At 42.9% G+C, this 41058-nt stretch carries 33 protein-coding genes and 1 riboswitch; of the genes, 22 read left to right on the top strand and 11 right to left on the bottom strand.

The annotated features are described in order from the left end of the window. Both A3762_RS17420 and tviB read right to left on the bottom strand, forming a co-directional pair. Positions 1-949: AraC family transcriptional regulator ligand-binding domain-containing protein (locus A3762_RS17420; protein ID WP_068756849.1), on the bottom strand; the 949-nt coding region annotated here is incomplete at its 3' end. An 89-nt stretch (positions 950-1038) separates the two neighbouring features. After that, a complete protein-coding gene (gene tviB, locus A3762_RS17415) occupies positions 1039-2310 on the bottom strand; it encodes a Vi polysaccharide biosynthesis UDP-N-acetylglucosamine C-6 dehydrogenase TviB (protein WP_068756847.1) in 1272 nt (423 codons plus the stop codon). A gap of 181 nt (positions 2311-2491) precedes the next feature. Between tviB and A3762_RS17410 the strand changes: the two genes are divergently transcribed. From A3762_RS17410 to A3762_RS17370, 9 genes are all read left to right on the top strand, one after another. Further along, a complete protein-coding gene (locus tag A3762_RS17410; RefSeq protein ID WP_068473428.1) occupies positions 2492-3901 on the top strand; it encodes a TIGR03013 family XrtA/PEP-CTERM system glycosyltransferase in 1410 nt (469 codons plus the stop codon). A gap of 86 nt (positions 3902-3987) precedes the next feature. Further along, the gene (locus A3762_RS17405) at positions 3988-4611 is read left to right on the top strand and encodes an XrtA/PEP-CTERM system exopolysaccharide export protein (protein ID WP_082869214.1); all 624 of its coding nucleotides are present in this window, start codon (positions 3988-3990) and stop codon (positions 4609-4611) included. 5 nt (positions 4612-4616) lie between these two features. After that, positions 4617-6161 (top strand): XrtA system polysaccharide chain length determinant, encoded by a 1545-nt coding sequence (locus A3762_RS17400; RefSeq protein ID WP_068756845.1) that lies wholly within the window; start codon positions 4617-4619, stop codon positions 6159-6161. Further along, the gene (locus A3762_RS17395; protein ID WP_068756843.1) at positions 6158-6871 is read left to right on the top strand and encodes a hypothetical protein; all 714 of its coding nucleotides are present in this window, start codon (positions 6158-6160) and stop codon (positions 6869-6871) included. Before A3762_RS17400 ends, A3762_RS17395 begins: the two co-directional genes overlap by 4 nt. A gap of 28 nt (positions 6872-6899) precedes the next feature. Further along, the gene (locus A3762_RS17390) at positions 6900-8216 is read left to right on the top strand and encodes a hypothetical protein (RefSeq protein WP_156493550.1); all 1317 of its coding nucleotides are present in this window, start codon (positions 6900-6902) and stop codon (positions 8214-8216) included. Continuing rightward, on the top strand, positions 8216-9154 hold the full coding sequence (locus tag A3762_RS17385; protein ID WP_068756457.1) for an XrtA system polysaccharide deacetylase: 939 nt from the start codon (positions 8216-8218) through the stop codon (positions 9152-9154). Before A3762_RS17390 ends, A3762_RS17385 begins: the two co-directional genes overlap by 1 nt. After that, positions 9154-10353, top strand: coding sequence for a glycosyltransferase family 2 protein (locus A3762_RS17380; protein WP_197469343.1), 1200 nt, complete (start codon positions 9154-9156; stop codon positions 10351-10353). Before A3762_RS17385 ends, A3762_RS17380 begins: the two co-directional genes overlap by 1 nt. Then, positions 10353-11498: a glycosyltransferase gene (locus A3762_RS17375; RefSeq protein WP_068756837.1), complete on the top strand. Its 1146-nt coding sequence runs from the start codon at positions 10353-10355 to the stop codon at positions 11496-11498. Before A3762_RS17380 ends, A3762_RS17375 begins: the two co-directional genes overlap by 1 nt. Further along, positions 11489-12490 carry a glycosyltransferase gene (locus tag A3762_RS17370; RefSeq protein ID WP_068756836.1) on the top strand — a complete coding sequence of 334 codons (1002 nt, stop codon included), beginning with the start codon at positions 11489-11491 and terminating at the stop codon, positions 12488-12490. The genes A3762_RS17375 and A3762_RS17370 overlap by 10 nt, the downstream gene beginning before the upstream one ends. Positions 12491-12579: 89 nt before the next feature. Here A3762_RS17370 and A3762_RS17365 read toward each other — a convergent pair whose 3' ends face one another. After that, on the bottom strand, positions 12580-13905 hold the full coding sequence (locus A3762_RS17365) for a hypothetical protein (protein WP_068756834.1): 1326 nt from the start codon (positions 13903-13905) through the stop codon (positions 12580-12582). Between the two features lie 124 nt (positions 13906-14029). Here A3762_RS17365 and A3762_RS17360 point away from each other — a divergent pair, with 124 nt between their 5' ends. The 8 genes from A3762_RS17360 to A3762_RS17325 all read left to right on the top strand — a co-directional run bounded on the left by A3762_RS17360 (position 14030) and on the right by A3762_RS17325 (position 23343). Further along, positions 14030-14905, top strand: a complete 876-nt coding sequence (locus A3762_RS17360) for a glycosyltransferase (RefSeq protein ID WP_068756832.1) — start codon at positions 14030-14032, stop codon at positions 14903-14905. 94 nt (positions 14906-14999) lie between these two features. After that, complete coding sequence (locus tag A3762_RS17355; protein ID WP_068756830.1) at positions 15000-16097, top strand: glycosyltransferase; 1098 nt, start codon at positions 15000-15002, stop codon at positions 16095-16097. Between the two features lie 104 nt (positions 16098-16201). Next, positions 16202-17167, top strand: coding sequence for a polysaccharide deacetylase family protein (locus tag A3762_RS17350; protein WP_197469342.1), 966 nt, complete (start codon positions 16202-16204; stop codon positions 17165-17167). Then, positions 17164-18519, top strand: coding sequence for an O-antigen ligase (locus tag A3762_RS17345; protein ID WP_068756828.1), 1356 nt, complete (start codon positions 17164-17166; stop codon positions 18517-18519). Before A3762_RS17350 ends, A3762_RS17345 begins: the two co-directional genes overlap by 4 nt. Then, positions 18509-19621, top strand: a complete 1113-nt coding sequence (locus tag A3762_RS17340; RefSeq protein WP_068756826.1) for a glycosyltransferase family 4 protein — start codon at positions 18509-18511, stop codon at positions 19619-19621. The genes A3762_RS17345 and A3762_RS17340 overlap by 11 nt, the downstream gene beginning before the upstream one ends. 229 nt (positions 19622-19850) lie before the next feature. Then, positions 19851-20864, top strand: a complete 1014-nt coding sequence (locus A3762_RS17335; protein WP_068756824.1) for a glycosyltransferase — start codon at positions 19851-19853, stop codon at positions 20862-20864. 42 nt (positions 20865-20906) lie between these two features. Then, positions 20907-22412: an oligosaccharide flippase family protein gene (locus A3762_RS17330; protein WP_082869212.1), complete on the top strand. Its 1506-nt coding sequence runs from the start codon at positions 20907-20909 to the stop codon at positions 22410-22412. Between the two features lie 61 nt (positions 22413-22473). Beyond that, the gene (locus A3762_RS17325) at positions 22474-23343 is read left to right on the top strand and encodes a glycosyltransferase (protein ID WP_068756820.1); all 870 of its coding nucleotides are present in this window, start codon (positions 22474-22476) and stop codon (positions 23341-23343) included. 18 nt (positions 23344-23361) lie between these two features. Here the strand turns inward: A3762_RS17325 and A3762_RS17320 are convergent, their stop codons facing one another. Genes A3762_RS17320 through xrt form a run of 5 tightly spaced genes read right to left on the bottom strand, consistent with a single transcriptional unit; the run spans position 23362 to position 29803 of the window. Beyond that, positions 23362-24015, bottom strand: a complete 654-nt coding sequence (locus tag A3762_RS17320; RefSeq protein ID WP_156493548.1) for a hypothetical protein — start codon at positions 24013-24015, stop codon at positions 23362-23364. A gap of 20 nt (positions 24016-24035) precedes the next feature. Continuing rightward, positions 24036-25193 carry a GNAT family N-acetyltransferase gene (locus A3762_RS17315; protein ID WP_156493547.1) on the bottom strand — a complete coding sequence of 386 codons (1158 nt, stop codon included), beginning with the start codon at positions 25191-25193 and terminating at the stop codon, positions 24036-24038. Next, positions 25190-26413 carry a hypothetical protein gene (locus A3762_RS17310; RefSeq protein ID WP_068756813.1) on the bottom strand — a complete coding sequence of 408 codons (1224 nt, stop codon included), beginning with the start codon at positions 26411-26413 and terminating at the stop codon, positions 25190-25192. Before A3762_RS17310 ends, A3762_RS17315 begins: the two co-directional genes overlap by 4 nt. Continuing rightward, complete coding sequence (gene asnB / locus A3762_RS17305; protein ID WP_068756811.1) at positions 26410-28338, bottom strand: asparagine synthase (glutamine-hydrolyzing); 1929 nt, start codon at positions 28336-28338, stop codon at positions 26410-26412. The genes A3762_RS17310 and asnB overlap by 4 nt, the downstream gene beginning before the upstream one ends. A 1-nt stretch (position 28339) precedes the next feature. Next, complete coding sequence (gene xrt, locus A3762_RS17300) at positions 28340-29803, bottom strand: exosortase (RefSeq protein ID WP_068756809.1); 1464 nt, start codon at positions 29801-29803, stop codon at positions 28340-28342. A 139-nt stretch (positions 29804-29942) separates the two neighbouring features. On the opposite strand from xrt, the gene A3762_RS17295 reads away from it, so the two are divergent. After that, on the top strand, positions 29943-31352 hold the full coding sequence (locus A3762_RS17295; RefSeq protein ID WP_068756807.1) for a mannose-1-phosphate guanylyltransferase/mannose-6-phosphate isomerase: 1410 nt from the start codon (positions 29943-29945) through the stop codon (positions 31350-31352). Between the two features lie 95 nt (positions 31353-31447). Here the strand turns inward: A3762_RS17295 and A3762_RS27755 are convergent, their stop codons facing one another. After that, entirely contained in the window at positions 31448-32218 is a 771-nt protein-coding gene (locus tag A3762_RS27755) for a PEP-CTERM sorting domain-containing protein (RefSeq protein WP_068500018.1), read from the bottom strand. A gap of 41 nt (positions 32219-32259) precedes the next feature. After that, a riboswitch (cyclic di-GMP riboswitch) is annotated at positions 32260-32345 on the bottom strand. Positions 32346-32695: 350 nt separating this feature from the next. Here A3762_RS27755 and A3762_RS17285 point away from each other — a divergent pair. From A3762_RS17285 to A3762_RS27750, 4 genes are all read left to right on the top strand, one after another. Beyond that, a complete protein-coding gene (locus A3762_RS17285) occupies positions 32696-34018 on the top strand; it encodes a UDP-glucose/GDP-mannose dehydrogenase family protein (RefSeq protein WP_068756805.1) in 1323 nt (440 codons plus the stop codon). 95 nt (positions 34019-34113) lie between these two features. Next, entirely contained in the window at positions 34114-36753 is a 2640-nt protein-coding gene (locus A3762_RS17280) for a tetratricopeptide repeat protein (RefSeq protein ID WP_068756802.1), read from the top strand. A gap of 75 nt (positions 36754-36828) precedes the next feature. Next, on the top strand, positions 36829-36963 hold the full coding sequence (locus tag A3762_RS28620) for a hypothetical protein (RefSeq protein WP_255375024.1): 135 nt from the start codon (positions 36829-36831) through the stop codon (positions 36961-36963). 15 nt (positions 36964-36978) lie between these two features. Next, positions 36979-37365 (top strand): transposase, encoded by a 387-nt coding sequence (locus A3762_RS27750; RefSeq protein WP_255375062.1) that lies wholly within the window; start codon positions 36979-36981, stop codon positions 37363-37365. A 48-nt stretch (positions 37366-37413) separates the two neighbouring features. Here A3762_RS27750 and prsR read toward each other — a convergent pair whose 3' ends face one another. Further along, on the bottom strand, positions 37414-38778 hold the full coding sequence (gene prsR / locus A3762_RS17275; protein ID WP_068756800.1) for a PEP-CTERM-box response regulator transcription factor: 1365 nt from the start codon (positions 38776-38778) through the stop codon (positions 37414-37416). Further along, entirely contained in the window at positions 38775-40901 is a 2127-nt protein-coding gene (gene prsK / locus A3762_RS17270; RefSeq protein ID WP_068756798.1) for an XrtA/PEP-CTERM system histidine kinase PrsK, read from the bottom strand. The genes prsR and prsK overlap by 4 nt, the downstream gene beginning before the upstream one ends. Positions 40902-41058: the final 157 nt, after the last annotated feature.

The raw sequence follows: 41058 nt of genomic DNA, 5'->3' as shown, positions 1-41058 counted from the left end.
AGAATGCTCGTGACTCGCTAAATCCTAACTGTAATGCGATGTCTGCAATGCTGAAATTCGTGGCTTTGAGTTGTTGTTTCGCAAGTTTGAAGCGAACGTCATTTTTTATGCTCTGAATGGAGCTGCCTTCAGCGCTTAATTTTCGGCGTAAGGTGGGCTCGCTCATGCCCAGTTTTTCTGAAAGCTCTCTGCTATTTAGGAGCGATAAACGGTCTTCTTTGCGTAATTGACGAGGTTCGATGAGTTGTCGTGCTTTCGCCGAAATACTGGTGTCTTCACCGGGGATAGTTAGCAAATCTACAGGAGCATTTTTTAAGAAATTACGCAGATCAGTTGGCGTCTTGATGAGTGGCATGTTGAGGTATGATCGATGGAAAACGAGCCGATTGAACTTGCTTTTGAAGTTTGTTGGGCAGCGAAATAAAAGTGAAAACTCGATCGGATCAATCGGGTCGTAATTGATATAAGCGCTGACCAGTTTGATGGGTTGATCGATATACCAGCATCCAAAGCGATGCCAGATGACGTGCCAGTACTCGATATAAAAGTGTTCGAAATCTAATTCTGGCTGGCGGAGTTCTGTTGTGAGATAGACGTGCTCGCCTTGAATCTCAAGTGACATTTGTAGTTCGTCGGTGATCTGATTGTAGAAGCGTATGGCGCGTTCGTAGAGTTCGCGTAAGGTATGGGCGGTGCTTACCCAGTCGGTCATCAGTTCAAAGGTGCCGACTTTGATTGGGTGTTCAGTAAATCCCATAAATTCATCGTTCAGGCGCTTGGCGATTCCGTCATACAGCAGCGCAACTTGTTGAACGTCAAAACGAGAGTTTGGATGGCTTAATTTTGATTGATCAATGCCGGCTTCGTTGAGTAACGACTGTGAGTCGATGCCTCTTTTTTTTGCGCCGCCGAGAGCGCTGAGAATGTAGTGGGTATTGATCGAAGCCATATGGCTAGCTTAAAGAAATTTGGGGTCAGAGTATATTTACTCTGACCCCAATATTTGTTGCTTGTTTGTTGCTAACTATTTGTCGCTAACTACAAACGTCCATCAACGATATCTTTATCAAAGATATGTTTTACGTCGTAGATAACATGGTTAGGCTTACAGACTGCTTTGAGTTCACTTGTGCTCATCGATTTGATCTGGTCGTGTGATACGCAGGCAATCACGGCGTCATACTTTCCGTTTTCGAGGGTGCTCACAAGATCGATGTCATACTCATCTTTTACTTCTAAGGCATCCGCCCATGGGTCATAGACATCTATGTTGGCATGAAAATCGTCGAGATCTTTGATGACATCAATCACTTTGGTGTTGCGGATATCTGGGCAGTTTTCTTTGAAGGTCAAACCGAGTACCAAGATATTTGCATCGACCATCTGGATCTTCTTTTCGGTCATTAATCGCAATACTTTTTCAGCAATGTGACCTGACATGTTGTCATTAATACGACGACCCGAAAGAATCATTTCAGGATGATAACCGATTGATTGCGCCTTGTAGGTTAAGTAATACGGGTCAACACCAATACAGTGGCCACCTACCAAGCCAGGGCGGAAAGGCAGGAAGTTCCATTTGGTTCCGGCGGCTTCTAGCACCTCTAAGGTATCGATGCCCATCTTATCGAAGATCAGCGACAGCTCGTTGACTAGTGCAATGTTTACATCACGCTGTGTGTTCTCAATGACTTTTGCGGCTTCTGCTACACGAATTGAGCTCGCTTTGTGTGTGCCCGCTTTGATGATGCTGGCATAAAGTTGATCGATGTATTCAGCAGCTTCTGGGGTTGAGCCAGAAGTCACTTTTAGGATATTGGTGACGCGGTGTTCTTTGTCGCCTGGGTTGATACGCTCAGGGCTGTAGCCCGCGAAAAAGTCTTCGTTGAGTTTTAGTCCCGAGCGAGCTTCGATCAACGGGATGCAATCTTCTTCTGTAGCGCCAGGGTATACGGTTGACTCGTAAATGACATAGTCGCCTTGCTTAACGACCTTGCCCAGCATTTCACTGGCCTTGATCAATGGTGTTAGGTTTGGCGTCTTATAGTCGTCGATCGGCGTTGGAACGGTGACGATATAAACATTCGCTTCTGCGATGTCTTCAAGCTTTGTGCTGAAGCTTAACTGCGTTGATTCTGCGAGTTCTTCTTTTGAGCACTCAAGCGTACTGTCGATGCCTGATTGGAGTTCTCTGATTCGGTCTTCTTTAATATCAAAACCGATAGTTGGGTAAAGTTTTCCAAATTCTACTGCTAGCGGAAGGCCGACGTAGCCTTGGCCTATTACGCACAATTTCACTTGCTGGTCCATGCTTTGTTTCTTCTATACATCAATTATCTTGTTGTTTTACATAGTTTTATATAACTAACTTTCTCTTATATATAACTAAGCTATGCTTTTTATATTACAGCCTTGAGTTCATAATAGCGCAACTTTTATGTGGCAATTTGTCACGCACAGGACATAAGTAGTTACAGCAGGAAGTACCGACGTGGCACACGTTCGCATATTAAATCATTACCTTCATAGCAAATTTATCTTTTTGGGCGCGCTAGAATTCGCAGCTCTGTCTGTCTCATTGTTTGTTGCGGTGGATATTCGCAACTACTTCTCAGAGACTGAGTTATTTTTACAAAACCCAATTGTTCAAGCATTTTTATTTGCTCTTATCTTAAATTGTTGTTCGCTGGCTATGGGCGTTTATACCTCTGTTTTTCAAGAAGGAAAAACAGGCATGATGCTGCGTACGCTTGTCGCCTATTGCTTCTTAGGCATGATCGCGCTGACCGTTTTGTTCTTTTTAATTCCGGGACTGTATTTAGGGCGAGGCGTACTTGCTTATGCTGTGATTGTTGCGTTTTTATCGGTTTTAGTGATTCGTTTGGTCTTTTATTGGGTGGTCGATTTAGCCAATCTTGGTCGCAATGTTGTGATATTGGGAGCAGGACATCAAGCTGCAGAAATTATCGAGCGTTTAAGTAGCTTAGACCAAGCGCGTAGTTTTAAGCTGATTGGTTGTGTTCCTTCAGGGGCAGAAGAAGTGGTCGTTGGCGCTGATCAACTGCTTCCTGTGCCGGCAAATTGGCTGAGCTTTGTGAAAGCGCATAATGTGACAGAGATAGTTGTTGCGCCAGATGAACGTCGTCGTACTGAGGGTGGTGGTGTTCCTGTTGATGAATTGCTTGACTGCAAGCTATCAGGTGTGAGTGTGAAAGAGCCTCTGGAGTTTTTGGAGCGAGAAATGACGCGCCTAGAAATCTCTATGTTACGTCCAGGTTGGGCTTTATATTCCAATGGCTTTACTTATTCTCAAGCGCGAGACATCGTAAAGCGCATTTTTGATCTAAGTATTGCTCTGTTCATATTGGCGATCATGTGGCCATTTATGTTGCTTACAGCTTTAGCGGTGGCTTTGGAATCTGGCTTTCCTGTTCTCTACTCTCAAAAACGCGTGGGTTATAACGGTAAAGAGTTCTCCATCTACAAGTTTCGCAGTATGCGCCAAGATGCTGAAAAAGGCGGCAAAGCAGTTTGGGCGCAGAAGAATGATTCGCGAGTGACAAAAGTAGGCGCGTTTATTCGCAATACGCGTCTAGATGAACTGCCGCAGCTATGGAATGTAATTACCGGTGATATGAGTTTTGTTGGGCCGCGACCTGAGCGTCCTGAGTTCGTTACAGATTTAAAAGAGCAAATTCCGTTTTACGATGCTCGCCATAAAGTTAAACCGGGCTTGATGGGCTGGGCGCAGCTTAAGTATCCATACGGCGCATCTGTGCAAGACGCAAGAAATAAGCTCAAATACGATTTGTACTATGTGAAGAACCATAGCTTTTTTATGGATGTGTTAATCGTCATTCAGACGGTTGAAGTGGTGTTGCTTGGAAAAGGTGTGCATTAGAAATATTGGGGTCAGAGTACTTTTACTCTGACCCCTTTCTATGTATTGCGGTACACTTAAAAGAATGAGAGTTGAAGGACCAAAGTATGTTTAAGCGAGTAGTGTCTAAAGTGGCGGTTTTAACTGCGCTAATGGGGCTGTATGCGTGTAGCTCTGTGAATACAGTTGAAGAGCAACCAGTTGAATCAAGTATCGGTGTCGTTGAAGAGTATTTAATGGGTATCGGCGATGCGGTATCTGTGAATGTTTGGCGGAACCCTGATTTGTCAGTGAACGTGACTGTTCGTCCTGATGGCAAAATCTCTGTACCGTTAGTTGGCGATTTGAAAGTAGATGGTATTAGTACTCGCGAGCTGTCTGCAACGATTGAGGAAAAGCTAGGCGACTTTATTCGAACGCCGAAAGTAACAGTTATTGTTACCAACCCAACGAGTGCGGAGTTTATTCACCGAATTCGTGTGACGGGTGCAGTTGCTCAACAGCGTTCGATTGCCTACCGCAAAGGCATTACCGTGTTAGATGTAATTCTTGAGGCTGGTGGTTTAACGCCATTTGCGAATGGCAATGAAGCAAAGTTGTATCGTCAAACCTCGGAAGGTGCGAAGGTATATCCAATTTACTTAAACGATATTCTTGAAAAAGGTGTGTTGGATTCTAATTACCGCCTATTCCCACAAGACATCATCACCGTACCTGAGCGGGGCTTCTAAGTTCGATGGATTTCGCTCAAATTCTGCAATACGCCAACGTTATCTTTAGAGAGCTTTGGCAACGCAAATTCTCAGTGCTCACAGCCTTCGCGCTTGTGAGCTTTGCTGTTTTAGTGGTGGGTATGTTTTGGCCGTCTAAGTTCGAGACATCTGCCACGATTTACGCTGATAACCAAAACATTTTAGGGCCGTTGCTTGCTGAGCAAGCGAAACAGTCAAAAGTTGAAGATCGTACAAAGGTTGTGCGTGAGAAGCTTTATTCGCCAAGTTTGTTGGCCGTTGTAGCGAAAAAAGTATATGGCGCTAAAACAGAAGAAACGCCCTCTTCAATGGCAAATTATATTAGTACTCTAAGAGCTAAGATAAAAGTCAAATCGATCGGCTCTGGTTACATGTCTATTGGTTTTTCTGCCTCTAGTGCTGATGAAGCCTATCAGGGCTTGAATGCAATTATTGATACCTTTATTCGAACAAGCTCTGATGAGCAGCGAGCAGAAAGCCGTGAAGCATTCCTGTTTATCGACAATCAAGTGAAGCAATACAAAGAGCAGCTTGTATCTGCCGAGAACAAGCTAAAAGAATTTACAGCTCGTAATTTTGATGGGCGTGATACAGATGTCAGCTCGAGTATTCAGCGCTTGAGAAATCAAATCGAGGAACTCAAGATCTCGATTGACGAAGACGAAATTACGCTAAAGGCTTTGCAACAACAGATTTCAAAAGAGTCTGAGTTCGCCGCAACCACCAAAAAAGTCGATGCCTACGCGGTGCGATTAGCCGAATTGGAATCAACATTGTCAAGCTTGTTGCTGACCTACACAGAAGACTATCCAGACGTTATTACACTGCGTTACCAAATTGCCGATTTGAAGCGAGTCATAGAACAGGAAGCCTTTGAACGAGCGATTGCGCAAGAGAATAAAGGCGAGCCTCGTGAGCTCGAAGAGGGCAGTGAGGTCTTGCTTAACCCTCTTTATCAAGAATTGCGCAGCCGTATCTCTCAAGTCGAAACATCTATTCAAGCCAAGCAAAAGCGTTTAACTGTTCTAGATGGTTTGCTAATCAATGAGTTCGATCGCCGTCAGCGTGTCGCTGAGCGTGGCGCAGTAGAAGCGGAGCTTGTACGTGACTACGATGTGACCAAGAAAATTTATGAAGACATGCTCGAGCGTAAAGAGAAGGCCCGTCTCTCAATGACCTTGAATATCGAGGGGCAGGGTGTGACGTATCGAATTCAAGAGCCACCCTTGCCGCCTTTGATGCCCTCTGGTTTACGTTTTATACATTTTGTATTAGTTGGTCCAGTGTTAGGAATATTGTTCGTGATCGGCTTAGCTGTTGCCTATGTACTGCTTGATCCGAGAATCCGCTTTGCATCATCTATTTATGCTATGGATGCACGCGTATTAGCTGTTATTCCTCATGTGAATACACCGCTTACACAGCGTTTGAGACGCAGTGATATGGTCGTTTGTGGAATCTTGGCGCTGGCTATTTTTGCAGCCTATACAGGCTTAGCTGTGGCGTTTCATATGGGAGTGTTACTGTGAGCGAGTTGACCAAAGCGGCTGTATCAGAATCGAATCCACGTATTGATCAAATGGAAGAAGTGGATAAGTTCACTCAACAAGAGTTAGATGAAAGAAAGCTGATTTACCCGGGTATGAATAGCCCTCAAGTGCTTAATATATTTCGGGAGCTAAGAACGCAGTTACTGCAGCATCAAAAAAAGAAAAACTTTGTATGCATGGTTAGTTCTGTGAGCCACGGTGGTGGCGGTAGTTATGTGACGCAGAACCTTGCCTCTGTGTTTGCGCTAGATAAGGCCAAAACTAGCTTGGTTCTAGATGCAAATCTCTACTCGCCGTATGCACAGAACTTGATTTTTGGTGAAGCAGAGATAGGCATTACCGATTACCTTAGCGACCCCGCTATTGGTATTAAAGACATCGTGTATGCGACCGGTGTGCCGCGATTGCGAGCGATTCCTCTTGGATCAAATAGCGAAGGCGCGGCTGAGTATTTCGAGTCAGAAAAAATGCTGTCGTTCATTGATGAAGTGAAACATCGTTATTCTGATCGTTATATTTTTATTGATGCGCCTCCTGTGGCTAGTTCATCTGAAGCGCGTATTTTGGCGGGCATCGTGGATATGGTCGTGATAGTGGTCCCTCATGCGAGAGTGACGAGTGATCAAGTTCAGATAGCGATCGATATCGTTGGCGAAGATAAATTAGCTGGTCTGATATACAACAACTAAAACAAAATTGTTAATTGAGTAGTGATACATGGACATTCAATTTTGCCGCGAACGCGTTTTATCGGGGCTTATTTCCTGTTTTCTTTTGATGGTGTTTGCTAGTCAATCCCATGCGACAGAGGCAGCGGGCGCGATTGGCTCCCGAATCGAACATACGGACAACGTTCGACGCACAAACACTAATGCCGAAACCGATGTTATTCAAACAACGTACGCCGAACTAGGTGTTGAAGAAGTACGAAAGCGTTTTAAAGCGGATGCAACCCTCAAGTTACAAAATGAGCATTACTACGAAGGCACATACGAAGACGAAACCTCACTGACCTCCGGCTTTGGCTTATTTACGGTTGATTTGGTTGAGGACTTTCTTGAGTGGCAGGCCACGTTTTCGCGTACCGATGTTGTCTCCGATACGAGTCAAGACGAGAACCCCGATACGCGTGAGTTCAGGAATATTTTTCGAACCGGTCCAACCATTAACTATGCGGTGTCACGCCTAACAAATATTCTCTTGCGCGGGAATTATGTTCGCGTTGATAACTCGGAAGACGATGCAGATGATAACCAACGTGCAGAAGGTTCGGCGTCTGTTTCGCATCAAATTAATCGCCTCACCTCTGTTAGCCTCAATACCCGCTATTCTGAGGTGCTCGAAAGTGACAGTGACGAAGAGATCAGTAATGGCTCGGTGTCTTTAGCGTTATCACGAGCTTACGTTGATGGGCTTTTAAAAATAGATATTGGTCAGCAAGAGGTTGAGTCCGATGATGGTACCGTTGCCGAATCTGAGACAGGCGTTTTTGTAGATGTGCAGCTCACTCGTCAGGCCTTTCTCTGGCATAATTTTGACTTAAATTATAACCATTCAATTTCTGATACATCGATTGGTTTCGAAGACGACGAAACCGGTAACAGGCTTGATATTGACCCCGTTCAAGCAACCACCACAACTGATATCGAAACGAGGTCGCGTTTTAACTTTAATGCCTCTCGGGACGCTGATGCGTTCACCTATGACATAGGGCTGATTTACGAAGAAAGCCATTTCAAGCTGCAAGACTTCACTGAGCGTTATCGTGGCGCCTTGATTGGCTTCTCTCCGAAACTCTATTCTCGGCTCATCCCTCGCTTTGAATATGAATATGCGCGTGAAAGCTTCGGTTTAATCAAAGGCCTGGGTGTTGATACAACGCATATCGTAACCGCATCCTTAAAATATCAGTTAGTTGAAGAACTATATGCAGACAGTTTTGTCACTTACGAAACAAGAACAAACGACACTGTCGAGCGCAGAGAATTTGACGAGTTGAGTGTTGGTGTTGGTTTGCGTTGGGAGTTTTTGTAATGCCTAAAATTACCAATGCGCTAACTATTGATGTCGAAGACTACTTTCACGTTGCCGCGCTGAAATCGCAAATACCTGTTGATTCGTGGAAAGATCGAGAATGTAGGGTTGAGCGCAACGTCGATATCTTGCTTCAAATGTTTGATGACGCAGACCTTACCGCGACATTTTTTACCCTAGGTTGGGTTGCAGATCATTACCCGCGCGTCGTAGAGAAAATTGCGAAACAAGGGCATGAAGTTGCAAGCCATGGGTATAGTCATCAACTTATCTATAATCAAAGCCCTGACGTGTTTCGAGAAGAAACCTTCAAATCAAAACAGATCTTAGAAGATATTATTCAAGCGCCGGTTCGTGGATACCGAGCGGCTAGTTATTCAGTAACAGAAAAATCACTTTGGGCGATCGACACCTTAGTTGAAGCAGGATTTGAATACGATTCGAGTATTTTTCCTGTCAGGCACGATCTCTACGGTATCCCAGATTTTCCTCAGCAGCCGCATGTATATAAAGGTTCTGAGAAAGGGGATATTGTTGAATTTCCGATTAGCTCTGTAAAAATGGCAGGCTATCAATTGCCTATCGCTGGTGGCGGATATTTTCGATTATTCCCGTATTGGTTTACCAAGTTTGGGCTAGGTAAAATCAATCGCGAAGGAAATGCATTTATGTTTTATCTGCATCCTTGGGAGGTTGATCCTGATCAGCCGCGTGTTCCTGGGGTTGGCTGGAAATCAACATTCAGGCATTACAACAATCTCGATAAATGCCAAGGGCGTTTAGCGCAACTGTTGAAAGATTTTAAATTCGATAGCATGGAAAATGTGCTGATCGAGAAGGGCTTACTTACAAAACGGGGTCAGAGCCATAGTTTCCACTTTGACCACAATGTTGGCAATACTGAGCTTAGCCAAACTTCTAATGAGGAATCGAAATAATGGAATTCCTATTCTGGCTATGCGCTTTTCTTGTCGTCTATATCTACTTGGGATATCCGGTTGTAATCAAATTGATCGCAGGGCGGGGGAATCCAATTTCTAAAGATGAGAGCTTCGAACCAAAAGTCTCTATTCTCATTGCCGCATTTAATGAAGAGAAAGATATCGCTGACACGATCAATAATAAGCTTGCTTTAGATTATCCAAACGACAAGCTAGAGATTATTGTTGTATCAGATGAATCCGAAGATCGTACTGATGAGATTGTTCAAGAGCTAGCAGAAAAACAAAGGGGTCAGACACCGCTTGCGGGCTCTGACCCCAGTTTGAAACATTCTGGCGGTGTATCGATCCGATTAGTTCGCCAAACACCTCGTGCCGGAAAAACCTCAGGCCTTAATCTCATTGCTCCTCAAGCAACAGGAGACATACTGGTCTTTTCTGATGCGAATTCGCTTTACGCGCCTGATGCTCTACGAAAAATCGTGGCAAATTTTGCGGATGCAGAGGTAGGTTATGTCACCGGAAAAATGGTCTACGTGACTGGTGACGGTTCGCTCGTAGGTGACGGCTGTTCTAGCTATATGAAGTATGAAAATTATCTGCGCGAACAAGAAACGAAAGTTGGCTCAGTTGTTGGGGTTGATGGTGGGATCGACGCTATTCGATCATCTTTGTTTGAACAGCTTCGTCCTGATCAGTTGCCTGATTTTGTCCAACCATTAAAGGTGACCGAAAAAGGCTATCGCGTTGTCTACGAAGAGCAAGCACTGCTCAAAGAAGAAGCACTGGATGACTCAGGGCGCGAATATAATATGCGTGTTCGGGTATCACTTAGAGCGCTTTGGGCAATGCACGATATGCGAACCTTGTTTAACCCATTTAAACATGGGGTCTTTGCATTCCAGATGCTATCGCACAAGTTACTTCGGTATTTGGCATTTATACCTTTGCTAGTTTGTTTTTTTAGTAACGTTGCACTCCTTTCAGCTTCTCCGTTTTATTTGTTAACTTTGCTTATTCAAGTGATGTTCTATGCCTTGGCGTTTTTTGGAAAGCTAAGAATGAGTGATGAACGTGCGCCGGTTTATCTGACCCTTCCTTATTATTTTACTTTGCTTAATGTAGCTTGTGCGCATGCAACATGGCGTTATTTGAAGGGTGAGAAACAAGTGATTTGGAAGCCAAGGGCGGGTTAGTGGATAAGATCGAGCCGACAATTAAAGTATTGCACCTTATTGATAGCGGTGGCCTTTATGGTGCCGAGAAAATGTTACTAACGCTTTGTAGCGAGCAAATTAAACAAGGACTTCAATCGACTATTCTAAGTTGCGGCACAGTCAATGAAGAACCAAAAGCTATTGAGCTAGAAGCTAAAAAACTAGGTATTGATGTTATTCTGTGGCGGATGAAGTCGGGCTTGAATCGCCCTGGTATGCATGACATTTGGAAGTTGATTGTCGAAGAAGGTTTTACTCTTCTTCATTCGCACGGGTATAAGTTTAATGTATTACTCGCTTTAACTCGGCACAGTTATCCTCAAGTAAAAGTTGTTGCCACTGTGCATGGGTATACAACCCCTAAGCGCTTTTCCAAAGGCTGGATATACCAATGGGCTGATAAGCTGCTGCTTATTCGACTGGATGCCATTATTTACGTCAATCAATTTGTAGGCATGCCTTCGTTCTTAAAAGCATTATATGGCAATAAGCTTGCGTTTATTTCTAATGGTATTGCCATAGATGAAAGTGCAAGAGAGTTTGCCGAAGCAAGAGATTACTCAAAGACCATTTCAAAACTGCTTATCGTTGGGCGCTTGTCCCCAGAGAAGGGGCATCTCTTCGCCTTACAGGCATTATCTGCGTTATTAGGTGGTGAAAATAACAATACGCCGTATACCTTGACGATTGCCGGTGATGGCCCGTTGCGAGAAGACTTAGAGCACACCGTTACTGCGCTAGGGCTAGAGCAGGCAGTCAAGTTTCTAGGCTTTGTGGAAGATGTTGAGTCGTTATACAAAGAACATGACGCTCTCTTAATTCCTTCGTTAACAGAAGGGTTACCGATTACGCTTCTTGAAGCTGTGAAAAACGGGGTGCCAGTGTTTGCTTCGCCAGTGGGTGGCATACCGAATTTTTTTGACGAGCGAGCAAGGCTGCTCTTATTAGACAGTGATAGGGCTCGGTCTATTGTTAAACTCGTTTATGAGTGGCAGGAACTTACGGTGGATAAAAAACGCGAGATAACCAACGCACTACTCAAAAAATTGAATCAAGAATACAGTTTAGCCGCGATGACAAGCGGGTACGCTGACGTTTATAAAGAGAGTTATTCATGTCTTTAGTTCCAAGTGCAGTATGGATAACTTGGGAGCATCAAGTTAGAAACCGCTCCTTAAGTAAGCTGCTTGGTGTTCCGCTTCACGAAATAGTGATTAATGGGCGTAATCCCATTGCTCGTTATTGGCTATCAGCAGTTAAAACCCTAGCGATTATTCGGTCAGAAAAGCCTAAAGCCGTTTTCCATCAGAACCCATCGATATTTCTTGGGGCTTTTTTGATACTACTTCGTGTTTTTTATCGCTTTAAGTTAATTACAGATACGCATAATGCAGGGATACTGCCTGCCGAAGGGCGATATGCGTTACTTAACGCCATTGGTAAATTTGTAACTAAGCGTACTGATGTAGCTATCGTGCATAACCAGTTGATCGCTAATAATGTTAAAGAGTGGGGTGTAAAGCCTTTCATCTTGCCGGACCCCCTTCCTGACATGAGCCTACAAAGCGCAACCGAAGGCGAACACCTAAAAGTAAAAGATAACGAGGTTGTATTTGTCTGTCGGTGGTCTGCCGATGAACCTTATGAAGCGGTTTTTGAGGCTGCTCAACTATTAGTTGAGCAAAATAGCGATGTGCATATAACAATTACTGGGCGGCCACCTGAGCACATCAAACACAAACAGTTACCAAGTAATATCACTCTAAGTGGTTTTTTAAGTGACGATGAGTACAGACGAACTCTTAAACAGACTGCTGTGTTGCTTGTATTAACTAATAGAACTAACTCTTTAAACTGCGGAGCTTATGAGGCGTTAGCCTTAGGCAAACCATGTATCTTATTTGATACTGAGTTACTGAGGAAGTTTTTTGGAGAAAGTTTCGTATTCTCCAAACTAAACGGGAATTGTTTAGCAAGGGTGATTTTAGGTTCTCTTGACGAGCTTTCTAAGCGAAGGGTGCTGATGGTTTCAGCAAGAGAGCAGTATGAGTTGGAATATGGTGCTCGGGTAATCAATCTTGAGTCTAAAATTAAGAGTTTGATTAGCTTGGCGTAAGGTTTGAGGGCGTTAGTCGAGGGAAAACAATGATTACTTCCCCAACGGTTGTAATCATTGCTTGGTCGTCAGTATGTGTTTCTTAAATGCTAGGGCGCGCTTGATGCGCCGAAGTTTTGTGGGGGTTTCGCCGTCGCTATAGTTACTAACTTGAAGCCCTCTGCATTATGATTTCCTTCGTTATCAAATATATAAGCATAAACGTTCTCTGCATCGGCAAGTGAACCACGCCTATACTCTAGTGTAATTTTTCCGTTGGCCCATTCGCGTGGTATTTGAATTTCCCACTTTGTGCAATCTTCATATGTTGCTTGGTCACACAGTATAACTCTGTGCCAAGTGTCGTCGATATAGAGTGAGTCGTAGTAAACATTTGAGCCTGGCTGAGCGCCATTGGATACTTGGCTCTGGTATATACGGTAATAGGGAGTTGGATGCTCATCTGTTATTGAAATAAAGTTAGTCTCTACTTCACGAACTCCATTGATTGTGAACTCAAAATGTCCATTATCTTGATTAAGGGATGACGACTGATAGGCAAGCTCTTGGGTTTGCCATGCTTCTGGAGTTTGGTATAGCTTGTGAGTCATATAAGATGACCAGAAGGTTTTATCCGTATATTCGTGGTTGAAATTGAAATGACTCCCGTCTCTCCCTTGTGCTACAGGGTAACTGTTGTTTTTCTCGCCCCACATCCTTACCGTTTTGTAGTTAAAGGTCCTGAAAGTTCCGGTAGGATAGGCTTCACTCCCTTCCGCATTGATAAAACTAGCGCCAGTATTCGTTTTCATAGTTTCGCCGTAGATGAAATCAATGGGTGGCGAAGAGTTAATGCTTCCCTCTGTGTCCGTATAATTGATCCATGTTGTAGATGCGCTATTTTCAGAGTAGCTCTCATCGAATTGTAGTATTTTCCCCGTAGCTCCAGATGTCAATCCCGTCACCACGTCACCAGCAGTTAGTGTTCCATCGATATGATTGACTCTAGTTCGTATTGCTTGTTTTTTTGTGACATCAAAATCTTCATACAGTTTTCGATACATAAAAAGTGTGTCGCTATTAAAGTCTACTCGACCTAAAGCCGCTCCCGTAACTGTTCCATGGTCAAAAGAGTAGGATGAGTTAGACCCTAAGCTAGTTATGGCTGTGTTATGTGTTCCTTGAAAGTTACCGTTCCAAGTAGTTCTCGATATCGGGTTAGGCGCCTCTCCTTCATCCGCATGCCACCACAGCAGTGGAGTGGGGTTTGATTTCTCTGAAAAGTTACTTCCCTGAATGATTAGCTTAGACCTATCTTGTTCGTCTAAGTATGCTTCGCTTATATCTGGGTTGGCATGACCGATCGCAGCAATGCTGCCTAAATTCATATAGATGAGGTATCTTAGTGTTTTTCCGTACAATGTTTTTGACTTCATGACATTTCTTCCAAATACTGCAATAAATAAACTCTGCTCTTAATTATAACAATAGTAGAATAAGTGCTTTACTAAAGTCATTGTGATCCATAATTATAAATTTGTGCGATAGTGGGCATTAGAAATGAGCAGCAAAGTAAGTGTCGTCATCCCTGCATATAACAGGGCGTCATATATCAACCAAACGGTCGATTCAGTTTTAAATCAAACATATCAAAATATTGAACTGATTGTTGTAGATGATGCATCAACGGATGGTACATTTGAAAAACTGCAATCCTATGGCGAAAAAATTACGTTATTAACGCACGAAGGACATCAAAATAAAGGGCAAGCAGCGTCTATTAATTTAGGCTTGGCGAAAGCTTCTGGTGACTACTTTGCTATTTTAGATAGTGATGATTTTTGGGAGCTTAACAAACTTGATATTCAAGTAGACTTTTTAGATAAAAACCCTGATATAGGCTTAGTCTACTGTAATGGTTATGGGGTAGATTCAAACGGTAAGCGATATTACGATTTTTACGATAAAGATCCTTGTGAGCAAAACGACCCCAACCGTGTGTTGTTAGATTGCTATATCCTGCTTCCTCAAAACTCGCTTGTTCGCAAAGAAGTATACAACCAAGCTGGCTTCTTTAATGAGGAGTATCGATCAGCGCAAGACCACGATATGCTCATCCGTATTGCTGAAGTGACTAAGTTTGCTTACCTGCCTGATTATGTTTTTAACTATCGACGACATGAAAATTCTATCTCGGTTCAAAACCAAGATGTGCGCTGGAATACAGGCTTTAAGATTTTAGAACAAGCAGCCAAACGTTACCCTTATAAAAAAAGCACGCTACGCAAGCGCAGGGCTGTATTGAATTATCGTTTAGGTATGGTATTGGTGAAAAAACAAGAATATGTGTCTGGTTTAGTGCATCTGTTTAAGAGCTTTATATATGACCCGATACGTGCATTAAAAGTATTAACGGGTGTAGAAAAAGCTAATTAGCTCGTGATTGTGGGTAATTTTTTTGGGCTTATGATTGCTAGATAAACATAGTAGTTTGATAATTCGCTCTGCAAGCAATTAATAAGAAGTCGCAATGGATCGCATTAAAGTTCTCTATATCGTTGATAGTTATACAAACCCTTACGCTGGCACAGAGGGACAGTTATATAAACTTATTTCGCAGTTAGATAGCGATAAGTTTGAGCCACACCTGCTCGTATTTAACCCCTCCCAATATATTAATGATAATGGTTTTCCGTGTGATGTGACGGTATTAGGTTGTTCAAAGCTTTCTTCTCTTAATACTTGGGTTAGTTTATATAAGTGCTTAAAACAGAAAAGTCGTGGTGGTTTTAAGTTAGCGCACATCTTCTTTAACGACCCCTCTATTATTGCCCCACCTTTATTGAAGTTATTAGGCTTTAAAGCCATTCTTTCTCGCCGTGACATGGGCTACTGGTATACCCCAGCTTACTTAACGCTGTTGCGTTTGAATGCAAAGTTGATTGATTCCGCTATCGTAAATAGTAAGGCAGTAAAAAATATTACCTGCCAGGCAGAGTGGATAAAGCCAAGCAAAGTGCATGTTATTTATAACGGGTATGCGCATCAAGAAATTAACCCAGCTGAGCAAATAAGCCTAAGGCAAAGTAATGACGAGGTAATACTGGGCATTGTCGCCAATATTCGACCTATAAAACGTATGCAAGATGCCGTTATGGCGACTGCTAACTTAAACCAGCAAGGCTTAAATGTACGCTTAGTGATTGTGGGCGGTGGTGATCCGACAGAGTTAAAGGCTTTAGCTAAAAGCTTGAACATACAGCACAAAGTAGACTTTGCAGGCAGCCAACAAAACGCATCAAGGTATATACAAGGGTTTGATATTTGTATGCTGAACTCAGAATCTGAAGGCTTCTCGAACGCCATTATTGAATATATGCAGCATGGCAAACCAGTCGTGTGTTCGGCCGTTGGCGGTAATCCAGAAATTATCGATGATGGTGCCGTAGGTTACTTATATCCCATGGGGGATGTTGGTGTGTTAATTGAACACTTAAGGGTATTGTGTGAATCAACAGCAACGCGACTGCAGTTTGGGGAAAAAGGCCAAGCAAAGGTGGCTAGTTTGTATGGTGTGCATCATATGCTCAAACAACACGAAACTATTTATCAGGAATTGATGACTTAGACTTTTTTGTTTAAGTATAAATAGAACAATAAATAATGATTTCTAAATCCCAAATAATTAAAACATTCGGCCCTCTGGGTTTATACGCCCTAATACGCTGGTTAATGCGTAAAAGCCCGCGTATTGTTATGTTTCATCGCTTTTCTGCTGAGCCAAAACAGCACTGTGTGTCGTCTGCCGAATTCGAAAAACAAATAATCTACTTAAACAAACGCTTTAACATACTTCCACTGTCGCAACTAAGACAGAGCAAAGAGCAAGGCAAACCACTACCAAATAACGCGATTGTGCTTACTGTTGATGATGGTTACCGTGACTTTTACGAAGTAGCCTATCCTGTATTAAAAAAACACGGTGTACCCGCAACGCTATACGTGACGACAGGTTTTGTTAACGAAGAGCTGTGGCTATGGCCAGACCAAATTACCTGGCTTTTAAATAACGTAAGCGAAGTGAATAAAACCATTGCCTTAGGTGAGCAAACGTCCAAAAACATCGAAATAAACACCATTGATGACTCAAGTCGTCAGCAAATATGGTCGCAAGTAATAGCATATTTACTATCGGTAGACGACAAAACAAAACACACATGGATAGCTTACTTTGCAGAGCAACTTGGTAGGCCGCTACCTAAAACGACTCCCGATGAATATGCAGCGTGCACGTGGCAACAGCTTGTAGAGATGCAACAAAACGGCATCGAGATTGGCGGCCATACCCATACACACCCTTCGCTTGGGCAAGTTAGTAATGAGCAGTTGCATACTGAACTTCACACTTGTATGCGCTTTTTAGATGAAAAACTGGGCAAGGTAGATAGAGACTTTTGCTTCCCTAATGGACAACCAAATGACTACAACAAAAAAGTAAAACAAGTGACGCAAGAAGTGGGTTTTAAGTCCTCTGTTACGGCTTTTTATGATTCCAAAGGTACGCAAGACCTATTCGAAATGCGTCGACATACCGCATCAGAAGATTGGTTTCAGTTTTGTAAATCATTCAATGGTGTTGAGGCCTTTATGGCGGAGAAAACCGGTGCGCATAACAAAGTGGAAGGTGAACTTTGTTGAGTGATACTAGTTTGCATGACGCGTCGCTTAAAGGTAAGGGCAACACTTCTACAGGCTTTAGCAACCCTAAATCGCAAAACCAAGAAAAGCCAATTGACCCTGTTAGTAGCTTTACCTTTGGCTTGTTTATTTTTTTCAATATCGACTTTTTCTTGCATTTAAGCGCAAGAATACCTGGGTATGGTGTTATTCGACCAACATTAATAATGGTATTGTTGCTAACGTTTTTGTTATTTTCTCAAAAAGATAAATTTAAAGATATATATCAAACGGAGCCATATAAGCGAATAAAGTGGTTAATTATCTATTTGGCTCTAAGTTTTTTTTTGGTGCGCTGGCCGGGCAGTGCGCTAAATAACCTTCCTGATTTTGTGAAAGCTGTTTGTTTTTTCTTTTTTACGGCAATGATTGTTGATACCGAAAGGCGCTTAAAAAAATTCTTATTGGTGTTCATCATCCTGCAATTAGTCCGAGTATATGAGCCTCTATATTTGAATTTAACCCAAGGCTATTGGGGAGATAAAACACACCTAGGGGGAGGTGAATTTGCGGAGCGTTTGTCGGGTGCTCCTTCTGATGTCATTAATCCTAATGGGCTAGGTTTTGTAATTGCAACGATAGTACCTTTTTTATATTACCTACTATGGGGCGCACGCTTTAAAGCGAAGGTGTTATTTTTAATACTACTGCCGCCTATTTTATATACCCTTATTTTAACTATGTCTCGTGGTGCCTTACTTGCATTGTTAGTTGTTGGTTGGATGGTGTTTTGGGCGTCTAAATATAAGTTCCTGTTAATTCTGGCGGCCATAGGGGTGGCAATGGCGGGGTGGTCGGTTATGAGTGATGTGCAAAAAGACCGCTATTTATCGTTAGTGTCATCTAATACTGCTAGTGAGGGGGCTGCTAAAACAGCCGATGGTCGATTACGTGGCATGATAAATGAAATGGTTTTAGGGCTGACTACGCGGCCAGTTTTAGGGAATGGACTCGGAACAACGTCTGAAACTAAAACCCATGAGTGGGGAAAAGCACAAGCATCCCATAATCTTTATGCTGAATTATTGATAGAAGTTGGTGCTATAGGGATGTTTTTTTTCTTAGGCTATTTAGCCGGTTTAAGGCGGTACTTAGTATCTTTGATTGACCGTTTACAGGGTACAGAGTTTAGGGGGGCGGATGTGTTTTTTTGGCAGAATTTGAGTTATACCCTAATAGCCGTGTTTTGGATGTATGCAGTGTATAGTGTGAATTATTATGGTTTGTCAGTTTATTATTGGTACCTTTTTGGTGGCTTAGTGCTAAGTGTTAATCGGATATTAACTAGGGAAGTATTGAGCAGTGGGAGATAAGAAGCGAGTTTTGGTGATAGCACGTTGGCCAGTAGGTGGTATTCGGACCTACTTTCGGTATATTTATTCCTTGGAAGCTTTTAACGATTACCACTTTACTTTTGTGATGCCAGATATCGATGACGTGAAAGGGCTGCTAAGTAATAACTTACCAGTAGCTAAGCTTAGTTTTGTTGATTCAAGTGAGATAGGTCTTCTTAAAGCTATATATAAAACCATGAGGACGCAAAAGTTTGATGTGATTCACTCGCATGGCTATACGGCAGGATTAGCGGCTTCAGCCTTTCGCTTTATGTTTGGCACACCTCATTTATTAACACTTCATGAAGTGCTTAACGAGGTACAGTTTAAAGGCGGCAGAGGTTCATTATTAAAGTTAGTACTTTCGTTGTTATTTAAAAGTGTGAGCAAGTTAATGCCAGTAGGGCAAGATGCCGCTGACAACTTGTTGCAGCTCTACCCGAGTACAAAACCCAAAGTATTCCCTGTTCGCAATGGGATACCAACACAGTATTTTTATGATGGAACGGCAAGAGATATAAAGTCAGAAATTGGGGTAGTCGATAGCTGCTTTTTGATTGGTTTTTTTGGCCGGTTTATGGAACCGAAGGGCTTTCCGTATTTGGTGGATGCTGTTGAAATATTGTCACAAGACTCTTCTGCCGTGAATTTTAAAGTCGTTTGTTTTGGTTGGGGTGGTTTCATACGAGAAGAACAGGCAGATATAAGAAACCGAGGTCTAGAAGAGCATTTTATATTTATGCCGCAAACGAATGATATGCCTTCGGCAATCAAGGGCGTTGATTTGGTCACTATGCCAAGTTTATGGGAGGCGTGTCCTTTGCTACCTATGGAGGTATTGAGCGCGGGTGTGCCTATTGTAGGTACGTCATGTGTAGGTTCGAAAGAAATTTTTGAAGGTACCCCTGCTAGGGTGGTTGAACCCCGTGATGCAGCAGCCTTGGCCGAACAAATAAAACAAGAAATGCTTAACCCGACTAAACAAGAGTTTAAGCATTACGCAGCAGTGGCAGTAGAAAACTTTTCAAACGAGAGATCTGCTGATGGTTTAAGGTTGTTGTACGAGAGCATGTTCAAATAATGAGATGTAACTAAGGTAAAAAGGGATATTTCTAGACTTGGGCTCGAGTACTCTTGTGTTGTTGACTAGCCGCATAGGCCTTCATTACGGGCGACAATATTGTTTCTAACTTTAATAACCGTTGAATAAGAATAGCCCCCAGTAAAATTTAAATTTTAATCATAATTAGGTAGTGGTAGATGCAGCTGTGTAATAGTAAATTGCGCGATAGTTTACGGAGTAAGACTACGTGAAGGATAGCAGCCCTAACAGCATACTCTTGTCGGTAATCATTCCAGTATACAACACTCAACAATTTTTAAGTCGTTGCTTCGACTCTCTGATTCCAAGCTTGATTTCTTCACATTTTAAGTCTGAGGTCATCGTTGTTAATGATGGAAGTACTGATGAGTCGTTAAGTGAGATTGCGGCCTATAAAGATAAATATCCGCAGCTTTTAACCGTAATCGACCAAAAAAATGGCGGCTTGTCTGCGGCTCGTAATTCAGGGGTTAGTGTAGCCCGTGGGCGCTATATTTGGTTTGTCGACTCGGATGATCTTGCTGAGTCAGAAGGCGTGCCAAAGATCTTAGATCTACTTTCTTCGGTAGATGCAGACTATTTTACGATAAATGCGGCTAGAGTAGATGAAAATAATAATATCTGTGGGGGGTTTTCACTGTCTGATCATGAGTCTTCTAAAGTTGAGGAATTCGATTTTAGTTACCCTGTAATGGCTGGGAAGTTTAAGAAACACATGGTGTGGATGAGGATATACTCACGGGAGTTTATTAGCGGTTTAGAGTTCCCCTTAGGTATAACGCATGAAGATATTCATTTTGATATTAAAGTACTGTCTTTAAAGCCTAGGATATACCACACCGGTATTTTGGGTTATCGACACTACTTCGACAACCCTGACTCAATTACTAATAATATGAATGAAAAGAAGTTCCGTTCAACTCTTTGGGTCTATCAGGATCTTAAAAAGTGGATTGAGTCCCGTAATGAGGATAGTGTTGTTGATGTGTTTCGAACGGTAATGTTTATTTCTTTATTACGTGGGCAATACTACATATTTAGCGGGGAATTAAACTTTAAAGCTAAATTTAAACTTGCTAAGGCATTCCAAGTTGCACAGAAAAATATAGTTAAAGACCTGAAGTTACCTCAAACCATATACAAAAAAGAGCAGATTTACGCGTGGTTATTAAAGGCAGGACTACATAAGTTAGCACTGTTTTTTATTGTATTAACGGCTTAGATTTTCGTCTTTTATTCCGCTATTGATTTAATAAGAGTATTTATGTCGGTACTAAGAAGGAATCTTAGTTCAAATATGTTGTTGCTTATCATTCAAATGGTAACAACATTCTTGATGACCCCAATTTTCATTAGAAGCCTAGGTAACCATGACTATGGCGTATGGGAGTTAGTCGGTTCTATCGTGGGTTATATGAGTATTTTAGACTTGGGGTTAAGCCCTGCTATTGCCCGCTATGTGGCAAAGCATAATGCTGATCGAAATTTAGATGCGCTACAGAAAGTTTATAGCTCTAGTTTCGTCTTGCTGGGCGTAATTGGCTTAGTATTAGGTCTTAGCTTAATTACTTTTGGTTACTTTTGGCCTGAGTATGCAGCAGCTGAAGGTGACGATAATTATAAAAAATATCAAATACTTTTTCTGGTTATAGGGCTGCAGTTAATTTACATATTTCCTGGGATAGTTCTGGTATCTGTGCTGGAGGGGACGCAGTTATATAATGTAAAGAACAATATCGTTGTTATAAACTCTATTGTTGCTCTCCCCGTTCTTTACTTTTTGATCAATGAGAAGAACGCGCTGTTATTATTAGCTATAAGCGGGTTTTTATTTCAGCTAGTTAAATATGTTTATTATTTTTGGTATGTTGAAAGCCGGTTAGGTTATAGGTTACTTAGTCGACACAATGTATCAGTACCAACGTTGAAAACTCTATTAACATTCAGTTTTAAGTCATTTATACAAGGGACATCTCATCGTGTTAGTCAATATGCGGATAACTTTATTATTGCTGCATTTGTAGGGACTGCGCATATCGTTTTTTATTCTTTAGCAAACGCCTTGTTAAGACAGGTGTCAATGTTGGTAGCGAATATTACTTCAGTATTTTTACCATACTTTACTGATAAGTTTGTTAAGAGCGATCAACAAGGGTTGACTGATTCATATATGTCCGCAACCAAGATGACCAGTGGCCTTATAATCTTTGCATTATGCGGGATTTCTGTTCTTGGGGATAACTTTATTTCCTTGTGGGTTGGGCCTAGTTATGCGGAACAGAGTTACTTAGTTCTTCAAGTGTTGGTTATATATTCTTTTGCTTATTTGTTTAACCCTTTTGATAACAGGTTAGTAACTGCGTTAAATGTGCACGGGAAATTCGCAAAGATCGCGATTCTTGAATCGGCACTGAACGTTGTGTTGAGCTTGGTGTTAGTCCAGGTCTTGGGGCTTGTGGGTGTGGCGTTAGGTACTCTTCTTGCGGTTATTGTAGGGAAAACATTAAAAACGATGCATTGTGCAAGAGTACTGGATGTAGGCCTCGTGAAATTTGTTTTTGAACCGCTACTTCCAAATATTCTCCCATGTCTTATTTCGTTGTTATTGTTGTTGGTTTTGGACAGTTCGGTAAACTCGTTTATACAGTTGTTTGTTGTGGTTGTTGTAACTAGTGTTATATGGTTTTTTATCACTTTGTTCTTTGCTTTAAGCGCGACGGAAAAGCGTTATGTAATCGACCTACTTTTGAGAAAGAGAATCGCTGATTAGGTGATTAAGATTGCTTTAAGTCTGGCTGGCAGTTCAGCGTGCTCATACAAAAAGGTGCCAAATGATAAAAGTTTCTGTTGTTATGCCGACTTATAATCGAGCGGATTTAGTTGGTCGGGCAGTTGAGAGTGTACTTAACCAAACATTCCACGATTTTGAATTAATTGTTGTTGATGATGGTTCATCTGACTCTACTCGAGATGTGCTAAATAAGTACAACGAAGATAAGCGCTTCCGTTACATTTTTCAGGAAAACCAGGGACAATCAGTTGCTCGTAACAAAGCAATCGAGTTAGCTAGTGGCATGTATCTAGCTTTTTTAGACTCTGATAATTATTGGCCCTTAGATCGTCTTGAAAAATCTGTTCCCTGCATTGAGTCGTTAGGTATGGATTATGCTCTCGTATATGGTGATGGCTATTCGGTTGATCTCGATGAAAAGATAATAGGTAGTTCTGATCGCAAGGGGCATCCGGATAGTTGTTTGTATGATTTACTGCTAAATAATTTTGTTGGTATGAATGCAGTTTTAGTTCGTACAGAACAGGTAAAGGCGCTAGGCGCTTTTGATGAAACAATGCGTTCAGGTGAAGATTATGACCTGTGGTTGAGAGTAGCTATTGAACACAAGTTTAAATTCATACCAGAAAAGCTTTGTTATTACTTAGTCGAAGGGGATCGAGTTTCAAATAATTTTGAAGGCGTAATGGCTAATAATGAACGAAGTATTGAAAGGGTGTTTCAGCATATGGATAGCCCAATTAATGAGAGGAAAAAACGAAATATTTGGTCACGTTTTTTCAATAGAAAAGGGCGTTATTTTTCTCAGAACCGGCAGAAAACTAGTGCAATGCGGTGCTATTTGCGTGCGTTATCTTACACTCCACTCAGTTTTAATGTTTGGCGGTCAATTCTTGCGTTGGTTAAATAATTTTATTTCGGTGCAATATTAAGAACAGGGCTTCCATCGCTCTTTATTTAGTTTTGGAAATATATTCCATTTTCTAAGCTTTGTTTCAATTGTTAGGTGGTAGACCAGCCTATATTCATCATGACGCTGCAACCTATTTCGAATAGATGAGAAGTTTTGAACGCCAGCGAAGCCACAGAGCCACTCTTTTCCTTCTCGTTTGGCTAAATCACTAATATGTGAACTTATGATTTGTTGGAGTTTATGTCCTCGTAGGCTTGGTGAGACATAGCTTCGATGTATAACTCCTATTCCGTGTCTACTATCCATGAACTTACCAACTGTTTGAAGTAGGCGGTTATTCTCTTGCCCTAACCACGACATAGCTTTAAATTCGTTGTCATTAGCAACAACAATACATTTATCACCTCGTTTTTTCGCATTATCCAGTTCAGTTTTGGCATCGTCTAGTGTTTGGTAGCTAGGGAATGCCTCAAGAAATAATGTTGATAATTTTTGCATATCTTTTGGGAGGCCTAGGTCTACTTCGTAGAGTTTCCACCCTTCGTCAGATAGCGATTTTGGTAGTGAGTGTAACTCTCTAGGTTTAGTTAAGTCTTCGCGAAAACAAATGTATGCATCTAAATCCCAATAGAAGAGGCGAGACAGTATTCTATGAATGAGTTTTGGCATGGCTAGTATTCTCATCTAAGTCAGAAGGGTCGTTCTTGTTTTTTATATTGATCATAAAGCTTATAAAGCAGTTTAATTATCTTGCTTCTAATCACTTCTACCGAGAATAAGCGATAAGCTTGGCCATTAAACTTCTCTTTATAAAAACTATTTTTCCCACTACCAGCGAGTAGGTCGTAAGTGCTTAGTTTGTTTTGTTCAAAGAAGCTTTCGATTGAGTAGCCGATTTGTAAAAAGCCGAGTGAAAGTTTTTTATCACTCGTTTCACCAAAGCCTAACTGCAAATTGTAGCGAGTGCTTTGATAGTCGATATTATAAATAACAGTCTGTGGTTTCTCTCCAATACTAATCGACTCGAAATCGGCTATAAAAGGCTTACTAGGTGAATAGATTAACGTTTGATGGAAGGCCAAGGCGTCGTCGTCAAAGCAGGGCTTGCCCCAGCGGGCTTCATGAAAGGCATTTAGTGTTTTAAAGGCAGTGTTCGTGTCACTGATGCTGCGATTAATATTCATCTCGCCTGATCGAGCGAGGCGCGTTCGACGATGAAATGACTCTCTTCGCATGGATGCACTGAGAGATGGTACGTATTGATCAAGACTATTAATGGCTTCCGTCTTTTGAATGCGAATGCCGTAGTCTTTTAACACGCTGCGAGCATAGCATTGGTGGTCAAATAACTCGGGTGAGGTGGCCGCTGCAAATAAGCCAGACTTAGTATCCATGTCGCTTAATACAAGTTTGTCCCAGCTCTTGTCTTGTTCTAGGTAGTTAAGTAAGGCTTGCTGTATTTCTGTGTGTTGCGCTTTGTTGCATATAAAGTCTAGATATTCACTTCTTACTGTGTTGCCAATGCGAGCACTACTGCCGATAAAGGCAAGTTGCGTACAGGGGAATATTTTGGCGATGCGGGTTTTGTGTGAATAAAGAGGTGCGATACCCACAAGCTGGTCGTGTTTGTCTCGGACTAATAATAAGTTAAGTGTGAGATTTAGTTTTCTTGCCCATGTTTTCCACCAAGTGTTTTGCCATTCCCATGTTAAGAACAAGGTGTCTGATAAAGAGCGTTGTAGTAGGTCATTCCAGTTTTTTCTTAAGTCATCGAACTGTGCTTCGCTGGCTTTGCTAACTGTAAGTGGGCTATATGAATTGCAATCGCTAGAGGTCGTCATTGTCATGATTCCCTCTTTAATAACATGGCACTGATGGTTTTTAGCAGTGCTTTTATAAAACCTAGACTAACAGTTAAGTCGCCTCGGCTTGTATTCGCTAAGCCAATTTTTCGTCGATATAGGCGCTTTATGAGTGCGGCTAAGGTTTCGCTACTGTTAGGGTCTCTAAATGAGCGTAGGTAGCCCATTTCATCTGCCCATAAGGCTTTTTGGGGCTGCTGGTTTACTTGGTAGTGATAACCAAGGCAGTCGAGTACGTAGTATAGGTTCAAATTAATATTAGAGGCACTAGCTATGTAAGACTGGTAGTCGTTACGGCCGACAGTGGGCTCTGTTACGTAGTATTGGTTTCGTGTTTGGTCTTTCTTGAACTCGACAGACCCTAAGCCCTTTAAACCTGCTTTGTTGAGGATGCTAAGCCCGAGCTGCTCAAGTTCTGGGTCTATGTGAGTGACGCACATTGAGGTTGAGCCGGTAAGTCGTGGCCACTGCGTAATTTTTCTACCACATAAGGATGTAGTTTTTGTCTTCCCTATGTGCGCTAGCACAAAGTAAACGTCGTGATCGCCACCGTTTATCCATTCTTGAATGATTAAACGGTCTGTTAGCTTTAGTAGTTCAGTATAAAAGCTTTCGGTGTGGTTTTCTGTTCCGTTTACCGGTTGCGGTGCTTCGTTGAGCTTGAAGGCTTTGTTGTGTGGGTGCAGTGCGTCCCAAGCGGGGGTGCGAACTAGAGGCTTTATTACAATGGGGTAGTCTAAGCTTCGTAATGCCTTACGTACGTCCTCTGGTGTTGCTGCGATGTAGGACTTTGGCGTACATATGTCGTTTTGACTTGCCCATGTTTCGAATTCAGTTTTATCCAGCATTCGAAGTGTATTTTGCTGGGTAGGAAGCTGAAACTGAAAGTGTTGGCCGAGTTCGCTTTGTGCTTTGGCGGCCCTTTCGACTGCCATGTCTTGATTGAGTATTAATACTGGTTTAAAGCAATTAACTGGTTCGTTTTCTAGTATTTTCGTCGATAGTTTAATGAGCTTGCTGGGCAGCGCTTCTTCTATAAAGACATTTCGCCAGATTTTAGACTTTAAATACAGTGACTGGGGATTGGTTGCTTGCCCATAGATTTTAAAGCCTTGGCCAGCGATAGAGCGTGCAGCGTTATACCCTGTTATTGTGTCTGCACCATTAATGAGTACTGTGCCTGCATATAGATTGGGTGATTTCATAAAGTCAAACCATCGCTCTGTTCATCTAACCAACTTTGAAACATCAGTATGCTCCACAGTTGCAGAGAGTAATCACTATTACCATCGAGGTGCATTTTTAGAATAGGGTAGATGGTTTTGTAGTCAAACAGTCCTTGTTGCCGGATATGCGTGGGACTGAGCAAGTCTGTCATCCAGCTTTTAAGTGGGCCTCTTAACCATTCTCCAATTGGGATAGCGAACCCTTGCTTAGGGCGTTCAAATAACTCTCTAGGTACGTAACGGCTCAGCACTTCTTGCAAGGGCCATTTAGCAACGCCGTTATGCGTTCGAATGTCTGAAGGGATGCTTGCGGCAAGCTCTACTACTTTATGATTCAGTAGCGGGATTCTAGTTTCCAAGCTGACTGCCATACCTGCTCGATCGACCTTCGTGAGAATGTCGTCTGGCAAATACATCTGCATGTCTAGTAACTGAAGCTTGCTTGTGTAATCTAGGCTTGAGGGTGACGCGTTGATTAATTTATTCGGCTTAAACCCTTTAAGTGGGTGAGCATTGTCTTGCCAGAATGCAATTGAGCGTTGATAAAATTCTTCAAAGCTCTTGGCTGATGCTTTGTAATAATTGCTACGAAGTCTCTCTGACGCAAAGTGTGGGTAAGCGCCAGACACTCCGAGTGGTAAAGAGATAAGCGTATTGAAAAGGTTTTTAGGCAGAAAATGAGCAGCCTTTTCTAGCGCGCTAGGGCCTTGTTGTATTCGCCAGCTATCAAGCACTTTTTGATATCGAGAATATCCTGCGAATAATTCATCTCCACCATCTCCTGACAAAGCTACTGTGACATGCTGCTTTGCAAGCTCACAGACTAAGTAAGTAGGGATCTGAGAAGAGTCTGCGAAGGGTTCACAATAAACATTTGCGAGTTTTGGAATCACATCTTTAGTGTCTTGCTCGCTGACATAAAACTCTGTGTGGTTTGTTCCCAAGTGCTGGGCAATTACTTTCGCGTGTTCGGCTTCGTTAAAATCATCAAAATTAAAGCCAATGCTGTAAGTGTTGATCACTTTGTCTGACAAGCTTTGCATAATGCTTGCGATGGTAGAGGAGTCGATGCCACCTGACAAAAAAGCGCCGAGAGGAACGTCGGCCAGCATTTGATCTTTAATCGAGCTAATCAATGCCTCCTCAAGTGCGTCAGCGGCTTCAGTCTCTGTTCCTGCGAAAGGTTGTTCGCTTCCCTGGATCATTACTTCAGTTGCTGACCAATAAGTATTGAGGGAGTAGTCTAGAGATTCGCAATCGAGCTGTAGATATTGTCCTGGTTCAAGTTTGAAGCAATCTTCATAGATAGATAAAGGCGCTGGAACGCAGTTGTGTTGAAGGTATACTCCAAGTGCATCGCGGTTAAGTTTTGCGTTAAATGATGGGTTTGCTTTGAGAGTTTTAAGCTCTGAACCAAAGAAAAACTTATGGCCTTGTTTACTAAAATAGAGGGGCTTCTCGCCCATTCTGTCACGAACGAGATGTGCCTGATTTGTTGATTTGTTGTATGCGCAAAACGCATACATGCCCTCAAGCTTGTCGAGCGTATTTTGTAAGCCCCAATGTTCAAGGGCATATAACAATACTTCTGTGTCGCTATGGCCATTGAATGATTGGCCGAGCTTTTCTAGGTCTTTTTTTATAACCCGAAAGTTATAGATCTCACCATTGAAGACTAATACAAAGTTTTGGCTTTCCATTGGTTGTTGACCCGTCTCGCTTAAATCAACAATGGCAAGGCGACGGTGAGCAAGTGCTACAGAGTTCTGAGTGTTCACCCAGAAACCTTCAGCATCAGGGCCTCGATGCTCGATGACATCTGCCATCAGCTTAAGATGTGTATAAGTTGCGTCAGTGAATTCAGTTTTATTAGCTTGTACGAAAAAGCCAGTGATACCGCACATCTTATGAACCTTTTACTTCGATGAGTGGTGTATTCAATTCAGTGAGGGCATTAATCATTGAGGGCTCGGTTGCAGCACAGTCTTTTGCGTTGGTGATTGCGAGTTGCGCTTCAAAATAATTGGTTCCCGTCAGTATTGCGGGGATTTGCAATAGCTTCGCTTTTTTATATGAGAGCGCTGCTTGTTGACCCACCTGATAACGATATGCAAGACATACTCGATAACCTCGTAACTTATGTTTAAGTCCAACATACTGAAATTGTTGCGTATCTGCTGTAATGACGTTTCGAGATTCGACTAGCCAGTTCGATTGAGCAAATGGCGATGGCCAATAGGGTACAAGGTTCTCTTTGCTCTCTTCTTTCCAGTTGAGTACTCTATAAAGCTGGATGTTTTGCACGTAATTGTTTGCTTTCTTCTGCAGCAAGATTTTTGCGTTTGGAAGTTTTGGAATGTTTGTGTCCGGTTTTGCTGGTGTATAGCTTAATTGAGAGCCCGAAATAATAGTTGGTACTTTCATTGCGCTATTTAGAGCGAAGCTTAAAACAGGTGTTAGCATTAAAAGGGCGAATGTAAGCGCTATTTTTTTGATAGAAGGTGCTTGTTTACTAGGCTCCTTTTGCTCTGGGAATAGTTCAAACCGACGAGCGATAAAAAATAGAGGCGCTAACACTATACAGAAGATAATCCAGCCAAAGGTTTCATGATCAGCGACCAAGCTGCTTTCCATGTTTGTTTCATAGGCAATAAGTATCAACAAGAAAATTCGGAGCCAGTTTGAGAATAAGCTCAATGCAATTGCGGTTACTAATAGCTTGATGCTTAGAGCTCTATTAGGTTTTGAATCTAGAATTACATATACGGCGAGCGCGCATGCAATTGTAAAATAACGCAGCCCTGAACACCCATCGGCAATCACTAGCGCCCCATAGGGAAGTGTGATGGTGTTTTCTTCGATAAGAGCGGTAATGCCGATGAGATCGACTAGCCAAGTGACAGTTAAGCTACTTAAGTCGACAAGGGCTTGATTGAGGTAGTCCCAAATCGGTATTGCAAAGTAAATGAATGCGATGGACGGGAAGAGTTTTAAGCCGATATGTAGTCCTAAATAACTGGCAATAGCGAACCATAAAATGATTGGTATTAAAACTTGCTCGAGGATGTTTATATTGGCGCTAGATGTGACTAACCAAACAAGGCTTGATAGTGCTAAACCGATATAGGGTAGGTAGTTTGATAGAGAGCCGTTCTTAAAATTTGGGGGGTCGATTCTATGCAGAGTTTTTGCGCTGAGGTGAATGCTCATGGCGATCACTAAAAGCCCATGAGATAAAGATTCATCGAATTTAAGCCAGCGATCTAAAAGTACTTCTGTTGTTGGGTAAAAAACAAAAAATACAGCTAAAAATAGACTGCTTAGTTGCAGGTAGGTAAAAGTGAGTGTTGGCAAAATCCATCCAGCCATTTAATACGCGTATTTATTCATGGTAGCTGAATGATAAGGGGTTGCAATACCCCTTCTGCTCAAATGCTTTTCATTACTTGTTTTTACTAGTAATGCGCTCTTTAATTAAAGGAATAATGAAAAACAAGGATTGGATATAATGCAAAAAGTAGTGCCAGTAGTAATGGCGGGTGGAAGTGGAACGCGATTATGGCCGCTCTCGCGCAAGCTGTTTCCTAAGCAGTTTTTGCCTTTAATGGGCGAGCAAACCATGTTGCAAGATACTTTATCTCGCTTAGGTTCTGATGCGGCAAACCCAATTGTTGTGTGTAATGACGAACACCGCTTTAATGTGGCTGAACAATTGCGCCAGCAAGGGCAAAAAGCAGCAAACATTATTTTGGAACCGATTGGGCGCAATACTGCGCCTGCTGTTGCACTTTCGTCCTATGCGGCACTTAGTGAAGGTGCGGATCCTATTTTATTGGTGCTTGCGGCTGATCATGTGATTCGTGATGAAAAGGCTTTCCAGAGCGCCGTGCAGCTTGCGACAGCTTCCGCGGAGCTGGGTAAATTAGTGACCTTTGGCATTGTTCCGCGCAGCCCGGAAACAGGTTATGGCTATATCAAAGCATCGACCATTAGTGCTGATGGCACGGGTGATGTCGAGCAGTTTGTCGAAAAACCAGATCTTGAAACGGCGCAATCTTATCTCGCTGATGGCAATTATTTATGGAACAGCGGCATGTTTATGTTCAAGGCTTCTGTGTTTTTAGAAGAACTTGAAAAGTTTCGTCCTGATATTGCGCAAGCCACGAAAGCAGCCTTTGATGGCCGACGCCAAGACTTAGACTTTACTCGTTTGGATGAAGCGAAGTTTGAAGCGTGTCCCGACGAGTCAATCGATTACGCCATTATGGAGAAAACTGAACAAGCCTTGGTTGTTTCTTTAGATGCAGGCTGGAGTGATGTGGGTTCGTGGTCGTCATTATGGGAAGAATCTGAGCAAGACGAGGATGGTAATTCACTTCGTGGTGATGTGCTTGCGTATGAGTCAAAAAATAATCTGTTATTTAGCGACCACAAATTAATTGCAACGGTGGGAGTTGAAAATTTAGTGGTTGTCGATACACCTGATGCCGTTCTTGTGAGCACAAAAGATAAAGTACAAGATGTGAAAAAAGTTGTCGACCGTTTGAAACAAGAAGGACGCTCAGAGGCGACGATTCACCGTGAAGTCATGCGCCCTTGGGGCTTTTATGATTCGATTGATAAGGGAGAGCGCTTTCAAGTGAAGCGTATTACGGTCAATCCGGGTGAGAAATTGTCGCTGCAAATGCATCACCATCGTGCCGAGCATTGGATTGTAGTATCAGGTACTGCTTTGGTGACGATCAATGATGAAACGAAAATGGTCTCTGAAAATCAATCGACTTATATTCCGATCGGCGCAACCCATCGTCTAGAAAATCCAGGTGTATTACCACTAGAAATGATCGAAGTGCAGTCGGGAAGTTATTTGGGTGAAGACGATATTGTGCGCTTTGAAGATACCTACGGAAGAGAGTGAGTTCGCTTCTTCAGGGAGGCTGGGCTCTTTAAGCAAAAAAGGACACCAATTGGTGTCCTTTTTAGATTCTGGATCAAGTCCAGAATGACTGACTATTAAGCTTTACGACGACGCGCGAAACCTAAACCAGCAAGGCCTAAGCCCATAAGAGCAAGAGTGCCTGGCTCTGGAACGTGGTGACCAACAGTGATGTCGTCGATGCCCCAACCGTCAGAGTAGTTGTATGAGTTGCAACCGTTTGGATCGTCACACTTATCAAAGTAAAGAGACGCGCCTGTGATAGCCATGTCGCTGATGATAGTTGTGTAGAACAATGAACCGCTCGGGAATGAAGTATTTACTTGGTATTCTTCAGTAGAACCGTCTTCATAAGTAAGCTTGATGCGGCCGCCTTGGTCGTTGATGTCTGCCAAGTAGAAGCCGATCGCATTGTATGAATCGTCTGCATCGATGTTCCAAACAACGTTTGTTGCGTCGTTGCTGTCTAACCAGAAGTCAGTTGCATCGCTCGCTAGAACTTCACGACCATATTCGCCAGTACGAGAGCTTTCGATTTTAAGGTTACCGTTGTTAGTGTTTGAGCCTGCTTGACCCGCACCTGTTAGTGTAAAATCGCCAACCGCAGTGCTTAGTGTTGTTGCTGAGTCAATCCATTTTTCGTGCTGGCTGCCGGTGAATACTGCGTTGCTAGTATCCCAGCCGTCGAAGCTTTCAGTGTCTGACGCAACTAATGTGCCTAAGAATGCTGATTCAACACCAGAAAGGTAAGCAGCATCGCCAGCTGAAACGCTGATGATTGCAGCTGACTGAGCCGAAGCTGCAGCAACTGTAAGTGCCAAACCTGTCATTACGCTTTTTAGTTTCATTGTAATGCTCCATTTATCTTTATAAGCGTGATAATTGTTGAAGTGGCAACCGGCTGTCTGTTTCATCCTTAGTAACAGACCCTTGGCTTTCCGTCCCAATCTCGCAATTGGTTTGGCGTACTTCGTTGTGTTTACCAGATAGTTTTCTGATGACAAAAAAATTCTGCAATTAATACGCCAAAAACATTAAAGGCTTGTTAAGTTAGTAGGGTAGAGATTTAGAAAAAATGGAAATTAAGTAAATGTGTAAAAAACACTGACGCTCGAATGTGAACCTGTGAAACAGTTCCGTGATGGGGTAAGAGGAATGAAAAGTTTCCGCTAGTCTTACTTATAAGTGTAATATTGCGGTCATATTCTAGCTCGCAATTTAGAGCTTGGTTTTGGTAACGATTTTTCGTTAAAAACTCACTAAAACTAAGCATGTAGGATAAGCAGGGAAGGCGCGAGCAAAGCGTTAATGACAAAGGGTAAATAATGAAAGTATCAATATTTGGGACAGGGTATGTCGGGCTAGTGACCGGTGCGTGTTTGGCTGACATGGGACACGATGTTATTTGTGTTGATGTCGATGAGAGTAAGGTCGAAAAGCTCAATAACGGTGTTATTCCAATTTACGAGCCTGGTCTTGAAAGCATTGTTAAGAATAATTTTGCTGCGGGTAACTTGAAGTTTACGACAAAAGCGGAAGAGGCCATTGCGTTTGCTAAGTTGCAGTTCATCGCGGTTGGTACTCCTCCTGATGAAGACGGTTCTGCAGATCTGCAGTATGTATTGGCGGTGGCTGAAACGATTGCGACCCATATGCAAGACGAAAAAATAGTGATCGATAAGTCTACCGTACCCGTCGGTACGGGCGATAAAGTGCGTGCGAAAATTGAGGGTGTGCTGGCGGAGCGCGGCGTAGAGATTGATTTTGATGTGGTCTCCAATCCTGAATTCTTGAAAGAAGGCGCTGCAGTAGGTGACTTCATGAAGCCAGATCGTATCGTCATCGGTTGCTCGAAAGAGTCGTCTGAAGCGCCAATGCGTGAGTTGTATGCGCCGTTTAATCGTAACCATGACAAGATTCTGTTCATGGATGTTCGATCTGCTGAACTGACCAAGTATGCGGCTAACGCAATGTTGGCAACCAAAATTAGCTTTATGAATGAAATGGCAAATTTGGCTGAGCGACTTGATGCAGATATTGAAAGCGTGCGTTTAGGGATTGGCTCTGATCCACGCATTGGCTTTCAATTTATTTATCCTGGCGCTGGATATGGTGGTTCATGTTTCCCTAAAGACGTGCAGGCTTTAACACGTATCGCGCGAGATGCTGGATATGATGCAGAGCTTGTTCAGTCTGTAGAGAATGTGAATAACCGCCAGAAGCATCGTTTGTTTGAGAAACTCAGTGCTCATTTTAATGGCGAGCTAGCAGGTAAAACGATTGCAGTTTGGGGCTTGGCTTTTAAACCAGAAACGGATGACATGCGTGAAGCGCCATCGCGTTGTCTGATGGAAGCTTTATGGAATACCGGTGCCAAAGTAGTGGCATATGACCCAGAGGCTCAGGAAGAGTGTTTACGCATTTACGGTGAGCGTGATGACCTGACCCTAGTGACGAATAAAGATGCCGCTCTTGAAAGTGCCGATGCCTTGGTGATTTGTACAGAATGGAAAGCTTTCCGAGCTATGGATTATGAGGCTGTTGTGCAAAAGTTAGCGAATCCTGTGATCGTAGATGGACGAAATCTGTACGATCCTGCTATCGTTAAGAATTATGGCATTACATATTACTCAATCGGCCGCGCATAAAGTCTGATGAGTACCAAAGGTATCTGTTGATCAACGCGTCGAATAGATACCTTTTTTGCGTGTAGATATTCATTGAATGAAGAATAAGGTTGATCATGGAAAGCAAAGGAAGTATTCGACGTCAGGTAAGTAAATTAAAGCTTGTTACCGCAGTGTCTGCCGCGCTCTTTTTGGGAGCTTGTGGTGGCGATGATACGGATACCGAGTTTCAGAATCACTTAGACAGAGCAAAAGCGTATCAGTCTCAAGGACAATACAAGGCAGCGATGATTGAGTATCGCAATGCTGCGAAGAAGTCTGGTGGTAAGCCTGAAGTGATGATCGAATTTGCTGATGCAATGAATGAGGTCGGTAACCATCAAAATGCCCGAAGCTATCTTGAAGCAATTGCTGGCGAGACTTCAGAGTCTTATTTATTGGAGCTTTCCGAAACCTATATTGCGCTGGGTAAATTTCAGTCTGCCTCTTCTACCTTAGAACAACTTAAAGAGCCAACGCGAGAAAAGATGTTGCTCGAGGCTGAGTTACTCTCTAAGAAAGGTGATTTCGACGCAGCTCGCGTTATTTATCAAAAGCTCTTAGCGAATAATCCTCAAGATGGCAGATCGAATGTCGGCATGGCAACGCTTAATGCCTTAGAAGGTCAAATGCCTGCAGCGCTCGTGTTAGTAGAAAAAGTTAGTGCTGACGACGAAGCGTTCCCGAAAGCACAGTTGCTGAAAGCTGGTATCGAGATTTCTGAAAATCAGTTAGAGAATGCTGAATCAACCTTAAGTGAATTATTGTCTGTTTTGCCGACCAGCGACCAAATGCTTCCTGATCGTGTGCTTACGCTTGAGCGTTTGTCTTATGTGCTCACAAGACAAGGCCGCGCGAACGAAGCCTACATATACACAAAGCTTCTGTCTGAAGCATTCCCAGGCGCAACCGAAGCAAATGATACTTTCCAAGAAGCCTTGGCCGACTTTCAAGAGAATCGTTTAGATCAAGCTAAAGAGAAGCTTGAGAAGCTAGTAGAGCAGTACCCTGGTCACACTCGTTCACGTCAGGTGCTGGGTATTATTAGTTACATGCAGGGCGATACCGAAGCCGCAGCGCGTTACTTAGATGATGTGGTTGATCCAGAGACGGCAAGCCCGCTGGCGACCCAAGTATATATGGCAACCAATCTTAAACTGAACGAGCCTCAGCGTGTTCTAGACGCATTAGAACCAACTATCGAACAGCAAACCTCGGTTGAATTACTAGCTTTGTATGGCTTGGCAGCGGTTTCAGATAAGCAATATGAAAAAGGCGAAGCAGCGCTTAAGAAAGCTGCATCGATCGATCCAAAAAATGTACGCTTGCAGTTGGCATTGGCGAGTTTTTATCGCTCTGCACCACAAGTGGATCGAGCTCAAGAATTACCTTATTTGCTACGAGCGTTTGAGCTAGCACCTACTCAGCAACAAGTTTTGATTGATATCGCCTCGTATTACACGCGATCAGGTGATCAAGCCACAGCGAAAGCGTTGCTTTTAGATAATGCTAGGGCGCAATCTTCGAACTATACAGCGAACTTTATTGCCGGACAGTATTTGGCGACCTTAGGCGAAGTTGATGGTTCAAACGACTATTTACGGAAAGCACTTCCTTTAGCAGAAAGCACTACTAACCAAGCTATTGTCCAGGGTGCGCTAGGGCGAAATGCCTTGCTCCAAAATAACAATCAGGAAGCTAAAAATCGTTTCAGTAAAATGCTCGAGTTGTCGCCCAATAGTATGGGGGCATATGCAGGAATTTATGAAGCGTCAACGCGTTTGAATGGGCGTGATGCGGCTGTGAAATCGCTTGAAGAATTAGCAGTGACAAACAAGTCAATGGCTGCGTTTCGATCTTTGATTCGTGTTGAACTTGCGAATAGAAACATCTCTGGCGCTGAGCGTGCTTATCAAACAGCAATGACTACTTTTCCTGATCAAGGTGCTGAACTTGCTGATGCGAAAGCTGTTATCGATTATTCGCGTGCGTTGGATTATTTGAAAACAGGGCAGCTTGAAAAAGCACGCCAAGTGGCGACGACGAGCCTAGTTACTAATCCGGGCAATGTGCGTGTTGTTGCTGTGTTGGCTGAAATAGAGATTAAGGCTGGTCAGTTCGAGGAAGCTGAAAAAATTCTTACGCAGCTCGCAGAGCAACAGGAGCAACTTGGACATATTTACCCTGCTTTGAAAGGCGATCTCGCTTTTGCGAAAAAAGATTTAGCGTCGGCACGCAGCGATTATGAGGCTGCATGGGCGATTTCTAAGACTCCTGGCGTGGCTGAAAAACTGCATCGTGTATTTGGATTACTGAAAGATGATTCTGCGCGAACAGCATTTTTAGCCGAGTGGTATACAGCACAGCCAGATAACCCCTTAGCAATGTTGTTAGTTGGAATGCAATCGCAACAAAGTGGAGATGTGGATAAAGCATCTACTGTTTATGAGACCCTTCTTACGCAACGTCCAGATTCGGTAGCTGCCTTGAATAACTTAGGATGGATTTACTTTGAACGCGGCGATAAAAAAGCACTAGAGCTATTGAGCCGTGCCGCGGAACTCGCTCCAAACAGCGCAGCTGTTCTTGATAGCTATGGATGGGTGTTGCACAAGTTTGGAAGAACTGAAGAAGGCTTGCCTTACCTTGAGAAAGCGGCTGCCTTACAGCCAGATAATGCCGAGATTCAAGGACATTTCTTAGAAGCTAAAAACTAAGTTTAATATTGGGGTCAGAGTAAAAGTACTCTGACCCCAGTTTCAAACAAAGCCAAATAGTATCAAGGAAGATCTATGGCTCGCTCACTCCGTCAATGCCCTGCGGGTATGACGCAGCACCTCATTCAAAGGGGCGTTAATCGCCAACCTTGTTTTATTGATACACAAGATTATGTCGCATATGCCTCATGGCTAAATGAATACGCGTGAACGTTTGATGTACATATCCATGCTTGGGTCTTCATGACCAACCACGTACATTTGTTAGTCACGCCGCATACTGATAAGTCAATTTCTCAGATGATGCAGTGTTTGGGACGTCGTTATGTGCGTTATTTTAACCATAGGTATGAGCGATCAGGTACTTTGTGGGAAGGGCGCTTTAAGTCCTTAGGGATTGAGGATGACTCTTATGTACTTGCTTGTCAGCGTTACATCGAACTGAATCCGGTTAGGGCTGGAATGGTTAAGTCAGCGAGTGATTATTTTTGGTCTAGTTACAAAGTTAATGCGCTAATAAAATCTAGTTTGCTTTGGACTGCTCATCGAAGCTATTTGTCCCTCGGAGAGGATCATGAAAGTTGCGCTAGGGCATATCGTAATCTTTTCTAGCGTGATAAACATTGGGGTCAGAGTAAAAGTACTCTGACCCCAATGTTTTTACTCAGCTTCAATGCCGTGTTTTTCGAATAATGAATACAGCGTCGGACGTGTAATACCGAGTATACGAGCCGCTTTTGCCATATTTCCATGTGAGCCTTTAATCGCTTGCAGGCATGCTGTTTTTTCTGCCTGATCGCGGATTTGCTTCAAATTCAACGAGCCTTCCGGAAGGCTAGCTTCTGAGCTTTCGAGCTCGAGATCTTCAGCACTTACGTTCATCCCGTCTGCCATAATCGCGGCGCGCTTAATTTTATTGATCATCTCTCGCACGTTACCTGGCCAGTCATAACCTCGAATAGCTGCCATTGCGTCTTCAGATAGTCGCAAATCACCACGATTCATTTCGCTACTAATAGACTTGAGAAGTGCTTGTGCAATTAGCACAGAGTCGCCTTCGCGCTCTCGAAGCGCAGGAATATTTAGCGTGATTTCACTAATGCGATAATAGAGGTCTTCTCGAAAGCTTCCCTGGGATATCAAGTTATTGATATCTTGGTGCGTCGCGCAGACAACACGTACATCAACTGGAATTTCTTTAACGCCACCAACGCGTTCAATCACACGCTCTTGTAAAAAACGTAGCATTTTGGGTTGAAGAGAGGCCGGCATATCGCCAATTTCATCCAAGAATAAGGTCCCACCGTGAGCGAGCTCAATTTTGCCTTTCTTTTGTTGATGGGCGCCTGTAAATGCGCCTTTTTCATGTCCAAATAACTCGCTTTCAAGCAGGTTTTCAGGGATCGCTGCACAATTAATTGCCGCAAAAGGAGCGTCGCTACGAGGGCTCAAACTGTGGATCGCCCGTGCTAAAACTTCTTTACCTGTGCCTGTTTCCCCTAAAATCAGCGTGCTGACATCAGCAGGTGCGATTTTTTCAAGAGTGCGACAAACTTTGAGCATGCTCGGGCTATTCGCTATTACACCCGGAATGCCAGAGTTAGATTGAGCACTTTTCAACTTAGAGTTTTCGGTTTCTAGCTGCGCTAGGTTAAAAGCTCGCTCGACGACGAAATTTAGAATGTCTGCATCAAGAGGCTTTTGAAAGAAGTCAGTAGCGCCCATGCCAACAGCCTTTACAGCGTAAGCATTTTCTTCCCGACCTGTGACAACAATGACTTTGGTTTTGGGGGCGAGTTGTAGAATTTCTTCGAGAACTTTAAAGCCTTCGCTTGATCCGCCAGGGTCAGGTGGAAGACCTAAATCAAGTGTTACAACTGCTGGTTCATATCTGCGTAGCAAGGAAATCGCTGTTTCTCGATCTGAGGCCATGTGTACTTCAACATCATCGTTAAAACACCAGCGCATTTGGCTTTGTAAGCCAGGGTCATCTTCGATAATGAGTAGGGTTTTGCTCACGATCATGCTTCCTTGTCTTGCTGTGGTTTTTGTATCGCCTGAGGCTTATGCTCTGGCTGAGGCTCTTCTAATAACGGAATGCTTAAGGTGAAGCAGGTGCCTATATCTGGTTCACTGGTTACGCTGATTGAGCCGCCAATTTTACGCAGATACTCTCTACTTTGGTAGGCTCCTATGCCCATTCCTGTTAAGCCTTTTGTACTTGAAAATGGTTTGAATAGTTCGTTGGTTATAAACTCTTCTTCCATGCCTGAGCCATTGTCTTGAATAAAGATAAACGCATAGTCTGGCGAGGCTTTTGTTGAAATATCTACGTGCCCATCTTTGCTACATGCCTCTATAGCATTTTGAGTAATATGTTCAATCACCGAAGCGAGTTGCTGAGCATCTGCTTGAATAGGGATATTTTCACTGTGTAGCTTTAAGGTTGGTACAGGTAGCGCATTGCGTTTTTCGTAACAAACTTTCGACAAGATATCGCACAGATTAATGTCACTGAGCTTCTCGTGTTGATTCGGGTTACGAATTTGCCCCAATAAATGCTCCATTTTTTCGACGGAATGACGAGTTGTTTCAATCATGTCGTCAACAAAAGCGGGATTCGATTTATGCTTCGGCGCATTTTTTACCATCATCGATAATTGCGCGATGATGGTTTTGATATCGTGAATCAAGAACGCAGAGGTTTGGTTTACAGCTTCGAATTGTTGAGACTGAGCGAGCTGTTCTTCTGAGGAGTGCTGATCGATATAACTACAGGCTTGTTGGGCAACAATTTTAAGAAGGTCATAGTTTTCCCAGTTCAAATCCATAGGTACGTATGGTTTACCGAGTAGAACGATGGCCGAAAGTTTATCGTTAACCTTGAGCGGCACCAAAAGCCATGGATTCTCACAAGTTAGAACAAACTCCGGTAATTCGATTAGACCGTATTTATCTGGATCAGTGAGATACTCGTTTAGGTTGATGATCCAATCGTTGTCGTTGAAATATTGAATCAAATCAGAATCGTTGTTGATGAGTCCAAAGTTATGCTGGTCAAAGCCAAATTGATCTTTGAAAGTCAGGTTGCCGTCTTCGTCTTGGCTCCAGATTACTCCAGCTTGCGCTTGAACTAGTTCAGCTAGGGTATTGGTGCTGCGTCGATACAAGCTCTCTTTCTTAGAAGATTCACTCGCTGGTGTTTGCAGGCTTGAGGTGCTTTTGATCCATTCGTCGCGATAGTCATATTTGTAATCGAAGAAGTTCTTCGAGATAAAAACCATTGTGCGGGCACGAAGATTTGGCGAACTAATCACGAGAATGAGGAAGATCCCCGCACTGAACAAGAATAAAACACGCAGTGCCGCACCCCAAGAGCCACCGAAGACATTGATGTAATATCCGCCTGCAGATACAAACAACAAGTAAATGCCTGCAATAACAAGGGTCGTGGTGTGGAACACCATTTGTCGTGAGATATGTATGCCTAAGGCTTTCCCTTTGCGATTCACCAGTGTTGCTGCGATCAGGGGGGCAGCTAGCGCATTTACAGCGCCACGGCTATCCCAAAGTGCTCCTGACAAACGATTGAAGAGCAGGGCGTCGGAGTACATAACGAAGTCATAAGCAAGGATGGTTGCAACCGCGATGCTGAGATACTTAATTCCTGCGCGGGTAAAGAGAGAAGAGTTTCGCCAAATTTGTTCTAGTAACAGAATGCCTACTAATGATACGAGAACGTTAAGAACTAACAGTGTTTTGCCAGAGACGAGGGATATTGTGAATAGCTCTTGAATTATCAGTACCGCAATCAACCCAGAGATTAAAGTGATAACGCCGGTTGTAAAAAAGAATTGGGGGCCGATTTTAAATTTAGAAGGAAAAACTGTGACGCCAAGAATGGCATACAAGACCGTAAACCACGCAGCGGTTCGTAATAGCTCAAGGCTATAGCGCAAGGTAAATGGCAGCTCAAAACCTAAAGCTTGAATTGTCAGTATCAATAACCAACACAGCGTAGTGCTGGTCGCAAATAAGATGGCTTTATCGGTAGCGCGTCGCTGATAACTGCGCACTGCGTATATCATTAGCAATGCAAACGTAATAGCGCCAGTCGCGTTACCTATAACGGAAAAACTAAGATCCATTTTGTTCGTTCGTTGTGGTTAAATTCGTCATGAAACAAGATCTGAACAGAAAATTGTTCTCTTACTATTCAGTGTATCAGGGATGTGTAAAAACGAGGCTTTTTTCAGACATAAAAAATGCCGGGTGTGCTACCAAACACAGCCGGCAATAAGTGCG

The sequence above is a fragment of the Oleiphilus sp. HI0125 genome, assembly GCF_001635355.1.
Note: the sequence above shows the minus strand (reverse complement) of the source record. Positions and strands in the feature narration are given on the sequence as shown.

Bases quoted from the DNA above. Each gene is read 5' to 3' on its own strand.
- tviB (WP_068756847.1), bottom strand. From the start codon at position 2,310: ATGGACCAGCAAGTGAAATTGTGCGTAATAGGCCAAGGCTACGTCGGC.
- A3762_RS17405 (WP_082869214.1), top strand. From the start codon at position 3,988: ATGTTTAAGCGAGTAGTGTCTAAAGTGGCGGTTTTAACTGCGCTAATG.
- A3762_RS17400 (WP_068756845.1), top strand. From the start codon at position 4,617: ATGGATTTCGCTCAAATTCTGCAATACGCCAACGTTATCTTTAGAGAG.
- A3762_RS17390 (WP_156493550.1), top strand. From the start codon at position 6,900: ATGGACATTCAATTTTGCCGCGAACGCGTTTTATCGGGGCTTATTTCC.
- A3762_RS17385 (WP_068756457.1), top strand. From the start codon at position 8,216: ATGCCTAAAATTACCAATGCGCTAACTATTGATGTCGAAGACTACTTT.
- A3762_RS17380 (WP_197469343.1), top strand. From the start codon at position 9,154: ATGGAATTCCTATTCTGGCTATGCGCTTTTCTTGTCGTCTATATCTAC.
- A3762_RS17370 (WP_068756836.1), top strand. From the start codon at position 11,489: ATGTCTTTAGTTCCAAGTGCAGTATGGATAACTTGGGAGCATCAAGTT.
- A3762_RS17365 (WP_068756834.1), bottom strand. From the start codon at position 13,905: ATGAAGTCAAAAACATTGTACGGAAAAACACTAAGATACCTCATCTAT.
- A3762_RS17360 (WP_068756832.1), top strand. From the start codon at position 14,030: ATGAGCAGCAAAGTAAGTGTCGTCATCCCTGCATATAACAGGGCGTCA.
- A3762_RS17355 (WP_068756830.1), top strand. From the start codon at position 15,000: ATGGATCGCATTAAAGTTCTCTATATCGTTGATAGTTATACAAACCCT.
- A3762_RS17350 (WP_197469342.1), top strand. From the start codon at position 16,202: ATGCGTAAAAGCCCGCGTATTGTTATGTTTCATCGCTTTTCTGCTGAG.
- A3762_RS17330 (WP_082869212.1), top strand. From the start codon at position 20,907: ATGTCGGTACTAAGAAGGAATCTTAGTTCAAATATGTTGTTGCTTATC.
- A3762_RS17325 (WP_068756820.1), top strand. From the start codon at position 22,474: ATGATAAAAGTTTCTGTTGTTATGCCGACTTATAATCGAGCGGATTTA.
- A3762_RS17320 (WP_156493548.1), bottom strand. From the start codon at position 24,015: ATGCCAAAACTCATTCATAGAATACTGTCTCGCCTCTTCTATTGGGAT.
- A3762_RS17315 (WP_156493547.1), bottom strand. From the start codon at position 25,193: ATGACAATGACGACCTCTAGCGATTGCAATTCATATAGCCCACTTACA.
- A3762_RS17310 (WP_068756813.1), bottom strand. From the start codon at position 26,413: ATGAAATCACCCAATCTATATGCAGGCACAGTACTCATTAATGGTGCA.
- asnB (WP_068756811.1), bottom strand. From the start codon at position 28,338: ATGTGCGGTATCACTGGCTTTTTCGTACAAGCTAATAAAACTGAATTC.
- xrt (WP_068756809.1), bottom strand. From the start codon at position 29,803: ATGGCTGGATGGATTTTGCCAACACTCACTTTTACCTACCTGCAACTA.
- A3762_RS17295 (WP_068756807.1), top strand. From the start codon at position 29,943: ATGCAAAAAGTAGTGCCAGTAGTAATGGCGGGTGGAAGTGGAACGCGA.
- A3762_RS27755 (WP_068500018.1), bottom strand. From the start codon at position 32,218: ATGAAACTAAAAAGCGTAATGACAGGTTTGGCACTTACAGTTGCTGCA.
- A3762_RS17285 (WP_068756805.1), top strand. From the start codon at position 32,696: ATGAAAGTATCAATATTTGGGACAGGGTATGTCGGGCTAGTGACCGGT.
- A3762_RS17280 (WP_068756802.1), top strand. From the start codon at position 34,114: ATGGAAAGCAAAGGAAGTATTCGACGTCAGGTAAGTAAATTAAAGCTT.
- A3762_RS28620 (WP_255375024.1), top strand. From the start codon at position 36,829: ATGGCTCGCTCACTCCGTCAATGCCCTGCGGGTATGACGCAGCACCTC.
- prsR (WP_068756800.1), bottom strand. From the start codon at position 38,778: ATGATCGTGAGCAAAACCCTACTCATTATCGAAGATGACCCTGGCTTA.
- prsK (WP_068756798.1), bottom strand. From the start codon at position 40,901: ATGGATCTTAGTTTTTCCGTTATAGGTAACGCGACTGGCGCTATTACG.